Genomic DNA, 56537 nt, shown 5'->3' on the forward strand with positions numbered 1-56537 from the left:
CCGGTACTCCGGCACCTCGCTCGTCACATCCACACCAGACCGCAACACTCCCCAGTACCCAACCGCATCCACAACACCACCAGGAACACGCACCGATAAACCAAGGATCACCAGCGGCACTCTGGCCTGCTCCACCATCGCCTCGGCGGCATCGAGCCGCGTGCGCAGCGCGCCGATCGTCTGCGCCGCGCGCTGGAGCGCACCGGCCGTCATGCCGCGCCATCCGGAATGCCGAGCCGCGCGGCCTCGCGATCGATCAGCGCCAGCGCTTCCTCCTCGGTCATCTCCTGCGTCGCGGTGTCGGGCGGCGCCGCCGCCTCGCCCAGCAGATGCGCCGACAGCGCCTCCACGTTCGGGTGGTCGAAGGTGATGGTCGCCGGCAGCGCGCGGCCCAGGCTGCGCTGCAGCCGATTGCGCAGCTCGACGCTGGTCAGGCTGTCGAGGCCCATCGCGAAGAAGCCCTGCCGGCGGTCCACGACGTCGTCCGGCGGGATCGCCAGCACCTCGCGCAGATGGCCCAGGATATGCGCGGCCAGCGCATCGCGCCGCAGCTCCGGCGAGCCGCCCTCCGCGCTGAACTGCGCCACCGCCGCGCCACCGCCGACCGCCCGCGCGCCGGCCAGCGCGCGCCAGTCCACATCCATCACGGCCGCCTGCGCCACCCCCGCGCCCATCAGCCGCCACAGCGCCTCGAAGCAGGCCTCCGGCGACATCGTCCGCAGCCCGCGGAACGGGTTGTGCCGCGCGACCGTGCCGATCTCGGCCCAGGCCCCCCAGTCGATGCACAGCCCTGGCTGCCCGCGCGCACGCCGCGCCGCCGCGACCGCCGCCAGCACCGCATTGCCCGCCGCATGCGCCGCCTGGCCCGGATTGCCGATCAACGCCGCCGCCGACCCGAACAACACCAGCGGCACCTCGCCCGGCAGCAGCCGGTCGAGCAGCAGCGCGGCATCCGCCTTCGGCGCCATGGCACGGCGCAGCGCCTCGGGCGCCAGGCGCAGCAGCGCCGCATCCTCCAGCACCCCGGCCAGGTGGAAGACCGCGGCCGGCGCCACGCGCGCGACCAGCGCCGGGAGCGCCGCCGCATCGCCGACATCGACCTGCGCCACATCGACCTCGGCGCCATGGCGGCGGATCGCCTCGATCGCTGCGCCATCGCGCGGCGCGCCCCGTGCCGCCAGCACCAGCCGCCGCGCGCCGCGCGCCGCCAGGCGTTCGGCCAGCCGCACCCCGATCCCGCCCAGCCCGCCGGTCAGCAGCAGCGTGCCGTCGGGCGGCGGCTGCCAGGCCGGCGCGGCCAGCGGCGCGGCATCCTGCACCACGCGCGCCACCAGGCGCTGCGAACCGCGTAGCGCGAATTCCCGCGCCGCCCCCGGATCGGCCAGCAGCGCATCGAGCTGCCCCGGCGCCTCGATATCCACCAGCCTCAGATCGAGCTCGGGATGCTCCAGCCGCATCACCCGGCCCAGGCCCCACAACGCCGCCTGCGCGGGTTCCGGCACGCGGTCCTGCGCGGCCGCCGCGACGGCTCCGCGCGTGACCAGCCACACCGGGCCCGGCGGATGCGGCCGCGCGGCGATCGCCTGCAGCGCGCCGATGGCGGCGCCGGCGGGATCCGCCGCATCGGCCACCACCAGCACGGCATCCGCCGGGGTCGCCCCGATCGGCGCCGCGCCCGGCCAGGATGCGCCCCCCGCCACCACCACGCGCGGCGGCGCCACGCGCCGCGCCAGGATCAGCGCCTGCGGAAAGGCGCCCGCATCCGGTGCCGCCAGCATCGCCGGTTCGAAGCCCTGCGCGCGCAGCAACGCATCCCAGCCGGCCGGCGCGATCAGGGTCGCGTCGCGCGGTGCCGGGCCCTCGCGATGGCGATGCCAGCCTTCCAACAGTCCGAACGTCAGGTCGACCCAGGCGCGCCGCGCCGTGCCCTCGACCAGCATCATCATCCCGCCCGGGCGCAGCCGCGCGGCGATGCGCCCCAGCGCGCCCGGCAGGTCGCGCAGCGCATGCAGCACATTGGCCGCCACCACCAGGTCGAAGCGGCGCGCATCCTCCGGCGGCGCCTCGGCATCGAGGTCGAGCGCCGCCGTCGCCAGGCCCGGGAAGCGTCGCGCGGCCGCGGCGGCGAAGCCGGCCGAGACATCGGTGAACAGGTAGTCGGCCTCGGCCAGCGCGGGCAGCAGGGCCGCCGTCGTCGCCCCCGTCCCGCCGCCCAGTTCCAGCACCGCGAGGCCCGGCCGCGCCACCGCGCGCGCGACATCGCCCGCCAGGGCGTTCATCGCCGCGAAGCACGGCGCCTCGGCATAGAGCCGCGCGACGGCGGCGGCATCGCCCTCAGGGAACAGCAAGGCCAGCGGGTCGGCGCGCCCCTGCGCCACGGCCAGCAGCTGCGCGCCCGTGCGGGCCAGCAGCGCCGCCGCCGGATCATCGCTTGCGGCCGGCGCGCCAGGCAGGCGCAGCACGCACCCCGCGCCATCCAGCACGCCGGCGCCGCGCAGTGCCGCGACCATGTCACCGACCATGCCGGCGCGCGCCGGGATGGCGCCCAGGCGCGTCGCCGCATCGGCAAGGACGGCGCCGATCGCCAGCGGTGCGCCGGCCTGCGCGAAGGCCTGCGCCACCCACTGCGCGGCGGCCTCCGCCAGGTCGTCGCCCGTTGCCGGGGGCACCGCCAGCGGCGCGAGGATCGCCGCCGGCGCGATCCGCGCACCGATCGGCTGCACACGCCAATCGAGGCGATGCAGCAGCCCCGGCGGCACCGCCGCGCGGTCCGGCAGCAGCGCCGCGCGCGCTACGCGGCGGAAGCGGAAGCCGCGCGCCTCCAGCGCCACGCGCCCATCGCCATCGACCAGCCAGAGATCGGCGATGCGCGTCGCGTCGTCGGGTTCGTCCCGCGGCCGGCGCCGCGCCACCACCCGGCAGTCGCCGCGCGGCGGCGCATGGAGGATGATCGACCCGACCCCCTGCGGCACGAACAGCGCGCCGTCGCGCGCCAGCGACGCGGTGTCGAACCACACGCCCTGCACCTGGAAGGCGGCGTCGAGCAGCGCGGGGTCGATCAGCAGGTCGGTCGCCATCGCCGGCGCAAGGGTGGCGGCGGCGATGGCGCCATCGGCCTGCACCGCGACCAGGCCGCGCATGGCGGGGCCGAAGGTGTAGCCGGCGGCGGCGAAGCCCTCGTAGAAGGCCGCGCCGGATTGCGCCGCGAGGCCGCCGGGCAGCGCGGGCGGCGGCGTTGCCGCGACGACCGCCGCGGCATGCGCTTCCATGTGCGTCGACCAGGGCGCATCGGCCGTGCCATCGGCCTCCGCCGTGACGTAGCGGATGGCCTGGGCGCCGATCACGCATTGCGCGTCGCGCGCCGCGTCATCCGCCAGCGCGAAAGGTTCGGAAAACACCAGGTCGGCCAGTGCCGCCGGCCGGCCGAGGCGCGCGAGCGCCGTCAGCGCCACGGCGATGTGGCTGGCGGCGGGCACCACCACGCGGCCATGCAGCCGGTGGTCCTGGAAGAACGGGGCCGAGCCGGCGGTCAGGCGTGCGGCGAATCGCGCCTCCTCCGCGCCGGGCAGGACCATGCGCTGGCCGAGCACGCCGGCGCGCGGGTCGCCGGCGCCGAGCCTTGCGTCCGGGTGCGACGTTGCGTCAGTCGTCGTCGCGCCACCCGGCGCGCCATTCACGACAAGCGCGCCACCCGGCGCGCCATTCACGACAAGCGCGCCGCCGGGCGCGCCATTGGCGACAAGCGCGCGGCCCGGCGCGACATCAGCGGCACGCGCGCCCAGGGGCGCGACATCAGCGGCACGCGCGCCCAGGGGCGCGACATCAGCGGCACGCGCGCCCAGGGGCGCGACATCCACACCCGGCGCGCCCGCCGGCAGGTCCACCCAGAAGCGGCGGCGCTCCAGCGGGCTCGCCGGCAGGTCCACGCCAGCATGCGCGCCACCATGGATGGCCCGCCAGTCGAGCGGCGCGCCCGCCCCATGCAGCGCGGCCAGCAGCGCCGCCAGCGCATCGCCATCCCCGGTCAGCGTCGGCTCGCAGGGCGGTGCGCCGACGCCGCGCGCCAGGCCGGTCAGCACCGGCAGCGGGCCGATCTCGACCAGCACATCCGCCGGCATCCCGGCCAGCGCCGCGGCGAAGCGCACCGGCGCGCGGATCTGCCGCACCCAGTAGTCCGGGTCGGTCAGGTCGGCGAAGCCGTCGCCGCTCAGCGTCGAGAGCACCGGCAGGCGCGGCGGGTGCAGCGCCACCGCGTCCATCGCCGCCGCGAAGGGCGCCAGCGCCGGGTCCATCAGCGGCGAATGGAAGGCGTGGCTGACACGCAGCGGCATCGCGAGGATTCCCGCCGCTTCGGCACGCGCACAGACCGCGTCCATCGCGGCGGCCGCGCCGGACACCACGCTGGCCTGCGGGCCATTCAGCGCGGCGACGCCGGCTTGCGCTTCCAGCCCGTCGAGCAGTCGCTGGGCCGCCGCCTCGTCACAACGCAAAGCGACCATCGCACCGCCCGCGGGCAAGGCCTGCATGATGCGCCCGCGGGTGGCGGCGAGGCGCAGCGCGTCCTCGAAGGACAGGATGCCGGCGGCATGGGCGGCGGCGATCTCGCCTACCGAATGGCCGAGCACCGCGACGGGCCGAATGCCCCACCCGGCCAGCAGGTCGACCAGGGCCACCTGCACCGCGCAGATCGCCGGCTGCGCCAGGCCGGTCAGGCCGAGATCCTCGGCCGCCAGCAGGTCGTCGATGCTGCGCCCCAGCAGCGGGCGCAGCACGGCATCGGCACGATCCAGCGCGGCGCGGAAGCGCGGCAGGCGCGCGGCCAGCGCCAGCCCCATCCCGCGATGCTGGCTGCCCTGGCCGGTGAACAGGAAGCCGATGCGCGGCGTGCGCGGCGGCGCCGCCGGCCGGTCCTGCGCCGCCAGCGAGGCCAGCGCCGCGCGCAGCGCCGCCGTGCTGTCGCCGGTAACCGCGGCGCGCGCGGGCAAGACCCGCCGCCTCGCCGCCGCCGCACACAGCGCGGCAGGATCGGCCGCGCCGTCCAGCCCCTCGGCCCAGGCGGCGGCCAGGCGGCGCAGCCCCGCGCCGTCGCGCGCCGAGAGCGGCATCACCAGCGGGCCGGCGGCGCGGGCCTCGTGCGCGGGCGCCTGCTCCAGCACCGCATGCGCGTTGGTGCCGCTGAAGCCGAAGGCGCTGACCGCCATGCGGCGTGGGCGCACCGCATCGCCCGGCCAGCCCTGCGTGCCGTCGGCCAGCCGCAGAGCCGCCTGAAGCGCCGGGCGCAGCGCCGGGTTGGGGGCGGCCAGATGCGCGATGCCCGGCACCCTGCCCGCGCGCAGCGCCATTACGCACTTGATCAGCCCGGCGATGCCCGCCGCCGCCTCGGCATGGCCGATATTGCCCTTGGCGGCGGTGACCAGCAGCGGCGCGGCGCGGGGGCCGCCATAGGCCTCGGCCAGCGCGCCGGCCTCGATCGGGTCGCCGAGCGGCGTGCCGGTGCCATGCGCCTCGACCGCGTCGACATCACCTGGCGCGAGGCCGGCATCGGCGAGCGCCGCGGCGATCACGGCGCGCTGGGCGGCGCCGCTGGGGGCGGTCAGGCCGTTGCTGGCGCCATCCTGGTTGACCGCGCTGCCGCGCAGCACGGCCAGGATGCGGTCGCCATCCGCCTGCGCATCCGCCAGCCGCTTCAGCGCGACCAGGCCGACGCCTTCCGCGCGCGCATAGCCGGCGGCGGCCGCATCGAAGGGGCGGCAACGGCCATCGGCCGCCAGCATGCCGGCATCGGCGAAGGCGCGCGACAGGTCCGGCATCAGCAGCAGGCTGGCACCGCCCGCGAAAGCGAGCCGGCATTCCCCCGCGCGCAGGCTCCGTGCCGCGAGATGCACCGCGACCAGCGACGACGAGCACGCGGTGTTCACCGCCAGCGCCGGCCCGGTCAGCCCGAAGGCATAGGCGAGCCGCCCGGCGGCAATGGCGTTGCTGGTGCCGGTCGCGAAATGCCCGTCCGGCACCTGCCCGGCGGCGAGCAGCCGCCGTTCCCAGTCCTGCGCGAACAACCCCAGGAACACCCCCGCCTGGCTGCCGCGCAGCGCATCGGGATCCAGCCCGGCATGCTCCAGGGTGGCGAGCAGGGTTTCGAGCAGCAGGCGCTGCTGCGGGTCCATGCTGCGCGCCTCGCGCGCCGAGATGGCGAAGGCGGCGGGGTCGAAGGCCGCGACATCGTCGAGGAAGCCGCCGCGTTCGCCGGGCGTGGCGGGCCAGCGGTCGGGCGGCACCGGGCCGGTGGCGTCGCGGCCTTCCTCCATCAGTCGCCAGAAGGCATCGGCATCCGGCGCGCCAGGCAGGCGGCAGGCGAGACCGATGATGGCGATGGCGCCGTCGCTGGGCGGCAGCGCGGTGGTCACGGCGCGCGGCGCGGCCGTGTCAGCGGCAGCACGCGGCACAGCCGCGTCACCGTTCGCGCGCGGCACAGCCGCGTCACCGTTCGCGCGCGGCACAGCCGCGTCACCGTTCGCGCGCGGCACAGCCGCGTCACCGTTCGCGCGCGGCACAGCCGCGTCACCGTTCGCGCGCGGCACAGCCGCGACGGCAGCCACCACGGGCGCGGCGGCCGGCGGCGCGGGCGCTTGCGTGCCAGTCGGCGCCAGCAGCGCCTGCGCGATCCGCGCCGGCGAAGGGTGGTCGAAGAAGAACGACGCCTCCAGCCGCAGCCCGAGCCGCCGGTTCAACAGCGTGCGCAGTTCCAGCAGGTCGGCGCTGTCGAGCCCGAGGTCGCGCAGCGCCCTGTCGGCATCGAAGCGATCGGCGCCGGCGCGCATCACGGCGCGCACGCATTCGGCCACCTGCGCCGGCAGGTCGGCCGGCGCGGCATCGGCGACGGTGGGCGCCGCGACCTCGCCGGGTTGCAGCGCGTAGGCGATCAGCACCGCATGGCCGGCATTGGCAGTGTCCTCGGGCCGGTAGCCGGGCACCAGCGCGACCAGCCGGGCGCCGCGCCCGATATGGAAGCGCAGCGTCGCGTCGCGCGGCAGGCCATCGGCGCCGCGCGCCATCGCCCAGGCCGCGTAGTCGCCGGTGCGATCCCAGTCGCGGCAGCGGGTCAGGCCCGCCACCGCCTCCACGCCAGGCGTCAATGCCGCCCATTGCAGCGCGAAATCGGCCAGCGCATCACCCAGGCCGCGATCCTGCGCCTGCGGCCGCACCATCAGCCCCAGCAGTTGCAGCACCGGGCCATCGTCGCGATACAGCGCATCCAGGCCGCCCCAGCGCGCACCGCGCAGCATATCCACGCTGGCGATGCGCTGGACATGCAGCGCGGCCAGGATGGCGCCGTCCTGCTCGGCCACCATGATGGCGCGCGGGCGGGCGAGGCGCGCGGCGAGCGTCGCGGCGTCATGGCGCAGCGCAGGCTCGGGCCAGCAGGCTTGCTCCAGCGCCAGCAGCGCCGGCAGGTCGGCGGCGCGCGCCGCGCGCACGCGCCAGGGCATCGGCCTGAAATGCTGCAGCTGGATGCGCGCGAAGGGGTGGATGCGCGGGTACTTGCGGAACGCGGCCGGGTCGCCGAACAGCCCGACCTCGGCGGCGGCCAGCACGAAGCTGTCCGCCGGGACCAGCTGCTGGCCCGAGAAGGCGTGGTAGGCGTCGAAATGCGGCGCCTCGGTGTCGTCGCGCCGCGACGCCACGATGGCGGGCGGCAGGCGGTGCACCTCCAGCATCATCAGGCCATGTGCGCCCAGCGCGGCGCGCCAGGCGCCGAGGTGCTCGACCAGCGACTGCATCACCGCCCCGGGCGGCACCAGCGTGCCATCGGGCGCGACGACGATGCAGCGGTCGCCATCGGCCGCGCGGGCAGACCAGTCTGCGCGCGGGGGCACCGCCGGGCGGTCGTGATCCAGGAAGGACCGCAGGTGCAGCACGCGCGCCGGATCGACGCCGCGCGCGGCGATGTCGCGCACCAGCCGCGCCGGGTCGGCGATGTCGCCCTGCAGCAGCAGGTGCGGCAGGCCGGCGAGCGTCCGCCCGGTCGCTTCCAGCGCCGCGGCGTTGAAGTCGGTGCCCACCAGCAGCAGCGGATGGGTGGCGAGGTGGCGGCCGCGCGCGCTGCGCAGCGCGGTTTCCCAGCAGCGCCGCAGCAGCGTGCCGTCGCCGCAGCCCATGTCGACCAGCGCGGCGGGCTGCGCGTCGAGGTCCGGCGCGTCGAACAGCGCCGCCAGCACCGCCTCGAGATCGGCGAAGTAGCGCCCGTGCTGGAAGCCGCTGGCGATCACGTTGGCGGTGCGGTCCAGATGCCGCTCGGCGCCGGAGGCGTCGCGGCGCATCACCTCCTGCGGGTCGCCGCCGAGCAGCATGGGCATGGCGTGCAGCAGCGGCGCGTAGGACCCCGCGGCGCCAGTGACCTGGCCGCGGTCGGCGACGAAGGCGCCGAGCGGCGTCGGCGCGCCGTCCGGCGTGGTCCAGCCGAGCGCCGCGAAGGCCGCGCGCAGCGGGCCCTGCGCGGTGCCGGCCGCGAGCGCGTGGCGCGCCGGCCCATTGGCCAAGGGCAGCGCCAGCGCGCCCGAGAGCTGGTCGGCCAGTTCGGCATCGCTGTCCCAGCGCCGGGCGATCCGCGGCGCGAAGCGGTCGAGCAGATCAAGCGCCGGCGCATCTAGGCGAGACCAGTCGCAGGCATAGGCATCGAGCAGGGCGTCCGGCACGGCATACGGGCGCGCCGCCGGCAGCAAGCGCAGCACGCCGCCGGCATCCGCCGCGACCCAGCCGAGCGACTGCAGCAGGTCGAACGCGGCGGCGGCGTGGCCGGGATTGAGCCCGGCCAGCGCGACGACGTCGGCCAGTCGCCGCGGCTGGGCGGCCAGCAGCCCGAACACGCCCCGGCGATCGAGCGCGCGCACCACCGGCACGGCGACGAAGCCGTGCGAATACCGGTTCAGCAGGTCAAGCACGTCGATGGTCCGCGATGGGTTGGGCAGGATGCCGCAAGGCGCTTCGCCGCGTTGCGCGTTCCGGGCCACCGAAACGCGAGGCGCATGGCCAGTTCACTTCAACCCTGACGATCACCAGCCATGGCGCGCCGCAGGCTCAGCGGCCGCATATCGGTCCAGACCGTGTTGATGAAGGCAAGGCATTCCGCTTTCGCGCCCGTTTTTCCAACGCGCGACCAGCCGGCGGGGGGCTCGCTTGCAGCGGGCCAGATCGAATACTGTTCCTCATGATTGATCACGACATCAAATATTGTCTTGTCTTCATCTTCATCCATTTGTCACCCCGGACGCTGGTGTACGTGATCCGGCGATAATGAGAGCAGAGGAGCCGCAAACGCGTCAAGGAAGGGGCGGCGCGCAACGCCCCGCTGAGCGGCAGCGCGGCAACAAGTTATTCGGATGTCGGCGTTACATACTGGGCGCCCATTCGCGGGCATCGGAATCGGTTCGATGATTGACCGGGACGCATGCCGGAGACTAGGCTTTCGTCGTCAGATCATTGGGCATAACGACCATGGATCGGAAACGGCCGCAACGCAGGCCCAGGGACCGGAGAGCGGACATGAGCGACAGCGACGCAACCATGGTTTCGTCAAGCAGCGAACGTGCCGCCGATGCCACGATGCTGAACGGCGCGGAACGCTTCGCCGAGGGCGAGGCGCTGGTGCGGCGCATGTCCTGGTGGTCGGCCGGCGCGGGCGTGATCCCGGTGCCGCTGCTCGACCTCGCCGCGATCAGCGGCGTCCAGTTCAAGATGGTGCGCGACCTGGCGCAGCTCTATGGCGTGCCGTTCGAGAGCGTCCGCACCAAGGCGATCATCACCTCGCTGGTCGGCGGGCTGTTCCCCTTCAATGCCGCGATGGGCGTCGGCGGCCTGGCCGGCGTCTGGTACAAGGCCATCCCCGGTGTCGGCCCGTTCCTCGGCCTGGTGACCATGCCGATCGCGGCCAGCGCGGCGAACTACGCCATGGGGCGCCTGTTCCTCGAGCACTTCGAAGGCGGCGGCACGCTGCTCGACATCGACATCGACCGTATGCGCGCGCGCTACGCGGCGACGGCCAAGGCCTCCGTGCCGGCCAGCTCCGCCGCCTGACGCCGCGGCGGGGAGCCTCCCGATGGCGTTCGCCCAGGCCATCTTCATCGGTGGCTACATCATCGTCTCCATGATGGTGGGCATGTGCGGGCGGCATACACGGCTGGGCGGCGTCCTGTCGGCCTTCTTCGCGCTGCTGCTGACACCCCTGGTCATGCTGTTCCTGATCTACGTGTTCGGCCCGCGCCGCGACGCGCCGCCGGCAACCTGACGGCGTGGCGCTCGCGGCCCTGCTGCGCCAGCACTCGGCGCAGCGCCTGGCTCGGCTGGGCGTGCTGGCCGGATTCGCCGGGCTGGGCAATGCCCTGGTCATGGCGGTCGCGAGCGACGCCGTGCAGACCGGCCGCACCGATGCCCTGCGCCTCGCGCTGTTCCTCGTCGCGATCCTGATCTACTGCGTCGCCGAGTGGGGCTCGGTCCGCGGCCTCGCGCGGGAGGTCGAGGGCGTCGTCCACGCGCTGCGGATGCAGGTGTTCGACGCCATCCGCCGCGCCGGCTTCGCCTCGCTCATGCGCCTCAAGCCGGCCGAGGCCTATGGCGCCATCACCCGCGACAGCCAGTCGATCAGCCAGGCGGCCACCGCGCTGTCGCTGGGCGCGCGGGCGGCGCTGCTGATCGTCTTCACGCTGCTCTACCTGCTGTGGCTGTCGCCGGTCGAATTCGCCGCGCTGCTGGCGATGGCGGCGCTGATCGCCAGCCTCGTCACCTGGCGCGCGCGGCGCGACCGCCAGGCGCTGGACGATGCGGTGGCGCGCGAAAGGGCCGTGCTGCAGGACGTCACCGGGTTGCTGGATGGCTTCAAGGAGGCAAAGACATCGGCGCGCCGCGGTGCCGCGCAATTCGCCGCCATCGCGCAGGGAAGCCGCGCGGCGGCGGCGGCGCGCGGCGCCGTTGACGGCCGTGCCGCGGCCGGCGCGGTGGCGGTGCAGACCGGCGTCTACCTGTCTCTCGCGCTGCTGGTGTTCGGGCTGCCGCTGGTGGTGCAGACCGATGCCGGCAGCCGCCAGCAGACCATCACCGCGCTGCTGTTCGCCGCCGGCAGCGTGGCGCTGCTGGTGCAATCCATCCCGGTGCTGGCGGTGGCCGACGAGGCCGCGCGCAACCTTGCCGCGCTGTCGGCGCGGCTGCCGGCGGAGGATGCCGGCCAGGGCCCGCTGCCCGATGGCCCGCCGGCGATCAGCCTGCGCGACATCGGCTTCACCTGGCGCGACGAGGCCGGCGCCGCGCTGTTCCGCGTCGGGCCCGTCAACCTCGAAGTCGCGGCCGGGCAGATCGTGTTCATTGCCGGCGGCAATGGCAGCGGCAAGACCACGCTGCTGCGCATCGCCGCGGGCCTGCTGCCCCCGGATAGCGGCACGCTGTTCTATCGCGGCACGGCCATAGCGCCGGACAACCGGCAGACCTATCGCGACCGGGTCGGCAGCGTATTCTCCGACATGCACCTGTTCCGCCGGCCCTACGGGATCGACCCCGACCCCGCGGTGCTCGCCGCGCTGCTGCGCGACTACGGGCTGGAGGGCAAGGTCTCGTTGCGCGCGGACGGCGCGTGGGAGGGGCTGGCGCTGTCGGGTGGGCAGCGCAAGCGGCTGGGCATCGTGTCGCTGCTGCTGGAGGCGCCGCGCATCGTCATCCTCGACGAATGGGCGGCGGACCAGGATCCCTCCTTCCGCCGGCACTTCTATGAGGAAGTGCTGCCCGCCTTGCGCCGGCGCGGCTGTGCGGTGCTCTGCGCCACCCATGACGATCGCTATTTCGCCACGGCGGATTGCTGCTACATCCTGCGCGACGGGAGGCTCGACGTGCTGGCGCCCAGCCCCCCGCCGACCAGTGAGGAGCCGACGGAGTGAAGCGTTTCGGAGGCTTCGGCGCGTTCCTGGACCGCAACGCCATGCGCATCACGGTCGCGATGGCGGGCGTGTTCCTGCTGCTGGTCGCGGTGGTGCCGAACGCCGTCTTCGCGGTGGGGTCGGGCGAGGTCGGGGTGATCTGGAGCCGCTTCGGCGGCGGCACGCGCATCGACCGCGTGTTCCGCGAAGGCACCCACGTCAAATGGCCCTGGGACATCATCACGATCTACAACGTGCGCACCCAGACCGACACGCACACCTACCAGGCGCTGTCGTCGGAAGGCGTGCAGGTCACCGCCGAGGTCACCTACCGCTACCAGGTGCAGGCACCCGATGCCGGGCTGCTGCACAAGGAGGTCGGGCCGGACTACCTGAACGTGGTCGTGCGCCCCGAGGTCGGCGCGGCGCTGCGCAGCGCGATCGGCAGCTTCACCGCCGAGATTCTCTACAGCAATCGCCGCGACGAGGTGCAGGACCGCATCGAGACCATCATCGAGACCTGGTCGACGCAGGGAAGGATCGGCGGCGTGCCGGTGGTGCGCGTGATCTCCCTGCAGGATGTGCTGATCCGCGGCGTGATCCTGCCGACGGCGCTGCAGGCGGCGATCGAACGCAAGATGATCGAGAACGAGCTGTCGCAGGAATTCGTCTTCCGCCTGCAGCGGGAGCGGCTGGAGGCCGAGCGCAAGCGCATCGAGGCCGCCGGCATCCGCGACTTCCAGCAGATCGTCGGCGGCAACCTGACCGAGCAATACCTGCGCTGGCGCGGCATCGACGCGACACTGCACCTGGCGCAATCGCCCGGCAGCCGGCTGGTCATCATCGGCGGGCGCGACGGGCTGCCGGTCATCCTGAACCCGTCGGGCGGGCCGGAGCCTGCCGGCACCGACGCCCCGGCCGCGCCGCCCGGCGTACTGCCCGGCCTGGTCCCGGGCCCGCGCATCGGCAGCCCATCGAGCCTGCCGAGCCGACCGCTGCCGCCGATGGGCGAGCTTCCCCAGCCCATGATCGCGCCGCGCGATGACCAGTCTCGCCCTTGATCCGCGCGCCGCGGCGTCGCGCTGGGCCGTGCCGGACCCCCGGCCCGGGCCCTTCGGCGCGCGGCTGTTCCTGCTGCCGCATGCCGGCGGCGGCGCCAACACCTATCGCGCCTGGCCCGCGCTGCTGCCGGCCGGGATCGAGGCGCTGGCCATCCAGCTCCCGGGCCGCGAGCGCCGCTTCGGCGAGGCGCCGCTGACGCAGATGGACGCGCTGATCGATGCGCTGGTGCCCGCCATGGCGCCGCTGCTCGACCGTCCCTTCGCCTTGTTCGGGCACAGCATGGGGGCCTGCATCGGCCATGCACTGGTGCATCGGCTGCGCGCCGAGGGCCTGCCGGCGCCGCGCCTGCTGATTGCCGCGGGCCACGACGCGCCAACCCATCCGCGCCCGCGCCAGGCGCTGCACACCCTGCCCGAGGCGGAGTTCCTCGATGCGCTGCGCGCGCTGGGCGGCACGCCGCCCGAGGTGCTGGCCCATCGCGAATTGCTCGACCTGCTGCTGCCGATGCTGCGCGCGGATTTCTCGGTGATCGCCAGCTATCGCCCCGGCCCGGCGCGCTTCGACTGCCCGGTGCTGGTGCTGGATGGCAGCGCGGATGCCGAGACGACGCAAGCGGGCCTGGCCGCATGGGCCGGCTGCACCACGGCGGGCGTCGAGGCCACGACCCTGCCGGGCGGGCATTTCTTCCCCGACGAACAGCGCCAGCGTGTGCTCGACCTGGTCGTCGCGGCACTTCGGCGCCACGGCATCGAGGCCTGAGGCGATGGGCCGCGCCCTGCCTGCGCGCTGCGGGGACCGGCGATGAAGCGCGCGCTGATCGCGGTGCTGGTCGTCGTGCTGCTCGGCGCCGGGTACTACTATTACCGCACCACCACGACCGCTGCGCCGGCGGCCGGTGCGGCCGCGCCCGCCGCCGCGCCGATCCCAGTGCAGACCGCGCCCGCCGGCACCGCGACCGTGGTGGACCTGCTGCCGGCCTATGGTTCGCTGCGGCCGCGCCTGCTGGTCACCATCACCGCGCCGCAGGCCGCGCCGCTGCGCCGTATCCTGTTCACCGACGGCGCGAGCGTGGAGGCCGGCACGCCGCTCGCGATGCTCGACGACAGCGTGGCGCAGGCGCAACTGACCGCGGCCCGCGCCAAGCTGCTGACCGACCAGCAGAACCTGCGCCGCGTGACCGACCTGGCGCGCCGCGGCCTCGACAGCACGCAGTCGGTCGAGCAGGCGCAGAGCACCGTGGCGTCGTCGCAGGCGACGGTGCTGGTCAATGAACGGCAACTCGAACTGACGACGCTGCGCGCGCCCTTCGCCGGCGCGCTGGGCACGCGCTACGTCGACGAAGGCGCAATGCTGAACGCCGGCGACCGCATCGTGATGATCGAGGACCGCTCGCGGCTGTTCGTCGAGATCCGCGTCGCCGGGCGCTACCTGCCGCGCCTGCGCCAGGGCATGCCGGTGCGCCTCGACATCCCCGACATCCAGGAGGAGCTGGGGCCGGGCGTGCTGACCTTCGTCGATACCTCGGTGTCGGTGGATACGCGGTCGGTGCTGCTGCGCGCCGAGATCGAGAATCCCGGCGACCGCCTGACGCCAGGGCTGTTCGTGCGGGTGGTGCTGCAGCTCGCGACCCGCGCGGATGCGGTGGTGGTGCCGGCCGATGCGCTGGTGCGGGAGCTGGTGGGCAGCTTCGTCTATGTCATCGACAATGGCGTGGCGGTGCGCCGGGCGGTGACGCTCGGCACCCACCAGGACAACATGGTCGAGATCCGCGACGGTCTGAAGGCGGGCGATCGCATCGTCACGGTCGGCGCCTTCCGGCTGCGCGACGGCGACCGTGTGCAGGAGACCGCCGCGCCGCCGGCGAGCGCACCGGCCGCGGCGGCCGCGCCCGCTGGCGGTGGCTGATGGATCTCTCGAACTTCTGCATACGCCGGCCGGTCTTCACCATCGTCATCAACGCGATCGTGGTGCTGCTCGGGCTGTGGGCGCTGACCACGCTGCAGGTGCGCCAGCTGCCCGACTTCGTGATGGCGAATGTCTCGGTCGACACGGTGTTTCCCGGCGCGGCGCCGGCACTGGTGGAATCGCAGGTGACATCGCCGCTGGAACAGGCGCTGGCCGCGGTGCCGGGCGTCGCGACCATGACCAGCACCAGCCGCCAGGGGCTCAGCTCCATCCAGCTGACCTTCGCGGTCGGCGTCGCGCCGCAGGATGCGGTCAGCGACGTGCGCGCGGCGATGGGCCAGGTGGTCGGGCTGCTGCCGGCCGGTGCGCTGGCGCCGAGCGTGTCGCAGGCGGCCAGCAACGCGCAGCCGGTGCTGTACGTGTCGTTCTCGGACCAGCGGCGCGACGCGATGGAGGTGACCGACACCGTCCGGCGCACCATGCTGCCGATGCTGTCCAATATTCCCGGCGTGGCGCAGAACCAGCTGATCGGCGACCGCAAATACGCCATCCGCATCCGGCTCAACACGCTCAGCATGGCGGCGCACGGCGTCACGGTGGACGACGTGACGAATGCACTGGCGACGCAGAACGTGGACGTGCCGGGCGGGCAGTTCCGCAGCCGCGACCAGATCATCTCGGTGCTGGTCAGCACGGCGCTGAACCGGCCCGACCAGTTCGAACAGCTGGTGCTGCGCCGCGGCGAGGACGGCTTCCAGATCCGCATCGGCGATGTCGGCACCGCCATGGTCGGGCCGGATACGGCGGCGAATGCCATCCGCTATGCCGGGCAGACCGCCGTCGCTGTGGGCGTGGTGCCGCAATCCACCGCCAATCCGCTCGATATCGGCAAGGCGGTGCGCGCCATGCTGCCCGCACTCCAGGCTGCGGCGCCGCCGGGGATGCAGGTGGCGATCGCCTTCGACACCTCGATTTTCGTGCAGGCCAGCGTCGATGAGGTGTTCAAGGCGGTGATCGTCGCCGTGCTGCTGGTGCTGGCGGTGGTGGTGGTGTTCCTGGGGTCGCTGCGCACCAGCGTGATCGCGCTGCTGACCATCCCGGTCTCGCTGGTCGGTGCCTTCCTGGTGATGAAGATGTTCGGCTTCAGCATCAACATTTTCAGCCTGCTGGCGATGATCCTGGCCGTCGGGCTGGTGGTGGACGACGCGATCGTCGAGGTCGAGAACGTCCAGCGCCTGGTCGATGGCGGCATGGACCCGATGGCCGCCACCTTCCGCGGCAGCGAGGAAGTGGGCTTCGCGGTCATCGCCACCACCATCACCCTGGCATCGGTCTTCGCGCCGGTCGGGCTGGTGAGCGGCATGGTCGGCCAGTTGTTCCGCGAATTCGCCTTCACCCTGGCGGCGACCATCCTGATCAGCGGCTTCGTGGCGCGCACCCTCTCGCCCATGCTGTGCGGGCGGCTGGTGCGGCCCAAGAAGCCAGGCGGCTGGGCGCAGCGCATGGACCGCGCGCTGGAATGGCTGGCCGGCCATTACGCACGGCTGCTGCGCTGGCTGCTGCGCCGGCGCTGGCTGGTGGGCGTGCTGTGCGTGCTGTGCATCATCGGCACCGCGCAGGTGGCCGGCAGCATCCCCGCCGAGGAAGCACCGGTCGAGGACGACGCCTATGCGCTGATCCAGTTGCAGGGGCCCACCACCGCCTCGCTCGACTACCTGTCGCGCTGGGCGGCGGAAGCCGAGGCCGCCTTCCACGCGCAGCCCGAGGTGGTGGACGCGTTGGTGCTGGTCGGCACGCCGTTGCCCAACCAGGTGCTGTCCTTCGTGGTGTTCCGCGACTGGACGCAGCGCACCCGCAACAGCACCCAGATCACCGCCAGCATCATGGAGCGGCTGTCGAAGCTGCCGGGCGTCTCGGCCAGCGTGTTTGCCGCCGGGGGCCTGGGCGGCGGCGCGGCGGGCCAGGCGGTGCAGGTCGTGCTGCGCACCAATTCGGACTACGAGACGCTCGCGCAGGCGGTCGATACGCTGCGCACCGCGGCCGCCACCCAGGCGACCCAGGCCACCAACATCACCAGCGACCTGGTGATGAACACCCCGCAGGTGGTGGTCGAGGTGGACCGCCTGCTGGCCGCCGACCTGGGCGTGCCGGTGGCGTCGGTGGGCACCACCATCCAGGCGCTGCTGGGCGGCAACCGTGCATCGACCTTCAACTACGGCGGCGCGGTCTACAACGTGATCGTGGACCTGCCGCAGGACCTCCAGGGCGACCCCAGCGCGCTGGATCGCGTGTACCTGCGCGGGCGCGCCGATTCGCCGGTCTCGCTGGGCTCGCTGGTGACGGCGAGCGAGGTGCCCGGGCCGGCGGTGCTGTCGCATACCGGCGGGCAGCGCAGCGCCACCATCGGCGCCGACCTGCGCCCCGGCGCCACTGCCGGCGAGGCGACCGACGAGCTCATCCGCATCGCCTCCAGCGTGCTGCCCGCCACCATCCGGGTCGAGGCCGCCGGCGGCGCGGCCGCGACAGCACAGGGCACCAGCGACCTTGGCACGGTCTTCCTGCTGTCGATCGTGTTCATCTACCTGGTGCTGAGCGCCCAGTTCGAGAGCTTCCGCGATCCCGCGATCGTGCTGCTGGCGGTGCCGCTCGCGATCTGCGGCGCGCTGGTCGGGCTGCTGTGGATGGGTGGGTCGCTGAACCTTTACAGCGGCATCGGCATCATCACGCTGATCGGGCTGATCGCGAAGCACGGGATCCTGATCACGGAATTCGCCAACCAGCTGCGCGACGAAGGCCGCAGCTTCGAGGACGCGCTGGTCGAGGCCGCGGCGATGCGCCTGCGCCCGATCATCATGACCACCGTCGCGACCGTGCTCGGCGCGCTGCCGCTGGTGCTGGCCACCGGCGCGGGCGCCGCCAGCCGGGCGCAGATCGGCATGGTGATCGTGGCCGGGCTGACCTTCGGCACGCTGGTCTCGCTGTTCGTGATCCCGACCGTCTATTCCCTGCTGTCGCGGCGCCGGCGCATGCCGCTGCCCGCGCTACCCGCACATCCGGCAACCGGAGGGCATTGATGCGCGCGCGCATGCTGCTTCTGCTGCTGACCCTGCTGCCCGGGGGCGCCGCGGCACAGACCTTCCGCGATGCGCTGGTCGCAGCCTATCGCGGCAACTCCGATCTCCAGGGCGCGCGCGCGGGGCTGCGCGCCACCGACGAACAGGTGGGCCAGGCGCGCGCCGGCTGGCTGCCGACGATCCAGCTCTACGGATCGGGCGGGCAGACCGGGCAGACCGTCAGCCGGCCGATCTTCGATTCACGCACCAATTCGGTGTCTGGCGGCATCCAGATGCAGCAGCCGATCTACAGCGGCGGGCGGACGCCCGCCCAGGTGGCACAGGCCGAGGCCACCGTGCTGGCCGGGCGCGCCGACCTGCTGGGCACCGAGCAATCCGTGCTGCTGCGCGCCGCCACCGCCTACCAGGACGTGCTGCGCGACCGCGCCCTTCTGCAGGTGGCGCGCGACAAGGAGAACGTGACCCGCCAGCAATACGAGCAGATCGGCATCCGCATGCGGGCCGGCCAGCTCACCCAGCCCGATGTCGACCAGGCGAACAGCCGCTACCTGGCGGCGCGCGCGGAGACGCAGACGCAGGAGGGCCAGCTCGAAGCCTCGATCGCCAGCTTCCTCGCCGCGGTGGGCATGACGCCGGGCGAACTGGCGCCGGCGCCGCGCCCGCCCGGCCTGCCCGACACCATCGCCACCGTGCAGCAGCTGGCCGACACCAACAGCCCCGTGGTGATCGCCAGCGCCTTCCGCGAGCGCGCCGCGCGCGCGCAGATCGGCGTCGCGCGCGCCGACATGCTGCCCAGCCTGTCGCTGTCGCTGAATGGCGGGCGCGACTACGGCCTCACGATTCCCGACCAGCGGTCCAATACCTGGGGCGTCACGCTGAACCTGACGGTGCCGCTGTACCAGGGCGGCCTGGCGATCGGGCGGGTCCGCCAGGCGCAGGAACAGGCGCAGCAGAGCCGCTGGGACACCGTCAGCTCGCGGCGCGACGCCATCGAGAATGCCAGCCGCGCCTTCGCCACCTGGAACGGCACCAGCGCCGCGGCGCGCATCAGCGTGTTGCAGGTGCGGATCGCGCAGGCGGCCTATGATGGCGTGCAGGCACAGGCCGCGCTGGGTGCGCGCAGCACCTTCGAATTGCTGGGCCAGCTCGAATCCCTGTACGAGGCGCGGCGCGCGCAGATCGGGCTGGAGCACGACGCCGCGGTGGCGTCCTACCAGCTGCTGGTGGCGATCGGCCGCTTCACGGCGGAGGCGCTCGGCCTGCCGGTCGACCTGTACGACCCGACGGTGCATGCCCGCACCGCGCGCCGTCGCGGCGGCCTGCCATGACCGAGCCCGCCCAAGCGCGGCCAGGCCTGCGGCTGTGGGCGCTGATCGGGCCGGAACTGCGCGTCCCGGTGTGGCCGCTGCTGGCGCTCTCGGCGGTGGCGGGCCTCGCGAACACCGCGATCCTGGCGGTGCTGGGCACGGTCGGCCAGTCGGGCAGCGAGCCTGCGCTGCGCAACCTGGTCATCCTGCTGGCCGCGATCGCGGTCTATGCGGGCTGCCAGATCCATGTCGCACGCGTCACCGCGATGGAGGTCGAGGGCGTGCTGTCGCGCCTGCGCCTGGGGCTGCTGGAGAAGCTGTCGCGGACCGATCTCGCGACCTTCGAACGGCTGGGCCGGGCGCGTCTGGTGGCGAGCCTGTCGGGGGACGTGCAGTCCATCTCGGCCTCGGCCGTGCCGATCGTCAGCGCGGCGCAGGCGGCGCTGCAACTGCTGTTCGCGGTGATCTACCTGTTCATGCTCTCGAAGCTGGCCTTCGTGCTGGGCACCATCGGCGTGACGCTGGCGGCGGTGGCGTATATCCGCCGGCTGAAGGTGATGGGCGCGAAGCTTGCGCTGTCCGCCGGCAAAGACCAGGAGGCGCTGGAGGGAATCGAGGACGCGCTGCGCGGCGCCGGCCAGGTGAAGCAGAATTCGGCGCGCAGCGCGGCGCTGCGCGACCATGTCGCCGCGCTCAGCACGCGCGCCGCCACCGCGCGGCGCGAGGCGCAGGAAGGCATCGGCAGCATGACGCTGTTCGGGCAGATGATGTTCTTCCTGCTGCTGGGCATGATGGTGTGGGTGCTGCCGGCCTGGGGCCTGGCCGGGCCTACGGTCGCGAAGGCGGCGATGGTGCTGCTGTTCGTGCTGGGGGCGATCGGCAGCCTGCTGCAGGGCGTCACCACGGTCGCCATCGCCGAGACGGCGGCGGCGCGGCTGCTCGACCTGCGGGCCGAGCTGGCGCGGCTGCCGCCGGAACCGCCGCCGCGCGATGCCCCGCCGCCGCCCTTCGAGAGCCTGCAACTGCGCCACGTGGTGTACCGCCACGCCGGCGAGGGCGACGCGCCGGGCTTCGGCATCGGGCCGATCGACCTCGACCTGCGGCGCGGCGAGATCGTGTTCCTGTCGGGTGGCAATGGCGCGGGCAAGAGCACCCTGATCAAGGTGCTGGCCGGGCTGTATCCGGCGCAGGGCGGCGTGGTCGCGTTGAACGGCACCGACCTGCCGCCGGGCGATGTCTCGCTGCGAAGGGTCATGGCGGTAGTGCATTCCGACTTCCACCTCGCGGCCCGGCTGTGGGGCGTGCCGCCCAGCGAGGCACCGCGGGTGCGCCTGCTGCTGCGCGAACTCGGCCTGGATGCGAAGGTCACGCTGCGCGACGGGGCGTTCTCGACCGTCGACCTGTCGGTGGGGCAGCGCAAGCGCCTGGCGTTGATCGTGGCGCTGCTCGAACGCCGGCCTGTGCTGGTGCTGGACGAATTCGCCGCCGACCAGGACCCCGATTTCCGCCGCCGCTTCTACCGCGAGATCCTGCCCGCCATGAAGGCCGATGGGCTGACCGTGCTGGCGGTCACGCATGACGACGACCATTTCGACGCCTGCGACCGCCGCCTGGTGATGGAGGATGGGGTGCTGCGCCCGGCATGATCGCGGTGCTGACCTGCCCGGTGGGCGAGCAGCACGACGCGCTGGCCGAGGCGCTGCTGCCGCGCCTCGATGAGGCCGAGCGTGCGCGGGCGGGGCGCTTCGTCTTCGCGCGTGATCGCCGCGCCTATGTGCTGGCGCATGCGCTGTTGCGCTTCGCGCTGGCGTCGCATGGCATGCGCTGGGATGCGCGGATCGCCGCGGATGCGCAGGGCAAGCCGCGGGTCGATCCGCGCGACGGGCTGCTGCATGTCAGCCTGACGCACACCGATGGGCTGGTCGCGGTGGCTGTCGCGCAGGATCACGAAGTGGGCGTGGATGCGGAAGCCGCGGCGCGCGACCCGGACGAGGCCGCGCTGCGTGCGCTGGCGCTGGCGCCGCCGGAGATCGCGGAACTGGATGGCGCGGCGGATCGCCGGCAGAGGCTGCTGCGGCTGTGGGTGGCGAAGGAAGCGGTGGCGAAGGCCGTGGGGCTCGGGCTGGCGCTGCAGATCCGGCAGGTGGTGCTGGCGGACGAACCACCGCGGATCATGGCACTGCCGCCGGCCTGCGGGCCGGTCGCGGCCTGGTCGCTGCACACGGCGCGCCAGGGCGGGCATTGGATCGGGCTTGCCGCGCCGGTTCCCGGCATGCGGTTCGTGGTGCGCGATGTCGATCCGATGAGGCTGCGGAGCGCGGCGGCGGCGGCGTAGATCGGGTCGGCTGGCCGACGACGGCGTGGCGCCAGTGGCAGCCGGTTCAGGCGCCGGTCTGGCGGACCCGGCGCGTCATCCTGGCGCCGCCATGCGGAAACGGCGAAGCGGCGCGTGCGGCTGCTACCGGCATGTCATGGCGGACCCGAAAGGATTCGAACCTTCGACCTCTGCCTTCGGAGGGCAGCGCTCTATCCAGCTGAGCTACGGGTCCGTCGCGCCAAGCCATACCTCAGCCACCCCGCCGAAGGAAGCCCCGTGGCGGCCACCAGTCGCCCGGTCATCCATCTTCCCGCCCCTATCCCTCCGGCCCATGCAACCGCCGCTGATCCGCCCCGGCCGGGATGCCAATAGTGACGCCATCGCCGCGATCTGCGGCCATGGCGTCACCCATGGCCTCGCGAGCTTCGAACTCCACCCGCCCGACACCGCCGAAATCACCCGCCGACGCGCCGCCATCCTCGCCGCCGGCCCATCCTGCCTGGTCGGCGAACGCAATGGGCGCGTCGCCGGCCATGCCCATGCCTTGGCCAATCGCTTCGCGGTCGGGAACTGGGTCTACGTGGCGCCTGATGTGGCGCGCGGCGGCACCGGCGCGGCACGGCTCGATGCGCTGGCCGCGTACTGCACCGCGCAGGGCTTCCGCGTGCTGGTCGCGGTCATCGGCGATGCAACGAATACGCTGTCGACCGGGCTGCATGCGCGCGCTCGCCTCGGCGTGGAGGCCGCCGCGGCGCTGCGCACGGTCGAGGAGCTGCGCGCCGGCCAATGACCCGCGCCGGCTTCCGCGCGGCGGCGCACCTGCATAGTGTCGTCGCCGGTCGATGAAGGAACGCCGCGATGCGGATGCTGGTCTTGGGCGCGGGTGCGCTTGGCGGCTACTACGGCGGCCGGTTGGTCGAGGCCGGCACGGCCGAGGTCGCCTTCCTGCTGCGCCCCGAGCGGCGCGCCGCGATCGGCCGCGCGGGCCTGCGCATCGACAGCCCCTTCGGCGCCTGGCAGGGGCCCGTCGCCACGCTGGCGGCGGACCAGGCAGGGCCGGGCTGGGATGTCGTGCTGCTGTCCTGCAAGGCCTACGACCTCGATGACGCGATCGCCGCGATCCGCCCCGCGGTCGATGCGCGCACCGCCATCCTGCCGGTGCTGAACGGGCTGGCGCATGTCGATCGCCTGGTCGCGGAATTCGGCGCCGACCGCGTGCTGGGCGGGCTGGCGAAGATCCAGGCGACGCTCGGCGCCGACGGCACGGTGCGGCAACTCAACGACTGGCGCTGGATCACCTTCGGCGAAATCGGCGGCGCCATGACCGACCGCGTGCGCGCGATCGAGGCCGCCTTCGCGCCGGCGAAGGGGGTGGTGGCGCAGGCCGTGCCCGACATCATGGCGCGCATGTGGGAGAAGCTGGTGCACCTCGGCACCAGCGCGGTCGGCACGGTGCTGCTGCGCGCCAATGTCGGCGAGATCGCGCGCAGTCCCGGCGGCGTCGACTTCCTGCACAGGCTGCTCGACCGCAACGCCGCGATCGCCGCGGCGCGCGGCTTCCCGATGCGCGAGGCCTTCATCGCCGAGTTCCGCGCCGTCTTCGCCGACACCAAGGCGGCCTACGCGACCTCGATGCTGCGCGACCTCGAGGCCGGCGGGCGGATCGAGGCGGACCACATCCTCGGCTTCCTGCTGGAGGCCGCGCGCGCCGCCGGCGTGCCGCACGAGGCGCACGAGGCCGCCTTCCTGCACGCCAAGGCCTATGAGCAGCGTCGCGCCGCGGGGCGCCTGCCCGGGGGCTGAATCGTGCTGCGGCGCAGCATGACGCAATGCAAGACTCCGGGGCCCTCGCGCGGCTAGGCTGGTCCGACATCGCCGGGTGGCTCCCATGGACACACAGCACGCCGCACCGCGCTTCGTGGATGACTACCTGCTCTCCCTGCTGGCGCGGGCATCCTTCGTCGTATCCTCCGAATTCCATGACCGGCTGCGCGCGCGCGGCGTCTCGGTGCCAGTGTGGCGCGTGCTGGCGATGCTCTCGGGCGGCCCCGAGACCGTCACCGCCCTGGCCGAGGCCTGCCTGCTGCAACAGCCCACCATGACCAAGGTGCTCGACCGGATGGAGCGCGACGGGCTGGTCAGGCGCCAGCAGGACGGGCGCGACCGCCGCCTGGTCCGTGTCAGCATGGCGCCGAAGGGCGAGGCGATGGTCGGCGACCTGCTCGCCGCCGCCCGCGCGCACGAGGCCGAGGTGGTGGCCCGCCACCCCGATGCCGCCGCCATCAAGGACCTGCTGCGCGCGCTGATCGCCCGGCAGGGGCTCAAGCGGCGCCTGCGCGGGAGCTGACCATGCCGCCGATTCATGTGCTCCAGCGGATCGTGCTGGTGCTGCTGGTGGTCGCCGCCGTGGTGCAGGTGACGGTGGCCGTGCTGCGTTGACGCGCCGCGCCGGCACGCCCAGCCTGCCGCGACCTACGCGGGGGGATCGGGATGAAGGTCGGCGTCATCGGCTTGGGCAGCATGGGCATGGGCGCGGCGCTGAGCCTGCTGCGCGCCGGCCATGAGGTCACGGGCTGCGACATGCGCGAGACGGCGCGCGCGGAATTCGCCGCCGCTGGCGGCGCGGTGGCGGCCAGCGCCGACGCGCTGCCCCAGGGGATCGAGGCCCTGCTGCTGCTGGTGGTGAACGCCGCGCAGACCGAGGCGGCGCTGTTCGGTGCCGGCGGCGCGGTCGAACGCCTGGCGCCGGGCGCCGTCATCGTCAGCTCCGCCACCATGGGGCCGGATGCCGCGCGCGCGCTGGCGGACCGTGCGCGGGAGCGCCAGCTGCTGTTCCTCGATGCGCCGGTCTCGGGCGGCGCGGTGAAGGCGCGCGCCGGCGAGATGACGGTGATGGCTTCCGGCAGCGCGGCGGCCTTCGGCGCGGCGGCACCGGTGCTGGACGCGGTGGCGGCGAAGGTCTGGAACCTCGGCGAGGAACCGGGCATCGGCGCGACGGTGAAGGTGGTGCACCAGCTGCTGGCCGGCGTGCATATCGCGGTGGCGGCGGAGGCGATGGCGCTGGGCATCCGCGCGGGCGCCGACCCGCGGCAATTGTACGACGTGGTGACCAGCGCCGCCGGCAATTCCTGGATGTTCGAGAACCGCATGGCGCGCGTGCTGGAGGGCGACGATGCGCCACGGTCCGCGGTGGACATCTTCGTCAAGGATCTCGGCCTGGTCGCGGAGATGGCGCGCGGGCTGGACTTCCCGGTGCCCCTGGCCTCGCAGGCGCAGCAGCTGTTCACCGCGGCGCGGGCGATGGGCCAGGGCGGCAAGGATGATGGCTTCGTCATCCGCGTCTGGCAGGCGATGACGGGCATCAAGCTGCCGGGGGAATGACGGCGTCCGGCGCGCCGCCCGCGATGCGATGCGGCAGAGGCCCGCTGGTCTGCCGCGCCACATCCGCGTTGCGGCGGCGCCCGCGCGGGTCTGCCGCGTCCCGTCCGGGTGGCCGGGCGATGCCGCGCAGCGCTATGCCGCCAGCGCCGCCTCCAGCGCCGCCGCCACCTGGAACAGGCGCGCATCGCCCATGTGCTCGCCGGTCAGCATCAACCCGACCGGCGCTTCGCCTTCGGCCTGGCAGGGAATGCTGATCGAGCAGCGGTCGAGGAAATTCCCCACGCTGGTATTGCGCAGCAGGGACATGTTGATGCGGTTGTAGTCGGCCTCGGCCTCGACCTCCGCGAGGCGCGGCGGCACCACCGGGCAGGTCGGGCCGATCACCGCATCGAAGGGCGCGGTGCGCGGCGCGATGGCGGCGATGATGCGCGCGCGGGCCTGCACCAGTTCCACGTAGTCCGCGGCCGACATGCGTTCGCCGCGCTGGATGCGCTTGAGGATGCGCGGATCGTAGCGGTCGGCATGGTCGGCGACCAGCACGTGGTGCCAGGCCCAGGCCTCGCTGGCCGCGAAGCCGCCGGCGGCATTGGCGGCAGCGATCTGGTCCAGCTCCGGCAGGTCGAATTCGATGATCTGCGCGCCGGCGGCGGACAGCCGCGTCAGCGTGCGCCCGAATACCGCGGCGACCGTGCCGTCCATACCATCGGTCAGGAAGGTGCCGCGCGGCAGGCCGAGGCGCAGGCCCTTGATCGGCAGCGGCTTCGGCGCCGCCGGGTTTTCCTCGCCCGCCATGAAGCCATCGACGATCGCGCAATCCGCGACGGACCGCGCCAGCGGCCCGGCGGAATCGAGCGAGGGCGCCAACGGCAATATGCCCGCGATGGTCACGCGCTTCGCCGTCGGCTTCCACCCCACCACGCCACACAGCGCGGCCGGGATGCGGCAGGACCCGCCGGTGTCGGTGCCCAGCGCAGCGAAGCCCATGCCATCCGCCACCGCCACGCCGGCGCCCGAGGACGACCCGCCCGGCAACCGCCCAGTCGCACGATCCCAGGGGCTGAGCGGCGTGCCGTGATGCGGGTTCACGCCGAGGCCGGAGAAGGCGAATTCCACCTGGTTGGTGCGCCCCAGCACCACGAAGCCGGCACGGATCAATCGCTGAACCGAGGGCGCCGTGGCCGTCGCCGCCGGCGCGCCATTGAGCACGACCGAGCCCGAGCGCGTGGTCACGCCGGCCTCGTCATACAGGTCCTTGATGCTGATCGGGATGCCGGCGAAGCGCGACGGCGCACGCCCGGCCGCACGCAGCGCGTCCATGGCGGCCGCCGATTCGCGCGCGGTGGCCGCGTGCACCGTGACGAAGGCGCGCGTCCCCTCCCCGGCCGGGTCGGCGATGCGCGCCAGCGCCGCCTCGGTCAGCGCCGCCGCGGTCGTGTGGCCGGCCGCGAGTGCTGCGGCCGCTTCGACGATGGTCCTCATGCTGGCGCGGATCCCTGTTGAGCGCCGCATTCTTCCGCTGCGCCGGTGGCTCGGCAAGGGTGAGGGGCAGCACAAAATCCTGTCGTGCGATGCCGATTTCGGAGCTACAAATTCTCGCCTGTGAGTCCTGCGGGGATTTTGATGCCCGCCAGACGGGGAAGCCTCCGATGTTCGATCTCGACCGCTTCATCGCCGATTGCCGCGATGCGATCGCTGAGGACAGCAGCCACAAGACGGTGCGCGAGATCGTCGCGCGCGCGGTGTCCGACCATGCCGGCGTGACGCGCGCGCTGGGCGAGCCGACGCGCGCCGGGCTGACGCCGATCTACAAGTCGCCGAACCTGACCATCCTGAACCTGGTCTGGGGTCCGATGATGACGCTGCAGCCGCACGACCATCACATGTGGGCCTGCATCGGCATCTATGGCGGGCGCGAGGACAACATCTTCTGGCGCCGCATCACGGAAGGCGGCGGCCACCGCATCGAGGCGGCCGGTGCGAAGGCGATCGGCACCGGCGACTGCACGGTGCTCGGCCGCGACATCATCCATTCGGTGACCAACCCGATCCCGCGCCTGACCGGCGCGCTGCATGTCTATGGCGGCGATTTCTTCGCCGCCCATCGCAGCGAATGGGACCCGGAGACGCTGGAGGAAGGGCCGTATGATTCGGCCAAGGTGATCCAGCGCTTCGAGGCGGCGAACGACATGCTGGCGCGGCGCTGACGCCAGGGGCGGGCTGGCGCCATCGCGTCGGGCCTGCCAGCCGCCCCATTCGGCGCAAGCGTCAGTAGATGTCGGGCTCCGGCGTTGGCAGCGTGCCTTCCAGGAAGCGCAGGTCGCAGCCCTCGTCGGCCTGGGTTACGTTGTCGAGATACAGCGACGTCCAGCCGCGCCCGTACCGGCGTACCGGCGGGGTCCAGGCGGCGCGGCGGCGCGCCATCTCGGCATCGTCGACCAGCAGGTCGAGCCGCCGGCCCGCGACATCCAGCCGGATCAGGTCGCCGTCGCGCACGAAGGCGAGCGGCCCGCCAACATGCGATTCCGGCGCCACATGCAGCACGCAGGTGCCATAGGAGGTGCCGGACATGCGCGCATCCGACAGCCGCACCATGTCGCGCACGCCCTGCTTCAACAGCTTCTGCGGCAGCGGCAGCATGCCCCATTCCGGCATGCCCGGCCCGCCCTGCGGCCCGGCCTGCTTCAGCACCAGGACGGAATCCGCCGTCACATCGAGGTCGGGATCGTCGAGCCGCTTCTTAAGATCCGCATAGTTCTCGAACACCACGGCGGGGCCGGTGTGCTGCAACAGCCGCTGTTCCGCCGCGCTGGTCTTGATGACCGCGCCCTGCGGCGCGAGCGACCCCTTCAGCACCGCCAGCCCGCCCTCTACCTGCAAGGGCTTGTCGAGCGGCAGGATGATGCTGTCGTCAAACACCTCGGCGCCGGCGATGTTCTCGCCCATCGTGTGGCCGGTGACGGTGCGCGCCGACAGGTCCAGATAGTCGCGGATGCGGTTGAGGAAGGCCCGCGCGCCGCCGGCGTAGAAGAAGTCCTCCATCAGGTATTCGCCGGCGTTCGGGCGCAGGTTCGCCACCAGCGGCACGCGGCGCGACAGCGCGTCGAAGCGTTCCAGGTCCAGCATCACGCCCGCACGACGCGCCATCGCGATCAGATGCGGGATGGCGTTGGTGGAGCCGCCGAAGGCCATGGTCGCGGTGACGGCATTGTCCACGCTGCCCTGGGTGATCAGCGACTGCGGCGTGGCGTCCTCCCACACCATCTCGACGATGCGCTTGCCGGTTTCCGTCGCCATGCGGGGATGCGCGGAATCGGCCGCGGGGATCGACGACGCGCCGGGCAGCGTGAAGCCCAGCGCCTCGACCGCGAGCATCATCGTCGCCGCCGTGCCGGCGGTCATGCAGGTGCCGAAGGACCGCGCGATGCCGCCCTCCATGTCCTTCCACTGCGCCTGGGTGATGTTCCCAGCGCGCAATTCCGCATGGTACTTCCACACATCGGAACCCGAGCCCAGCGTCTTGCCGCGCCAATTGCCGCGCAGCATCGGCCCCGCCGGCACCATGATGGACGGCAGGCCGGAGCTGATCGCGCCCATCATCAGCCCAGGCGGCGTCTTGTCGCACCCACCCAGCAGCACCAGGCCGTCGCAGGGGTGGCTGCGTGCGAGTTCCTCCGTCTCCATCGCCAGCAGGTTGCGATAGAGCATGCTGGTGGGCTTCTGGTACTGCTCGGTCACCGGATGCGCGGGCAGTTCCACGGGGAAGCCACCCGCCTGCCAGACACCGCGCTTCACTTCCTCCGCCCGCGTGCGGAAATGAAAGTGGCAGGGCGACAATTCCGACCAGGTGTTGATGATGCCGATCACCGGCTTGCCGCGGAAATCGCTTTCGGAATACCCCGCCTGCAGCATGCGCGAGCGGTGGCCGAAGGCGCGGATGTCGTCCACGCCGAACCAGCGGTGGCTGCGCAGGTCTTCCGGGCGCTTGCGGGTCATGGGCGGTTCCTCCGTGCTTCACGCCAAGGCTGCCAACTGCTATGGCAGTTGTCCATGGCCGCTGCGAAGACAGCCCTCGGGAGGATCACGCCACTGGCCGAGGAGGACACGCTCTCCCTCGGCGAGCGTGCCTATCGCCGCCTGCGCGAAGGCATCGTGCAGGGGCTGATCCCGGCCGGACGCAAGGTGTCCGAACGCAGCCTGGCGGTCCAGCTCGGCATTTCCGCGCAGCCGGTGCGCGAGGCGCTGCGCCGCCTCGAACAGGATGGCATGGTGGTGACGCATCCGCGCCGCGGCACCGTGGTGGCCGAGATGGGGCCAGCGCAGCTCGGTGAGCTCGGGCGTATCCGCGCGGCGCTGGAAGGTGTCGCGGCCGCGCTGGCGGCGGAGCGCATGGGGGCGGGCGAGATCGCCGCGCTGGGTGCGATTCTCGCGCGCATGAAGGACGGCACCGCGGCCGCCGACCACGACGCTCTCGATGAGGCGAACGAGGAACTCCACGCGCTGATCCATCGCGCGACGGGCAACCTGTTCCTGATCCGCTCGCTGGGGTCGCTGCGCGCCTATGACAATCTCGGCCGGCACCGCGCCGTCGGCAGCCAGCCGCGCGACCTGCCCAAGGCGCTGGCCGAGCACCGCGGCATCGTCACCGCGCTGCGCCGGCGCGACCCCGCACTGGCCGAGGCGCGGATGCGCGGGCACATCATCCGCTCGCTGATCACGAATGGCGTGCTGCCGCCGCCGCCGAAAGGAAAGCCCCGTCCATGACGCTCGCAGACGCATTGTCTGGCATCTCCGGCATCCTGGTCACGCCCTTCGACAGCGACGACGCCATCCAGCCCGCGCGACTCGCCCCCATCGTCGCGCGCTGCGCGGCGGCCGGCGTCGATGCGCTGACGGTCAACGGCAACACATCCGAATTCTACGGCCTGACCTTCGCCGAGGCCGAGCGCATGCAGGCCGAGGTGCCGGCCATCGTCGCCGGCCGCGCGCGCGTGGTCGCCGGCATCGGGCGCAGCGTGATCGAGGCGGTGCGCCTCGCTGTCCGCGCCAAGGCCGACGGTGCTGACGCCGTCATGGTCCACCAGCCGCCCGACCCCTTCGCCAGCCCGCGCGGCATCGCCGACTACGTCCGCCGCGTGGGCGAGGCGGCCGGGCTGCCGGTGGTGCTGTACCTGCGCAACAGCGGCATCGGCGATGCCGCCGTCGCGGCACTGGCGGCACTGCCCGGCGTGGTCGCGGTGAAATGGGCCAGCACCGACCTGATGGCCCTGGCCCGCGCGATGCGCGCCGCGCCTGGCATCCGCTTCGTCTGCGGCCTGGCGGAACCTTGGGCGCCGCCGATGACCGCCCTGGGCGCGCAGGGCTTCACCTCGGGCCTGATCAATGTCGCGCCGGCGCGCTCGGTCGCCATCCTGCGCGCGCTGCGCGCCGGCGACATGCCACGCGCCACTGCGCTGATCGCCGGGATCGAGGCCTTCGAAAAGCTGCGCGCCGAGGAGCAGAACGGCGCCAATGTGTCGATCGTCAAGGCGGCGCTGGCGCTGATGGGCGACGATGTCGGCCCGGCCCGCCCGCCCGCCGCCTGGCCGGTCGCGCCCGAATCGCTGGCGAAGCTGAAGGACCTGGTGGCCGGCTGGCAGACGGCCCGGGCGGCGGCCTGAACCGATCGGTTACCGAAGTTGACGGCACGGCGCCTGCCGCGCCAGACTGCTATCTGCTATTGCAGTTCAACGAATCCGAGGGGCGGCCCGACCGCCCCCGCGTCCCGAGGAGACCTCCATGACCCCGACCCCCCGGCGGCCTCGCCGCGCCCTGTTCGCCGCTGTCGCTGCCGCCGCCCTCGGCGTGCTCGGCCTCGGCGCCACACCCGCCGCCGCGCAGGAATGGCGCGGCTGGAACATCCATGCCGCCGACTATCCGAACGGCATCGGCATGGATGCCTTCACGCGCCTGGTCGCGGAACGCACCAACAACCGCATCCGCATGCGGACCTTCCATTCGGCGCAGCTCGGCCAGCAGGACGAGGCGATCCAGCAGATGCGCCTGGGCACCATCGACTTCGCCAATTTCAACTTGTCGCCCTTCAACAACCTGGCGCCGTCGACCAATGTGGTCACGCTGCCCTTCCTGTTCCGCAACGTGGCGCACATGCAGGCCGCGATCGACGGCCCGGCGGGCGAGGCGATCGCGCGCGACCTGGAAGGCATCGGCATCATCGCGCTGTCCTGGTACGACGCCGGCGCGCGCAGCATCTACACCACGCGCCCGGTCCGCACGCCGGCCGACCTGCGCGGCATGAAGATCCGCGTGCAGACCTCCGACCTGTGGATCGACCTGATGCGCGCGCTGGGCGCCAACCCGACGCCGCTGCCCTTCGGCGAGGTCTTCACCTCGCTGCAGTCCGGCGTGATCGACGGGGCGGAGAACAACTGGCCGTCCTATGAATCGACCCGCCACTTCGAAGTGGCGCGCTTCTACAGCACGACGGAACATTCCAACGTGCCGGAGGTGCTCGCCGTCTCCCGCCAGCGCTGGCAGCGGCTGAACGAGGCCGATCGCGCCATCCTGCGCGACGCCGCCCGCGAATCCGCCGCCATCCAGCGCCGGTCCTGGGCCGAGCGCGAGACGGTCAGCCGCCAGCGCGTGGTGGCCGCCGGCGTGACGGTCATCGAGATCGCCGACCGCACGCCGTGGTCGGCGCTCATGGAACCGGTCTATGCCAAGTATGCGGCGGATGCGCGGCTGGCGGCGCTGGTCCGCCAGATCCGGGCGATGCCGTGAAGGCCTTCTCCCGCGCGCTCGATGCGCTGTCGGCGGTGACGGTGGGGTTGGCGGGCATCGCGCTCGTCGGCCTCATTGCCATGATGGGGTGGCTGGTCTTCGGCCGCTATGTGCTGAACGACACGCCGACCTGGATCGAACGGGCGGCGACGCTCGCGATCCTGGCCATCGCCATGCCGGTCGCCGCCGTCGGCGTGCGGGAACGCTTCCACCTGTCTGTGCTCGGCATCCGGGAGATGCTTCCGCCTGGTCCGCAGCGCTGGATCGCGGTGGGCTGCGATGCGCTGATGGGGCTGTTCGGCGCGGGCATGGCCTGGTGGTCGTGGGAGCTGGTGGGCACGGTTGCCAATTTCCGCATCCCCCTGCTGGGCATCAGCCAGGGCTGGACCTATGCCCCGATGGTGCTGGGCGGCGCGCTGATGGTGCTGTTCGCCATCGAGCAGGTGCTCAAGGACGCGCTCTCGGCCGACGCGCCCGAGAAGCGCGGCGTCGCAGCGGCTTTCCTGGACTGACACGACATGGAATTCGGATTGCTGCTGATCTTCGTGGTCTTCGGCACGCTGGTCGTGGCCGGCGTCCCGGTGGCCTTCTGCCTGGGAATCGCCGCCGCGACCGGCTTCATCTACGAGGGGCTGAACCCCGCCGTGGTGTTCCAGCAGATGGCGTCGGGCATGAGCATCTTCGCCCTGCTGGCGATCCCGTTCTTCATCTTCGCCGGCGAGATCATGCTGCATGGCGGCATCGCGCGGCGGCTGGTCGCGCTGGCCAGTGCGGCTGTGGGCTGGATGCGCGGCGGGCTCGGCATGGTGGATGTCTCCACCTCGATGCTGTTCGGCGGCATCTCGGGCAGTGCGGTGGCGGATACCTCGGCGACCGGCACCATCCTGATCCCGGCCATGAAGGCCAAGGGCTACGGGGTGGACTATGCGGTGTCGCTGACCGTCACGTCGTCGATCGCCGGCATCCTGATCCCGCCCAGCCACAACATGATCCTGTATTCCCTGGCGGCGGGCGGCGGCATTTCCGTCAGCGCGCTGTTCATCGCCGGCATCGTGCCGGGCATCGTGATGTGCCTCAGCCTCGCGCTCGCGGCCTATGTCATGGCGGTGCGGCGGGGCTATCCGGCGGATGGCTGGAAGGGGTTCGGCCACCTGCTGTGGGCCTTCATCGATGCGCTGCCGGGGCTACTGACGGCGGTGATCATCCTGGGTGGCGTGCTGTCGGGCATCTTCACCGTGACCGAGAGCGCGGCCTTCGGCGCCATCTGGGCGCTGGCGGTGACGCTGCTGGTCTATCGCGCGCTGTCCTGGAAGGACTTCGTCATCGCGGTGCGGGCGAGCGTGCGCACGACCTCGGTGGTCTTCCTGCTGGTCGGCACCGCGACCGCCTTCGCCTGGCTGCTGGCGATGTACCGCCTGCCCGACATCCTGACGGAAGGCATGCTGTCCATCAGCAGCAATCCCATCGTCATCATGCTGATGATCAATGTCTGCCTGCTGTTGCTGGGCTGCGTGATGGACATGGCGGCGCTGATCCTGATCACCACGCCGATCTTCCTGCCGGTGGTGGTCGCCATCGGCGTCGACCCGGTGCAGTTCGGCATGGTGATGATGATGAACCTGGGCCTGGGGCTGACCACGCCACCGGTCGGCGCGGTGCTGTTCGTCGGCTGCGCCATCGGGCAGATCCGCATCGAGGACGTGCTGCGCACCATCTGGCCCTTCTGGGGCGCGATCCTGCTCGCGCTGATGCTCACCACCTATTGGCCGGCGATGTCGCTGACGCTGCCGCGCCTGCTGCTCGGCTATGGAGCCTGACATGACCGCACCATCGAAGCCCGTCCTGCTGACCGGCGCCTCGGGCAATCTCGGCCGGCACCTGGCGGCGGCGCTCGGCGCGCAGGGCTGGACCCTGCGCCTGACCGACATCACGCCCTTTCCGGACCCGCTGCCGCCCGGCGCCTCCTTCGTGAAGGCGGATCTGAACGAGGGCCTGGCCCTGGTGCGCCAGGCGGAGGGCTGCGGCGCCATCCTGCATTTCGGCGGCGTGTCGGTGGAACGGCCCTTCGAGGAGGTCCTCGGCCCCAACCTGCGCGGCCTGTACCATGTGTACGAGGCGGCACGGCGCGAGGGCGCGCGCGTGGTCTTCGCCAGTTCCAACCATTCGATCGGCTTCCACGAACGCCCGGCCGGCAACAACGAACGCCTGGATGCGGATTGCGCCTTCCGCCCTGACGGCTACTACGGGCTGTCCAAGGCCTATGGCGAATTGATGGGCCGGATGTACTGGGACAAGCACGGGGTCGAGAACGTCAACCTGCGCATCGGCTCCTGCTTCCCGAAGCCGATCGACCGCCGGATGCTGTCCACCTGGCTGTCCTTCGGCGACCTGACGCGGCTGGTGGAACGCTGCGTCCTGGCCCCGCGCGCCGGGCACGTCGTGATCTGGGCCTGTTCCGACAACCCGGCTTCCTACTGGGGCCGCGACCATCGCGAGCGCATCGGGTGGGCGCCGCAGGATTCCGCCGAGCCCTGGCGCCCCGAGGTAGGCTCCATCACCGCCGACCCGGTGACCGAGCGCTACCAGGGCGGCGGCTATACCGCGATCGAATATTCGCGCGCGAAGCCCTCGCCGAAGGACGCCTTCTCACTCGACGACTGACACGCCGCAGGCGCGCAGCAGCACCCGCGCATCGTCCCAGGCGATGCGCCGGTAGCGGGTGGGCGCGCCGTGAAGCACGGCGTCATGCGGTTGCGCCGCGACACCACCCAGGCGCTCGTAGAAGCGCAGCGCGCCATCATTGCCGTCGATGATCGTCAAGGCGACGCGTGGCGCGCCGACCGCCGCGACGGCGCGGCCCAGCAGCGCGCGGCCCAGGCCACCGCCGCGCAGCCCGGGCCGCAGATGCAGGTTGTCGACATAGGCCTCGCTGCCATCCAGCCAGGTGGCGCAGAAGCCGCGCAGCCCGTCATCGTCCTCCGCCAGCAGCACGATGCCCGGGCGCGGTGCGGCGAAGTGTTCGCGCCAGAACGCACGATGCAGCGCCGGCAGGCGGTCGCGCAGCAAGTCCGCCGGCAGCAGCGCGGCATAGGATTGCCGCCAGGACTCCGTCAGCAGGTCGGCGACGGCATCGGCATCCGCCGCCGTCGCCGCCCGGAACATCAGGCCGCCGCCGGCACGACCGAGGTCCAATTGTGCGGATCATTGGTCCGCCCGTACTGGATGCCGACGATGGCGTCGTAGAGCTTCTGCGTCAGCTCGCCGGTCTGCCCGCCATTGATCAGGATGTCCTCCCCCTTGTAGCCGAGCGTGCCGACCGGCGAGACCACGGCGGCGGTGCCGGTGCCCCACATCTCGGCAAGCCGGCCATGGCGGCCCGCCTCCATCACTTCCTCGATGCTGATGGCGCGTTCCGTCACCTTCAGCCCCCAGTCGCGCATCAGCTGCAGCGTCGAGGCGCGGGTCACGCCATCGAGGATGGTGCCGGCCAGCGGCGGCGTGATCACCTCGTCGCCGATGCGCAGCATGATGTTCATGGTGCCGACCTCATCGAGGAAGCGGCGCTCGACGCCGTCCAGGTACAGCACCTGCGTGTAGCCCGCGGCCGCGGCATCGCGCTGGCCGGCCAGCGACTGCGCGTAGTTCGCCGCGGTCTTGGCCTCGCCCGTGCCGCCGCGCACGGCGCGCACATGCGTGTCGGAGGCGAGGATCTTCACCGGCTTCACGCCTTCCTTGTAGTAGGACCCGACGGGCGAGAGGATCAGGAAGTACAGCAGGCTGTGCGCCGGATGCACGCCCAGCATCACGTCGGTCGCGATGATGGTCGGGCGCAGGTACAGCGACGTGCCCGCCTTGCGCGGCACCCAGTCGGCATCGACCCCCACCAGCGCGTCAAAGGAAGCGCGGATGATGTCGACCGGCACCTCCGGCATGCACATGATCTGGGCGGAGCGATTGAAGCGTTCGGCATGGCGTTCGGCGCGGAACAGCCGGATCTGCCCGTCATCGCCGCGGAACGCCTTGAGCCCGTCGAAGATCGCCTGGCCGTAGTGCAGCACCGATGTCGCGGGATCGAGGCTGAGCGGCCCATAGGGCTCGATCCGGGGGTTGAACCAGCCGCGCCCTTCCTCGTAGTTCATCAGGAAGATGTGGTCGGTCAGGACCTTGCCGAAGGACAGCGTATCATCGGCCGGCTTCTGCTTCGGCGCGGTGGTGCGCGTGGTGGGAAAACGGTCCATGCTGCGTGTCCTTCCGGTTTTCTTCTGCGTGCGGTTGGCGTGTTGGACGAAAGAATGTTGCTTCAACTGGCGCTAAGTTAGAATGACACGTCGGATCGGTCAATGATACTGACCCAAACGGAGGCCCACGCCCGAACATGCCAGCCCCACGCCAGGCGCAGATCGCGGAATCCCCGGAGCGCAGCACGCCGCCGGCCGGGCGCAACCTGCTGTTCCTGCGGGAGGAGGAACTGCGCCTCGCCCAGGACCTGCTGTTCTTCGGCTATCGCGACTTCACCGCGGGGGCGGATGAGATCCTGGCCGGCATGGCCATGGGCCGCGCGCATCACCGCGTGCTGCATTTCGTCGGCCGCCGGCCGGGCATCACGGTGGGCGACCTGCTCGGGATCCTTGCCATCACGAAGCAGTCGCTCGGCCGCGTGCTGACGCCGCTGATGGAGGATGGCTACGTCCTCCAGACGCCAGGCCGCACCGACCGCCGCCAGCGCCTGCTGGCCCTCACCGACAAGGGCGCCGCGCTCGAACGCCGCCTGTTCGAACGCCAGCGCGAGACGGTGATGCAGGCCTATCGCGAGGCCGGCCCCGCCGCCGTGGAAGGCTTCCGCCGCGTCATGCGCGGCCTGATGGGCGACCAGGCCCGCACCGCCTTCGACATGCTGGAAGGCCCGCCGGCGCCATGAACACCACGGCCGACACCGCGCATCTCCTGGTGGTCGACGACGATGCGCGGCTGCGCGACCTGCTGCAACGCTTCCTGGCCGACCAGGGCTTCCGCGTGACCGCTGTGGCCGACGCCGCCGCGGCGCGGCGCGCCATCGGGTCCATGATGTTCGACCTGCTGGTGCTGGACGTGATGATGCCCGGCGAATCGGGGCTGTCGCTCACGGAGTCCCTGCGCCGCGAGGGCAACGAGGTGCCGATCCTGATGCTGACCGCGCGCGGCGCGCCGGAGGATCGCATCTCCGGCTTCGAGCACGGTGTCGACGACTACCTCGCCAAGCCCTTCGACCCGCGTGAACTGGCGCTGCGCATCCGCACCATCCTGCGCCGCGCCGCGCCGCCGCCCGCCCCCGCGCAGCATAGCGCGCCGGTGCAGCTCGGCCCCCGTTGGTTCGACGTCGATCGCGCCGAACTCCGCGGCCCGGAGGGCATCCAGCGGCTGACCGGCGGCGAGGCATCCTTGCTCCAGGCCCTCGCACGCCGCACCGGGGAAGTGCTGAGCCGCGAGGAGATCGCCGCCGCCCTCGGCACGCCCGAGGCCGGCGAGCGCGCCATCGACGTGCAGGTCACCCGCCTGCGCCGCAAGGTCGAGACCGACCCACGCGAACCGCGCTTCATCCAGACCGTGCGTCATCGCGGCTATGTGCTGAGGCCCGGCCCGTGACGCTGCCCGCGCTGCTGCGCTGGCTGGTGCCGCGCGGGCTGCTCGGCCGCGCGCTGCTGATCATCCTGGTGCCGCTGGTGATCGTGCAGATCGTTGCGCTGTACCTGTTCTACGGCAGCCACCTCGATGTCATCTCGCGCCGCCTGGCGGGTGCCGTGGCCGGCGACGTGTCGATGGTGGTGGAACTGCTGGCCCGCCATCCGCGCGACGAGGAACGCGGCTGGATCTTCCGCGAGGCGGCCTGGCGGCTCGACCTGTCGCTCGCCTTCGAGCACGGCGCGGTGCTTGGCCCCACCGCGAGCCGCCCGGCCTCCCTGCCGCTGCTGCCGCTCGAGGAGGATCTGGAGGATGCGATGCGCGAACGCGTCCGACTGCCCTTCGACACCGACTGGCAATCCGACCCGCGCAGCGTGATCATCCGCGTGCAGCTCCCTGACGGCGTGCTGCATGCGGAAGCCGCGCGCAAGCGGCTGTTCAGCGGCACGCTGTATCTGTTCGTGATCTGGGTCGTGGGGTCGTCGCTGCTGCTGTTCATCGTGGCGGCGCTGTTCATGAAGAATCAGGTGCGCGCCATCCGCCGCCTGGCGGAGGCCGCCGAGGCCTTCGGGCGCGGCCGCGACCTCGGTCCCATGAAGCCCGAGGGCGCGGCCGAGGCACGCCAGGCGGCGGTCGCCTTCAACTCCATGCAGGGGCGTATCCGCCGCTTCGTGGAAAGCCGTACCGAGATGCTGGCCGGCATCAGCCACGACCTGCGCACGCCCCTGACGCGGCTGCGCCTCGGCCTCGCGATGCTGCCGGCCGCCGCGCAGGACGATGCCGCGGCGATGACGCAGGATGTCGAGGAAATGGACCGGCTGATCGCCGCCTACCTCGCCTTCGCGCGCGGCGAGGGGATGGAGCAGGCGGCGCCGGCGGACCTTGGCGAATTGGTCGGCGAGGCCGCGGCCAAGGCACGGCGCGACGGCGCGCAGGTCGAGCTCGACGTGCCGGCCGATCCGCTGGTGCTCGCGGTGCGCGCGGATGCGCTGCGGCGCTGCCTGGGCAATCTGCTCGACAATGCGCGCAAGCATGCGCGCCGCATCGCGGTGGGCCTGACCCGCGTGCCGCGCGGCGATACCGGCGCCTGGGCGATGGTAACGGTGGACGACGACGGCCCCGGCATCCCGGAGGATGCGCGCGAGGAAGCCTTCAAGCCCTTCGCGACCTTCTCCTCCGGCGGCACCGGGCTGGGGCTGGCGATCGCGCGCGACATCGCGCGCGCGCATGGCGGCGATATCGTGCTGGAGGACAGCCCGCTGGGCGGGCTGCGCGCGCGGGTCAGGCTGCCGGCCTGACGACCGCATGCAAAAGGGCCGGCCGCGTTCCCCGGGGGGATCGCGGCCGGCCCGTTCGATGCAGCGCCGCGGCGTCAGCGCAGGACGATCTCCACGCGGCGGTTCTGCGGCTCGCGCGTGTTGTCCGGCGTGGCGACCAGCAGCTGGCTCTCGCCCACGCCCGTCGCGGTGATCTCGCTGCGCGGCACGCCCAGGCGCACCAGCTCAGCCGCCACCGCATTGGCGCGGCGCACCGACAGGCCCTGGTTGTACTGCGGCGAGCCGGAGGTGTCGGTATGGCCGGTCACCTCGATGCGCGTCACCGCCTGGCTGCTGCGCGCCTGCGCCGCGTCGGCGATGATCTGGCGCGCGCGCGTGCTGAGGTCGGCGCGGTTCCAGTCGAAGAACACCAGGAAGGTGCGCGCGGGCGCGGGGGCCGCCGCGGCCGGCACCGGCGCGGTGCGCGGTGCCTGGCCGAAATTGTAGCGGACGCCGACCAGGACGGAGTGATTGAAGTTGTCCACCTCGACCGTGCTGCGGCGCGTGACGCCATTGGCGTTGACCGCCGTGGCGTTGAATTCCGGCGAGAGCGTGCCGAAGAAGCGGTATTCGGCGGTGAGCGCGAGGCCCGGCACCGACTGGATCGGCAAGGCCGCGCCGACGATCGCCTGGTAGGCGAAGCGCCCATCCGTGTCGTCGATGCGGAACTGCGGCAGCGTGCTGCCGGCGCTGCTGCGCGCGCGCAGGTTCACGTTGTCGTATTCCTGCCAGGCATAGCCCGCGCCGATGCCGACATAGGGCAGCACCGGCCAGTTGGACTGCGTGCCGAAATCGTACAGCGCATTGACCATGACGCCATAGGTGCGCGCGATGCCGCCGGAATTGCCGCGGAAGCCGCGGGCGGTCACCTCGTTCACCTCGTTGTAGCGGAAATTGCCCTCGAGCTCGAGCCGCAGCCCGTTGCCGAAGCCGTAGCCGAGGGCGAGCACGCCGACGCCGCCCAGGTCGAAGGACGCATTGAAATTCCCCGACGGCGTCAGGCCGAGGTTGTTGGGATTGACGTCGGTGCTGTCGATGAAGCTCTGGAGGTTGCCGCCATCGGAATCCGTCAGCCAGTTCAGGCCGGCGCCGCCGCCGACATACAGCCCCGAAACCGCCTGCGCCTGCGCCAATGCCGGCACGGCGAGCATCGTCGCCGCCAGGAGAGCCTTACGCACCATCACCCACACCCCTATCCCCAGCGGCCGCGCGGGCCGCGATGTTGCAACACCGTCCCCGCAAGGCAGGACCATGGCGCGGCAACGCTCAGGGACAGGGCGGGTTGCGCCCCCGCGGATCAATCAATCGAGAGGCGCAGCCGCGCCACGGTGGCGCGCTCGTAGGCGGTGCGTTCCTGGGCGAAGGCCAGGTACTCTGCCGGGCCGAGGTATTCGTCCGGCATCTCCCAGCGCCGGATCACCGCCTGGCTGGCCTCGTCCTGCAGCGCCTTGCGGAGCGACCGGTGCAGCGTGTCGACCATCTCGGGCGGCAGGCCCTTGGGGCCGACGAAACCATAAGGCGACGTGACCGACATGCCGTAGCCGAGGTCGTTGAGCGTCGGCGCGTCCGGGAAGGAGGGCAGCCGCGCGCGCGTCCAGACACTGAGCAGGCGGAACTCCCCGGTCTCCACCTGCGGACGCCAGGACTGCGCATCCGCCACCATGTCGATCTGCCGGCCGAGCAGCGCCGTGACACCTTCCTGCGCGCCGCGGAACGGGACGTGCAGCATCTCGCAGCGTTCCCGCACGCACAGCTCCTCCATCGCCAGGTGGTTGGTGGTGGCGATGCCGGAGGTCGAGAAGGACACCCGCCCGGGCCGCGCCCGCGCCGCCGCGAACACATCCGCCAGGCTGCGGTAGCTGCTGTCGGCGCGCACCACCGTGCCGAACAGGAAGCCCGACAGCTGCATGATGTAGGTGAAGTCCGTGACGGGGTCCCAGGTCGGCTGCCGCGTCAGGAAAGGGTGGCGCAGGATCGACAGGTGGTGATGCGCCAGCGTGTAGCCATCCGGTTGCGCCTGCTGGGTCAGGTAGATCGCGGCGCGGGTGCCGCGCGCGCCGGGCATGTTCTCCGACAGCACCGCCACGCCGAGATCCCGCCCGACGATCTCGAACATCGTGCGCTGCAGCGCGTCGAGCGACCCGCCGGGCGGCCAGGGCGTGATGATGCGGATCGGCCGGTTCGGGTAGCGCGCCTGGCCGAAGGCCGGCCGCGCCAGCACGGCCGCTGCGCCGCCCGCGAGCAGCGCGCGGCGGCGCGCGATCACCTGGGTCATCTCCGTTCTCCCTGTGCTGCGTGCCGTGTCCCCGGCGCGTCAGTCGATGCTGAGGTTGAGCCGCGCCACCATCCGACGTTCATAGACCGCGCGTTCGCGCGCGAAGGCGGTGTAGGCCGCCGGGCCGAGGTATTCGTCCGGCATGTCGTTGGTCCGCATGTAGGCCTGCATCGCGTCGCTGAACTGCATCTTGCGGAAGGCCTGGTGCAGCCATTCCGTCACCTCCGGATCCATCCCCTTCGGCCCCGCGATGCCATAGGGCGAGGTGACCACCATGTCGTAGCCCAGTTCCTGCAGCGTCGGCGTGTTCGGGAAGGTGGGCAGGCGCTGGCGCGTCCAGACCGCCAGCAGCCGCAGTTGCCCCGCCAGCACGCCCGGCTGCCAGGCGTTGGAATTGGCGATGCAGTCGAGCTGCCGGGCCAGCAGCGCGGTGATGTTCTCGCTGGTGCCGCGATAGGGCACGTGGATCATCTCCACGCGTTCCTTCTCGCACAGCTCCTCCATCGCGATGTGGTTCGACGTGGCGATGCCCGAGGTGCCGTAGCTGAGCTGCCCCGGCCGCGCCCGTGCCGCCGCCCACAGGTCGGCCAGCGTGTTCCAGCCCGATGCCGGATGCACCACATGGCCGAAGACGAAGCCGGATTGCTGCATGACATAGGTGAAATCATTGACCGGGTCCCAGGTCGGGCGCGCGGTCAGGAAGGGGTGGCGGATCACCGAGAGGTGGTGATGCGCGATGGTGTAGCCGTCCGGGCGCGCCTGCGTGTTGAGCTGGATGGCGGCGCGCGTGCCGCGCGCGCCGGGCATGTTCTCGATGATCAGGCTCTGGCCGTATTCGCGCTGGAACATCTCGGCCTGCAGCCGCATGAAGCCGTCCAGCGTGCCGCCCGGCGCCCACGGGATCAGGAAGCGTACCGGGCGGTTGGGGAAGCGCCCCTGGCCGAGCGACGGACGCGCGAGGATCGGCAGCGCCGCCCCCGCCATCAGGATGCGACGTGCGATCATGGCGCGCCTCCTCAGCCGTCGAGGCTCAGGTTGAGCCGGCGCACCATCGCCTTCTCGTAGTCCACGCGCTCGGCGATGAAGGCGCGGTAGGTCTGGGTGTCCTGGTAGACCAGCGGCATGTCGAAGCGCGAGCGGACCTGCGCGTTCTCGGGCGTCATCAGCGCGTCGCGCATGACGTCGTGCAGCACCCGCACCACGCCCTCGTCCATGCCCTTCGGCCCGCTCACGCCATAGGGGGAGGTCACGACGATGTCGTAGCCGAGCTCCTTCAGCGTCGGCACCGTGGGGAAGCGCTGCACGCGATCCGCCGTCCAGACCGACAGCGCGCGCATCTGGTTGTTCTCCACGAAGGGCGCCCAGGTCGAGCTGTCGCAGACCATGTCCACCTGGCCGCCGAGCGCCGCTGTCACCGCCTCGTTCGACCCGCGGTAGGGCACATGCGTCAGCTGCACGCCGTCCTTCTCCTGGATGGATTCCATCGCCAGGTGGTTGGTCGTGCCGATGCCTGAGGTGGTGTAGGTCAGCCGCCCCGGATTGGCGCGGGCGAAGGCGATCATCTCCTGCCAGGTGGCGAAGCGGCTGTCGGCCCTCACGGCGCAGCCGAACAGCCAGCCGGTCAACCCGATGATGTGGGTGAAGTCGCCCACCGGGTCCCAGCCGGGTGTGCGCATCATCCAGGGCCGGCGCAGCACGGACAGGTGCATCTGCGTCAGGGTGTGGCCATCCGGGCGCGCCTGCTGCGCGACGCTCAGCGGCCCGAGCGTGCCGCCAGCGCCGGGGCGGTTCTGCACCACCACCGGCTGGCCCAGCGTGCGGGACGCGATGTCGCCCAGCGAGCGCAGCTGGACGTCGGCCGACCCGCCGGCCGGCCAGGGCACCACCAGCTGGATCGGCCGGTCGGGGAAGCGCGCCTGGGCACGCGCGATGCCCGGCAGGGCCAGCGCGGCGGCGCCGGCGCCCAGCACCAGGCGGCGGGTCGGATGGGGGGCGGTGGTGTCCCGGACAGTCATGCGGCGTTCCTCCTGCGGGCGGCGCGTCTGCCGGCGCCTGCCCGTGCCGCGGAAGGATAGCGGCGGAACCCCGCCGACCCCAAGTGCTTCCCTGCGCTTGATCCCGGCTGGCGACGGGGGCAGTTTCCGCCCGCCTTCCCAGCCTTCCAGCCCCAGGACCACCGATCCATGCCCGAAACTTTCGATGTCATCGTGATCGGCGCCGGCCCCGGCGGCTATGTCTGCGCCATCCGCGCGGCGCAGCTCGGCATGAAGGTGGCCTGCGTCGAGAAGCGCGAGACGCTGGGCGGCACCTGCCTGAACATCGGCTGCATCCCGTCCAAGGCGCTGCTGCATTCGTCGGAGGTCTTCGAGGAGACCGCGCATCACCTGGCCGAGCACGGCATCGGCGTGGGTCAGGTGACGCTGGATCTCGCGAAGATGCAGGCGCGCAAGGACGATGTCGTCTCGGCCAACGTCAAGGGCGTGGAATTCCTGTTCAAGAAGAACAAGGTGACCTGGCTCAAGGGCGAGGGCTCGATTCCCGCGCCGGGCGTGGTGCGCGTGGCCGGCACCGACTACGCCGCGAAGCACATCGTCATCGCCACCGGATCGGAATCCACGCCGGTGCGCGGGGTCGAGGTCGATGAGAAGCGCATCGTCACCTCGACCGGGGCGCTGGAGCTGGAGGCCGTGCCGAAGCACCTGGTGGTGATCGGCGGCGGCGTGATCGGGCTCGAGATGGGCAGCGTGTGGCGGCGGCTCGGCGCGCAGGTGACGGTCATCGAATTCCTCGATGGCATCCTGCCGGGCATGGATGGCGAGATCCGCAAGCAGTTCGAGCGCATCCTGGCCAAGCAGGGCATGACCTTCCGCCTGTCGTCGAAGGTGACCGGCGCGGCGGTGGACGACACCGGCGTGACGCTGCAGGTGGAACCCGCCGCCGGCGGCGCGGCCGAGGCGATCCGCGCCGATGTGGTGCTGCTCGCGATCGGCCGCCGGCCGCACCTGGCGGGGCTGGGGCTGGACACGGTTGGCGTGGCGCTGGACGAACGGGGCCGCGTGAAGACCGACGCGCATTTCGCGACCAACGTGCCCGGCGTCTACGCGATCGGCGACGCCATCGCGGGCGCGATGCTCGCCCACAAGGCCGAGGACGAGGGCTATGCGCTGGCGGAGATGCTCGCCGGCCAGAAGCCGCACATCAACTACGATGCCATTCCGGGCGTGGTCTACACCTGGCCGGAGGTCGCCAATGTCGGCGCCACCGAGGAATCGCTGAAGGCCGCCGGGGTCGCCTACAAGGTCGGCAAGTTCCCCTTCATGGCGAATGGCCGCGCCCGCGCGATGGGCGCGACCGACGGCTTCGTGAAGGTGCTCGCCGACCGCGCGACCGACAAGGTGCTCGGCGCGCACATCATCGGCCCCGATGCCGGGACCCTCATCGCCGAGATCGCCATGGCGATCGAATTCGGCGCGAGCGCCGAGGACATCGCGCGCATCAGCCACGCGCATCCCTCGTTGAACGAGGCGGTGAAGGAAGCGGCGATGGCGGCCTGGAGCAAGCCACTGCATCTGTGATGGCGCGGTCGCTTGCACCGGCGCCGCGCGGCGCCCATCTGCGGCGGCATGGTGATCCTGCGCCCCTCCCTCTCCCGCAAGGCCGCGGGCTGGTCGCTGCTGGTGCTCGGCGTGCTCGGCTTGGTCCTGCCCTTCCTGCAAGGGTTCCTCTTCCTCGCCCTTGGCGTGTTCGTCCTGCGTGACCAGCACATCTGGGCCGCGCAGCGCTGGGGCTGGGTGGCCGGCCGCTGGCCGCACCATGTCGGCCGGGTCGAGGCGATGGAAGCCTCGCTCGGCCGGCGCGTCGGCGGCGCGGCGGAGCGCATCCGGCGGCTGTTCACCCGCGCATGACGATTGCGCCGGATGCAGGTGACGGCTGCGCCGGACCGGCGTAAGCCACCGGCCATGCATCGCATCTGGCTTGTCCTTGGCGCCCTGACGGGGCTGGTCGCCGTCGGCCTCGCCGCCTGGGCCGCGCATGGCACGCCGGCGGGATTCGAGGGCGCGCAGCGCCGCGCGGTGGACAACGCGCTGATGATCCAGGGCTGGCACGCCGCCGCGCTGCTGGTGGCGGGGCTGATGGCCGAGCGCGGGCGTGGCCTCGCGAGCCTGGCGGGCGCGGCCTTCGCGCTCGGCACGGCCGGCTTCTGCGGCGGGGTGTGGTGGGGGGCGATGGGCGGCGCGTCGCTCGGCCCGGTCGCGCCGGCCGGGGGCATGCTGCTGATGGCGGGCTGGGCGCTGCTGGCGCTGGCCGCGCTGAAGCGGTGATCCGCAGCGCCTACCTGGCGGCCGAGGGCTTCGAGGCAGACCTCGCCGAGGATCTGCGTCGCGCCGGCGCCGGCATCGCCGCCTGGCATGGCCGCCTGGCGCTGAGCCCGGACCCGCCGGTCGCCGCCGCCTGGTCGCTCGACACCTGGACCGATCCGCGCGAGATCCCTGTCCCGTCGGTCAAGGCCGGCGCCGATGCGCTGCGCGCCATCCAGCGCAACTGGTCGCACCTGCCGCTGCTGCACCACCGCCGCTCCGCCCTGCTGGCCGAGCGCCTGCCGCCGGTGAAGGCGCGCGCCCTCGCCTTCCCCGAGCCCGCGCCCACGGCGCATCTGGGCGCCTGGACGCTGCTCTCGCCGGACCGGATGCTGGCCAGCCCGACCAAGACCAGCCCCTTCGTGAACGGCGACGTCGCCTTCGTCGAGGACCGCGAGGGCCCGCCGTCGCGCGCCTACCTGAAACTGTGGGAGGCGCTGACGCGGATCGGCCGCCACCCGGTGCCGGGCGAGACCTGCCTCGACCTCGGCGCGGCACCCGGCGGCTGGAGCTGGGCGATCGCGCGGCTCGGCGCGCAGGTGACCGCGGTGGACAAGGCGCCGCTCGACCCCGCGATCGCTGGCTTGCCCGGCGTTTCCTGCCGGCAGGAGAGCGCCTTCGGCCTGGACCCCCGGCAGGAAGTGCCGGTCGACTGGCTGTTCTCGGACATCATCTGCTACCCGTCCCGGCTGCTCGGCCTGGTGCGGCGGTGGATGGAGGCCGGCGCGGCGCGCAACATCGTCTGCACGCTGAAGTTCCAGGGCGAGACGGACCACGACACCGCGGCCGAATTCGCGGCGATCCCGGGCGCGCGGCTGTTCCACGGCGTCCACAACAAGCACGAATTGACCTTCGCGCGGCTCGACGCGGGCTGACCTGGCACGGTCCCTGCAATGCCCGGTCTGCGCCAGCACGGCGCCGCCCGGAAACCCCGGGTGCCACCACGACGGAGTACGCGGCCATGCAGACTGCCCCCACCGCCCCGCAGGCGATCCGGGCCTTCCGCATGCAGAGCCAGCAGGATGCGGCTCGGCTTCAGGCTGCCGGCGGCGGACAGGATTTCGCCGCGACGCTGCAAGGATTGCGGCCAGGCCCCACGAGGATCGCGGGGCCGGGAACACCCACGGGCAATACGCTCGCCGCACTGCTCCAGCGGCTGGACACCGACCAGGATGGACGGATCACGCCGCTGGAACTGCGCGCCTCGACCGACCGGCAGGCCCCGCCGCAGGGGGCCAGGACCATCAACACCGGTTGAAGCGACACGCCGGCGTTTCCGCCGCGGCGGTTTCGCCCTACCTGTTGCGGCATGGATGTCATGCCGCCTGTCCGCAACCCGCCCCGGAAGCGCGACAGCGCCTTCGCGGTCGTCCGGCGCATGTGGCGGGAAGCCGCGTCCGACCGCATCTCCCTGACCGCCGCCGGCTGCGCCTTCTACGCCATGGTCGCGCTGTTCCCCGCGCTGTTCCTGCTGGTGCTGGTCTATGGCCTGGCCTTCGATCGCGAGACGGTGGAACCGCAGCTCGAAGTGCTGCGCGAACTGGTGCCGGAGGAGACCTTCGACCTCATTGCCGGGCGGGTTCACGACCTGATCGAATCGCCGCGGCCGCGGCTGGAATGGGGCGCCATCGTCTCGGGCGGTGTCGCGATCTGGTCCGCCTCGGCCGGCACGCGGTCGATGATCGGCGCGCTGAACATGGCGCACAACGTGGTCGAGAGCCGCCGCTTCCTGCACTACCACCTGCTCGCCATCGGCATCACGCTGTCGATCACGCTGGCGGTGGCGCTGGCGATCGCGACCCTGGTGGCACTGCCCGGCGTGGCCGCGCTGTTCGGGCTGCCCGCCCCGCAGGCCTGGGCCTTGCGCGGCATGTCGCTCGGCACGCTGCTGCTGCTGGTCTTCATGGGGCTGATCGTGGTGTATCGGCTGGGTCCATCGGGACGGCATCCGGGGATTGCCTGGACGATGCCCGGCGCGGTGGTGGCGACGCTGCTCTGGGCGGCGGCCTCGGCGGGGTTCACGCTCTATGTCTCGCATGTCGCGACCTATGACCTGATGTACGGGCCGCTCGGCGCCGCGATCGCGCTGATGATGTGGTTCTGGGTCAGCGTGTATGTCGTGCTGCTGGGGGCGGAGCTGAATGTCTCGCTGCTCGAGGCCCGTGCCTCGACGGCCGACTGACGCACGGGCAGGATCGTCGCCGGAGGACCGCCTGCCCATGACGATTCCGCTGATCGCCGAGGTGCGCGTGCGCGCGGTGGATGCACCGATCGACCCGCCGCTGCGCAACAGCCTGAACGTGATCCCGCGCGCGCCGCTGGTCATCGTGGATGTCCGCACCGACTGCGGCGCGGCCGGCACCGCCTATGTCTTCCCCTATGCGCCGGCGGCGCTGGCGCCGACCGCGGCGCTGGCGCGCAGCCTGGGCGCGGGGCTGGTCGGGCGGCCCCTGGCGCCGGCGACGCTGTGGCGGGAACTGCACGATGCCGGGCGCATCCTGGGCACCGAGGGGCTGGTGCAGATCGCGCTCTCGGCGCTCGACATGGCGTTGTGGGATGCGCTGGCGGTGCGCGCGGGGCTGCCGCTGTGCGCGCTGCTGGGCGGTGAACCACGCCCGGTGCCGATCTATGCCTCGCTGCGCGGCTGGGGTGCCGCGATGCTCGCGGAGGAGGCCGGCCAGGCCGTGGCTGCGCTCGGCGCGCGGGCGGTCAAGTTCAAGCTGGGCCAGGCGCGGCTGGAGGACGACCTCGACACGGTGCGCGCGGTGCGCGGCGTGGTGGGCGAGGCCGTGCAGATCCTGGTCGACTACAATCAGGCACTCAGCCTGCCCGAGGCCGAACGCCGCGGCCGCGCGCTGGAGGCGCTGGACGTGCGCTGGCTCGAGGAACCGCTGCCGGTGCAGGATGATGCCGGGCTGGCGGAACTCGCGCGGCGCCTGGCGGTGCCCGTGCAGGGCGGCGAGAACTGGTGGGGCCCGGCCGGGATGCACCGCGCGCTGATGGCCGGCGCGGTGGACCTGTGCATGCCCGATGCGATGAAGATCGGCGGCGTGACCGGCTGGATGCGCGCGGCGGCGATGGCGGCGGCGCATCGCGTGCCGATGTCGTCCCACATCTTCGTCGAGGCCAGCGTGCACCTGCTGAACGCGACGCCGAGCGCGCATCTGCTGGAACACCTGGATATCGCGGCGCCGCTGCTGGCGGAACCGCTGGTGGTGCGCGACGGCATGGCGCTGGTGCCGGAGCGGCCCGGCATGGGCATGGTGTGGGATGAGGCGGCGCTCACCGCGCACGCCGCGGATGTCTGAAGGGGAAACCGGAATGCGCGCAGCCTTCGTCGATGCCAATGCCTCCCTCGCCGACGTGATGCGCCGGCTGCACCAGCCGGACGACCTGCCGGTCGCGATCCACCAGGACCCCGACATCACGCCGGACGCCCTGCCCGCCTTGCTCGCCGGCGTACAGGTCGCGATCGACGACCACACGCATTTCCCGGTCGATGTCGTGAAGCGTTGCCCGGACCTCAGGCACATCGTGTTCCTGGGCACCGGCGCGCGGTCCTACATGGATCCCGAGGCGCTGGAGGCCGAATGCGGCGTCCAGGTCCACATCATCAAGGGCTATGGCGACACCGCGGTGGCCGAGATGGCCTTCGCGCTGATGTGGGCCGCCGCGCGCGGCATCGGCCCGACGCACCACGCGATGGTCGGCGGCGGCTGGCCGCGCGACGAGGGGATGCAGCTGACCGGCAAGACCGTCGGCATCATCGGCTTCGGCGGCATCGGCGCCGAGATGGCGCGGCTGTGCAGCGGCGCCGGCATGAAGGTGCTGGCCTGGAACCGCTCGCCGAAATCGCATCCCGGCGTGACCTTCACCGACATCGACACGCTGCTGGCGGGCAGCGACGTGGTGTCCCTGCACCTGCTGCTGAACGACGAGACGCGCGGCTTCCTCGATGCCGCGCGGCTGGCGCGGATGAAGCCGGGCGCGCTGTTCGTGAACACCGCGCGCGGCGCGATCGTCGACGAGCCCGCGCTGGTCGCCGCGCTGCGCGAAGGGCGCATCCGCGCCGCCGGTCTCGATGTGTTCGTCGAGGAACCGCTGCCGGCCGGCCACGCCCTGGCCGCCCTGCCGAATGTGACGATGACCTCCCATTCGGCCTTCCGCACGCCGGAGGCGACGGACAACCTGATCGAGGCCGCGCTGGCGCATTGCCGGCGGATCGTGGCGCAGGGGCGCTGACCCCCGCGCCGCCGGTTCAGGCCGGCCGCACGCCCCAGGGGTAGGGCATGCTGCCCTTGGCCAGGCCGGTGATGCTGCGCCGATGCGCCGTGCGGATGAAGAACTGGCCGAGCGGGATGGTCGCGACATCATCCTGCGCGAGCTTGTTGATCTCGTTCGCCAGGTTGCGCTGACGCTCCGGCTCCGCCGCATCGAGCCAGGCCTGCACCAGCTCCTCCGCGCGCGGGCTGGTGTACCAGCCGAACCAGCCGCTCGCCCCCGGCCCCTTCACCAGGGAGGACACGCCCGGGTTCAGGTACGCGAGCGATGAGCCGTAGGTGTGGAAGATGCTCCAGCCGCCCTGGTCGACCGGTTCGCGGCGCACGCGGCGCTGCACCACCGTGCCCCAGTCGGTATCGGCCAGTTCGACATTCATGCCGATGCGCTTCAGCCGGTCGGCGGTGATCTGCCCATGCGGGCCGATCAGCGGGAAGTCGGTGGGGTTAATGATGACCACCTTCTCGCCGCGATAGCCCGAGGCCTGCAGCGCGGCCCGCGCACGATCGAGGCTGCGCGGCGCGGCGTTGAATTCCGACAGGTCCTCGATCCCCAGCGGCGTGCCGCAGGGGAACAGGCTGCGGCATTCGCGCCAGACCGCGCGATCCGACCCGAGCGTCGCCTGCATGTATTCCGGCTGGTCGACCGACAGCGCCACCGCCTGGCGCGTCTTCACATTGTCGAACGGCGCCTGCAGGTGGTTGAGCCGCATGATCGACAGCAGGCCCGCGGGATTGAGGATGTCGATCGCGATGTTGCGGTTGCGCTGCAGGGTCGGGATCAGGTCCGACAGCGGCTGTTCGAGCCAGTCGATCTCGCCGCTCTGCAGGGCCGCCGCGGCGGTCGCGGGGTCGGGCAGGATGTGCCATTCGATGCGCGGGAAATGCCCGACCTTGCCGCCCGAGGCCCAGTCCGACGCCTCCTGCCGCGGCACATAGGCGTCGTTCTTCGCGTAGACCACGCGGCTGCCCGAGACGAATTCGTCGCGCAGGAAGCGATAGGGGCCGGAGCCGATCACCTCGCTCACCTGCGCATTCGCATCGGTCCGCGCGAGGCGTTCGGGCATGATGAACGGCACATTCGCATCCGGCTTCGCAAGCGCATCAAGCAGCAGCGGGAAAGGCCGCTTCAGCCGGATCTCGAGCGTGCGGTCGTCGGTCGCGACCCAGCCATCGACCACCTGCGCCAGGATCTGCCCGAAGGGATCGCGCTTCGACCAGCGTTCCAGGCTTGCCGCGCAGTCGCGCGCACGGACGGGTTCATTGTCGTGGAAGCGCAGGCCGTCGCGCAGGCGGATGGTCCAGGTGCGGCCATCGGCGCTGACCGTGTGGCCCTCGGCCATCTGCGGGCGCGGCTGCTGCTGCCCGTTCACCGCATAGAGCGTGTCGTACACGTGGTAGCCGTGCATCTGCGTGACGATCGCGCTGGTCCAGATGGGATCGAGCGCGGTGAGGTTCGCCTGCGGCACGAAGCGCAGCGTGGCCGTGCGCGCCGGCTGCGCGACGGCGGGCGCCGCGGCGCCGAAGGCACCGGCAGCGGTGCCCTGCAGGAGGGTGCGACGTTTCATGGCGTTTCCTGTTCTTTGTTCACGCGACCAGGCGCAGCCTATGGGCCCCGCGAAGCCGGGGTCAAATGGCTGCGCGCGGCGTCAGGGCAGGTCGAAGCGCACCGCGATCGCCGCTGAGGCGATCACCGCGAGGTCGTGGCCGCCCTCGGCCGGCACGTCCAGCCCGCCCTTGACCGCCCGCGCGGTCACCACGCCATAGGGCAGCGACTTGCGCACCGCCTCGATATCCACCGCGTCGGGCTGCTGGACGCCGATCGTGACCTCGACCTGCATGGCATGGATGTCGAGCCCGAGGGTGCGGATGAAGGCCAGCGAGGAATGATGCAGCGCGTCCTGCACCGCGCGCAGCGCCGCCTTGGTGTAGTCGCCGCCATGCAGGTCGTTGCCGGTGCCCATCTCCAGGATGATGCGCTTCAAGGCCATGGTGCGGGTGTCCTACAGGTCGAGCCGCACGATGGCGCAGCAATTGGCGATCAGCGTGGTGGTGGTGCCGTCGTCGCTCGGGATCTCGAGCCCGCCTTCGACGACCGTCACGGTGCCGGTGCCATGCGGCAGGATGGCCAGGACCTGGTCCTTGTCGACCTGGTCGGGCCTCGGCACGCCGATCAGCACCTCGACCCGCATGGCGTCGACCGGCTGGTCGACCGCCACGCCGATCGTCAGCGCGTTGTGCCACAGCGCGTCGCGCAGCGCGCGCACGGCGGCCTTGGTGGAATCCGCACCGCGGATATCGGTGCCCATCCCGATTTCGAGCGCCATGCGCTGCAACGCCATGCCGGTGCTTCCCCCCGCGCGCCGGACCGGCCGGCACGATTGTCCGACCGCGAGACTAGCGGGAGGGCGCGGGTTCGACCATGCGCCGCGGCCGTCGCGCCGGGCGGGCGCGGGCACGGGCGCGTATCGGTGCGCGGGGGTGCCGCGGCTCGCCACCGCCGCCATCGCGGGCGCGCGCCGGGCGCGAGTGGCAGCACGCGCCCCATCTCCCCTACACTCCGCGCATGGACCTCCGATCCCTTGGCGCGGGCGTGGCCGCCCTGCGCGAGCACAACTCAGCCCTGGTCATGCGCCAGATCCTGTCGTCGCAGGGTCTGTCGCGGTCGGAGATCGCGATCCGCGTCGGCCTCACGGAAGCGGCGGTGTCGCGGATCACCCGCGACCTGATCGACGCCGGCCTGGTGCGCGAGGGCGAGGAGGTCCGCGCCGAACCCGGCCAGCGCGGCCGCCGCCAGGTCCAGCTGGAGGCGAACGGCAACGGCGCGCTTTTCCTGGCAGTGAGCCTGACGATCTCCGACCGCCGCGTGTCGATCGTCGACCTCACCGGGCGCCGCCGTGCCGAGGCCGCGCTGCCGCCCGCATTGCCGGACCACTACGGCACCCTGGTCGACAAGGTGGTCGCCGGCGCCCGCCACCTGCTGGGCAAGTCGCGATTGCCGCGGCAGCGAATCCTGGGCCTGGCGGTCGCCACCGCGGGGGCGGTGGACCAGGCCTCGGGCCGCGTGACGGCCTCCTCGCTCGCGGTGCTGGAGGGCCAGGACGTGGCCGGGGAGCTGTCGGGGCGGCTGCGCCTGCCGGCCATCGTGGAGACGATCGGCAATACCTTCGGCCTCGCGGAGGCGCATCGCGCGATGCGGGAGGGCAGCGCGGCGATGGCGGGGCCGAGCCTGGTCGTGCACGTGGCCTTCGGCCTGGGCGTCAGTGTCATGCTGGACGGGCAGCTCATCCGCACGGGCGGCGACGAACGCGTCGCGGGGCATGTCCCGGTGCCGGGCGGGCGGGCGCGCTGCGTCTGTGGCGCGCAGGGCTGCCTGATGGCCGAGGCGGGCGGGTACGGCATCCTCCGCCGCCTCGACGCCATCGCCCCCGAGGCACCCCGCCAGGGCTGGGCGGAGATGCGCCCGGACGCCCTGCGCGACGCGGTGCATCGGTCCAACGCCGGCGGGAACGAGGCCGCCCGCGTCATGGCCGAGGCGGGCAGGCTGCTGGGGGAAAGGCTGCTCGACATCGGGGCATCGATCGCGCCGCGCCGTGTCCTGCTGGGCGGTCCGCTGGCCGCGGCCGAGCCCTTCGTCGCCGGGGTCGGCCGGGGGCTTGCCGCAGCCCATGCGCGCATCGGGTCGCTGCCGCCTGCGCTGCGCGTTTCCGCCATCGACTACCTGCGGGCGACCGAGCTGCTGGCGATCGAGGAATTCGCGCTGAACCGGCCCCTGCTGCCCAGCCTGGCGCCGGTGGCTTGATGCGGTGCCGGTAATTGCTTACCGTTTGCAACCATACCTGAGCCCGCCCGGAGGTTGCCTTGGAACTGATCGACCTGAGCCGCGAGATCCACCACAAGATGCAGCGGCTGGTGAACCACCCGACCATCGAGGTCTATCCCTTCAGCACGCATGACGAGAAGCGCGTGGCCGACGGCTACGAATTCTCCTCGGCGACCATGGTGCTGCACATGGGCGACCACGGCGGCACGCATGTCGATGCGCCGGTGCATTTCGACGACCGGCCCGGCGCGAAGACCATCGAGGAACTGCCGCTCGAGACCTTCTTCACCGAGGCGATGTGCCTCGACCTCACGCATGTGCCCGACCGCACCGACATCACCATCGCGCATCTCGAGGAAGCGGAGCGCAAGGCGGGCGTCGCGATCCAGCCGAAGGACACGGTGCTGCTCTACACCGGCTTCTACCAGCGCGCCGCCGGCACGGACGGCTACATCACCGACTTCCCGGGGCTGACCAAGGACAGCGCGACCTGGCTCGGCCGGAAGGGCATCACCGCCTTCACCGTGGAATCCGTCAGCCCCGGCCGGCCGGGGCGCAACAACTTCGAGGTCCATCACGTCTGCCGCGACCTCGGCTTCACGCATTACGAAGGCGTGGTGAACCTCGACAAGGTGGTGGGCCGCGGGCGCTTCCGCTTCATCGCCTTCCCGCTGCGCATCCGCGCCGGCACCGGCAGCCCGGTGCGCGCCGTGGCCTGGTTCCCGTGAGCACGCCACCCGCCTGGGCGCTGGATGCGACGGCCCTCGCCGCCGCCTTCCGCGGCCGCACGCTCGACCCCGTCGCGGCGCTGGACTCCTGCCTGGCGCGGGCGGAGGCGACGAACCCGGTGCTCAACGCGATCGTGACCTTCGACATCGCCGGCGCGCGCCAGGCGGCCGAGGCGAGCGCGGCGCGCCACCGCACCGGCGCGCCGCTCGGGCTCTTCGATGGCGTGCCGATCACCGTGAAGGACAACCTGTATGTCGGCGGCTTGCGCGCCACCTGGGGCAGCCGGCTGTTCGCCGACCATGTCGCGCCGCGTGACGACATTCCGGTGGCGCGGCTGCGCGCCTGTGGCGCCGTGATCATCGGCAAGACCAACACGCCCGAACTCGCGCTGTCCGGCTTCACCGACAATGCGGTCTTCGGATCGACGGGCAATCCCTGGGCGCCGAACCGCCAGCCTGGCGGATCGAGCGGCGGCGCCGTCGCGGCGGTGGCCGCCGGCATGGGTCCGGTGGCGATCGCGACGGATGCCGGCGGGTCGCTGCGCCGCCCGGCCGGGCATGCCGGCGTCGCGACGCTGAAGGCGACGCCGGGGCGTGTGCCGCGGCGCTGGGGCTTCCCGGCACTGGCCACCGACTTCCAGGTCATCGGGCCGATCGCGCGCAGCGTGCGGGACCTTCGCGCGGCATTCGACCTGATCGGGGAGGCGCACACGGCGCCCGCCACCCCCGCCCGCCTGACCATCCTTGCCGTGAGCCGCTGCGGCGATGCGCCGGTCGATCCCGGCGTGCGCGCCGCCTTCGAGGACGCGCTCGGCGTGCTGCGCGGCCTCGGCCACGCAGTGACGGAGGTCCCGGCGCCGTGGGATCCGGAGGAGGTCGGTGCGCTGTTCGCCACCATCGCCGCGGTCGGCGTGGCGCGCGTCGTCGCCGGCCAGGCGGGCTGGGAGGCACTGGTCACGCCCGCCATCCGGGCGCAGGCGGAAACCGGCCTGGCGATGACCGCGCCCGACTATCTGCGCGCGCTGGACCGCATCGGCGTGCTGCGCGCGGAGCTGCGCGACTGGATCGCCGGGGTGGATGTGCTGGCGACGCCCTCGGCCGCCGTGCTGCCGTGGCCGCGCGACCGACCGGGACCGGCGATGGTCGATGGTGTCGCCGTCGGGCCGCGGGCGGCCGCGCTGTATTCGACGGTGATCAATCTCGCGGCGCTGCCGGCGGCGGTGGTGCCCTCGGCGCCGGTCGGCGGGCTGCCGACCGGCCTGCAGCTGGTGGCCGGTCCGTTCCGGGAGGAGCTGCTGCTGGACCTGGCCGAAGCCTATGAAGGGGCGCGGCCCTGGCAGCCTCTCGCGCCGCTCTGACCGCGGGTCAGTTGCCGGTGCGGCGCACCGGCAGGGCGGCGGTGTCGATCGCGGCGAGCCAGGCCGGCCCGCCATGCGCGACGAACAGCGCGGACGCCAGGCCGGCGAAGGCCGTCTGCACGGCCAGGTCGCGCTCCCCGAAGGTCCCGCGCGCCGCATTCGCGCAGATGATCACGCCGAGGTAGTCGTCGCGCCACAGCATCGGCGTGAACATCGACGAACCGGCACGGAAGGCCTGCAGGATCTTCACGAAACTCGCATGCAGCGTGGTGTCGTGCAGCACCATCGCCCGGCGCGTCGCCGCGACATGGCCGGGATGGCCGAGCGCGATGTCCACCAGCTCATGGTGCTGCGCGGCGGGGAAATTGACCGGCGCGCCGATCAGATGGTGCCGTCCGTCCGGCATGCGCAGGAAGACGGCGCAGGCGCTGGTCACCGCCGGCGGCGGATCGTCGCGAAAGGCCCCCGGCGCCAGCGCCGCCGCGCGGTCGCCGAGCAAGGCGGGCAGCGTGCGGGTGACGCACCACAGCGCGTCCTCCGGTCCCGCGGCGGCGGCCGCCTCGGCCGCGACGCGGGTCAGTGCCAGCATCGCATCGTGGGAGAGTTCGAGCGTGTCGCGCATGCGGCGCCCTATTGCAGGAGGTTGAGCTGCCGGGCGACGGCGCCGAGCGCCTCGTACTCGGCACGGATGGAGCGCGCGAAGGCCTCGCCGGTCTCGATCTGCATGACCGCGGCCTGTTCGCGCATGAGTGTCGCGAAGGCAGGGTGCTGCGCCGCCTCGGTGAAGGCCGTCGTCAGGCGGTCGAGCCGATCGGCCGGCAGGCCACGCGGCGCGATCAGGCCCCACCAGATGGTGATCGCCATGTCGGCCAGGCCGATCGCGCCGAGGCCCTGGCTGCCGGGCGCCTCGGGGAACCCTCGGCCGTGGTGAGCATCAGGCACTTGGCGCGGTCGCCGCGCAGCGCCGGCACCGCGCCGGTCAGCGACCCGCCATAGAAGGTGATGTGGCCGCCGAGGAAGGCGG

The 56537-nt window shown here is 72.3% G+C and carries 50 protein-coding genes, 1 tRNA gene and 1 pseudogene (1 of these 52 running past the window's edge); 35 read left to right on the top strand and 17 right to left on the bottom strand.

From position 1 onward, the window contains the following. The 3 genes from LQ222_RS04605 to LQ222_RS04615 form a co-directional block, all read right to left on the bottom strand. Positions 1–213, bottom strand: a 213-nt coding sequence (locus LQ222_RS04605; RefSeq protein ID WP_230164802.1) for a hypothetical protein, incomplete at its 3' end; no start/stop codon positions are given. Then, a complete protein-coding gene (locus LQ222_RS04610; protein ID WP_230164804.1) occupies positions 210–8939 on the bottom strand; it encodes a type I polyketide synthase in 8730 nt (2909 codons plus the stop codon). The genes LQ222_RS04610 and LQ222_RS04605, both read right to left, overlap by 4 nt. A gap of 98 nt (positions 8940–9037) precedes the next feature. Next, positions 9038–9253, bottom strand: a complete 216-nt coding sequence (locus LQ222_RS04615; RefSeq protein ID WP_230164806.1) for an MbtH family NRPS accessory protein — start codon at positions 9251–9253, stop codon at positions 9038–9040. 287 nt (positions 9254–9540) lie between these two features. Here LQ222_RS04615 and LQ222_RS04620 point away from each other — a divergent pair, with 287 nt between their 5' ends. The 10 genes from LQ222_RS04620 to LQ222_RS04665 are packed head-to-tail and all read left to right on the top strand — an operon-like array spanning position 9541 to position 21580. Continuing rightward, positions 9541–10071 carry a YcjF family protein gene (locus LQ222_RS04620; RefSeq protein ID WP_230164808.1) on the top strand — a complete coding sequence of 177 codons (531 nt, stop codon included), beginning with the start codon at positions 9541–9543 and terminating at the stop codon, positions 10069–10071. 22 nt (positions 10072–10093) lie between these two features. Beyond that, the gene (locus LQ222_RS04625) at positions 10094–10282 is read left to right on the top strand and encodes a hypothetical protein (protein ID WP_230164809.1); all 189 of its coding nucleotides are present in this window, start codon (positions 10094–10096) and stop codon (positions 10280–10282) included. 4 nt (positions 10283–10286) lie between these two features. Continuing rightward, complete coding sequence (locus LQ222_RS04630; RefSeq protein WP_230164810.1) at positions 10287–11918, top strand: ATP-binding cassette domain-containing protein; 1632 nt, start codon at positions 10287–10289, stop codon at positions 11916–11918. Further along, positions 11915–12958, top strand: a complete 1044-nt coding sequence (locus LQ222_RS04635) for a prohibitin family protein (RefSeq protein WP_230164811.1) — start codon at positions 11915–11917, stop codon at positions 12956–12958. The genes LQ222_RS04630 and LQ222_RS04635 overlap by 4 nt, the downstream gene beginning before the upstream one ends. After that, on the top strand, positions 12939–13718 hold the full coding sequence (locus LQ222_RS04640; protein WP_230164812.1) for a thioesterase II family protein: 780 nt from the start codon (positions 12939–12941) through the stop codon (positions 13716–13718). The genes LQ222_RS04635 and LQ222_RS04640 overlap by 20 nt, the downstream gene beginning before the upstream one ends. Before the next feature lie 42 nt (positions 13719–13760). After that, positions 13761–14864, top strand: a complete 1104-nt coding sequence (locus LQ222_RS04645) for an efflux RND transporter periplasmic adaptor subunit (RefSeq protein ID WP_230164813.1) — start codon at positions 13761–13763, stop codon at positions 14862–14864. Further along, positions 14864–17938: an efflux RND transporter permease subunit gene (locus LQ222_RS04650; RefSeq protein WP_230164814.1), complete on the top strand. Its 3075-nt coding sequence runs from the start codon at positions 14864–14866 to the stop codon at positions 17936–17938. Before LQ222_RS04645 ends, LQ222_RS04650 begins: the two co-directional genes overlap by 1 nt. An 11-nt stretch (positions 17939–17949) precedes the next feature. Further along, positions 17950–19266, top strand: coding sequence for a TolC family outer membrane protein (locus tag LQ222_RS04655; RefSeq protein ID WP_230164816.1), 1317 nt, complete (start codon positions 17950–17952; stop codon positions 19264–19266). Beyond that, positions 19263–20891 (top strand): ATP-binding cassette domain-containing protein, encoded by a 1629-nt coding sequence (locus tag LQ222_RS04660; protein ID WP_230164818.1) that lies wholly within the window; start codon positions 19263–19265, stop codon positions 20889–20891. The genes LQ222_RS04655 and LQ222_RS04660 overlap by 4 nt, the downstream gene beginning before the upstream one ends. Beyond that, positions 20888–21580 carry a 4'-phosphopantetheinyl transferase superfamily protein gene (locus tag LQ222_RS04665; RefSeq protein WP_230164819.1) on the top strand — a complete coding sequence of 231 codons (693 nt, stop codon included), beginning with the start codon at positions 20888–20890 and terminating at the stop codon, positions 21578–21580. Before LQ222_RS04660 ends, LQ222_RS04665 begins: the two co-directional genes overlap by 4 nt. A 137-nt stretch (positions 21581–21717) precedes the next feature. Here the strand turns inward: LQ222_RS04665 and LQ222_RS04670 are convergent. Then, positions 21718–21794, bottom strand: a tRNA-Arg gene (locus tag LQ222_RS04670). A gap of 99 nt (positions 21795–21893) precedes the next feature. Here LQ222_RS04670 and LQ222_RS04675 point away from each other — a divergent pair. The 4 genes from LQ222_RS04675 (at position 21894) to ltnD (ending at position 24943) form a co-directional block, all read left to right on the top strand. Further along, positions 21894–22352 carry a GNAT family N-acetyltransferase gene (locus tag LQ222_RS04675; protein ID WP_230164821.1) on the top strand — a complete coding sequence of 153 codons (459 nt, stop codon included), beginning with the start codon at positions 21894–21896 and terminating at the stop codon, positions 22350–22352. A gap of 68 nt (positions 22353–22420) precedes the next feature. Continuing rightward, positions 22421–23365, top strand: coding sequence for a 2-dehydropantoate 2-reductase (locus LQ222_RS04680; protein WP_230164823.1), 945 nt, complete (start codon positions 22421–22423; stop codon positions 23363–23365). An 85-nt stretch (positions 23366–23450) separates the two neighbouring features. Then, positions 23451–23909 (top strand): MarR family winged helix-turn-helix transcriptional regulator, encoded by a 459-nt coding sequence (locus tag LQ222_RS04685; RefSeq protein WP_230164825.1) that lies wholly within the window; start codon positions 23451–23453, stop codon positions 23907–23909. A gap of 143 nt (positions 23910–24052) precedes the next feature. Next, positions 24053–24943, top strand: a complete 891-nt coding sequence (gene ltnD / locus LQ222_RS04690; RefSeq protein WP_230164826.1) for an L-threonate dehydrogenase — start codon at positions 24053–24055, stop codon at positions 24941–24943. A 132-nt stretch (positions 24944–25075) separates the two neighbouring features. Here ltnD and LQ222_RS04695 read toward each other — a convergent pair whose 3' ends face one another. Next, complete coding sequence (locus LQ222_RS04695; RefSeq protein WP_230164828.1) at positions 25076–26422, bottom strand: amidase; 1347 nt, start codon at positions 26420–26422, stop codon at positions 25076–25078. A gap of 167 nt (positions 26423–26589) precedes the next feature. On the opposite strand from LQ222_RS04695, the gene LQ222_RS04700 reads away from it, so the two are divergent. After that, complete coding sequence (locus LQ222_RS04700; protein WP_230164830.1) at positions 26590–27147, top strand: hypothetical protein; 558 nt, start codon at positions 26590–26592, stop codon at positions 27145–27147. Positions 27148–27208: 61 nt separating this feature from the next. Here the strand turns inward: LQ222_RS04700 and araD are convergent, their stop codons facing one another. Next, positions 27209–28936, bottom strand: coding sequence for an L-arabinonate dehydratase (gene araD, locus LQ222_RS04705; RefSeq protein ID WP_230164832.1), 1728 nt, complete (start codon positions 28934–28936; stop codon positions 27209–27211). A gap of 54 nt (positions 28937–28990) precedes the next feature. Between araD and LQ222_RS04710 the strand changes: the two genes are divergently transcribed. The 6 genes from LQ222_RS04710 to LQ222_RS04735 all read left to right on the top strand — a co-directional run bounded on the left by LQ222_RS04710 (position 28991) and on the right by LQ222_RS04735 (position 34381). Then, positions 28991–29704: a GntR family transcriptional regulator gene (locus LQ222_RS04710; RefSeq protein ID WP_230164834.1), complete on the top strand. Its 714-nt coding sequence runs from the start codon at positions 28991–28993 to the stop codon at positions 29702–29704. Beyond that, positions 29701–30600 carry a dihydrodipicolinate synthase family protein gene (locus tag LQ222_RS04715; protein ID WP_230164836.1) on the top strand — a complete coding sequence of 300 codons (900 nt, stop codon included), beginning with the start codon at positions 29701–29703 and terminating at the stop codon, positions 30598–30600. The genes LQ222_RS04710 and LQ222_RS04715 overlap by 4 nt, the downstream gene beginning before the upstream one ends. Before the next feature lie 118 nt (positions 30601–30718). Continuing rightward, the gene (locus LQ222_RS04720; RefSeq protein ID WP_230164837.1) at positions 30719–31720 is read left to right on the top strand and encodes a TRAP transporter substrate-binding protein; all 1002 of its coding nucleotides are present in this window, start codon (positions 30719–30721) and stop codon (positions 31718–31720) included. Then, positions 31717–32232, top strand: a complete 516-nt coding sequence (locus tag LQ222_RS04725) for a TRAP transporter small permease (protein ID WP_230164838.1) — start codon at positions 31717–31719, stop codon at positions 32230–32232. Before LQ222_RS04720 ends, LQ222_RS04725 begins: the two co-directional genes overlap by 4 nt. A 6-nt stretch (positions 32233–32238) precedes the next feature. Beyond that, a complete protein-coding gene (locus LQ222_RS04730; protein WP_230164839.1) occupies positions 32239–33537 on the top strand; it encodes a TRAP transporter large permease in 1299 nt (432 codons plus the stop codon). 1 nt (position 33538) lies between these two features. Beyond that, positions 33539–34381, top strand: coding sequence for an NAD(P)-dependent oxidoreductase (locus tag LQ222_RS04735; RefSeq protein ID WP_230164840.1), 843 nt, complete (start codon positions 33539–33541; stop codon positions 34379–34381). On the opposite strand, the gene LQ222_RS04740 is transcribed toward LQ222_RS04735, so the two are convergent. Together LQ222_RS04740 and LQ222_RS04745 are read right to left on the bottom strand one after the other, a co-directional pair. Then, positions 34367–34912, bottom strand: a complete 546-nt coding sequence (locus tag LQ222_RS04740) for a GNAT family N-acetyltransferase (RefSeq protein WP_230164841.1) — start codon at positions 34910–34912, stop codon at positions 34367–34369. The two genes, LQ222_RS04735 and LQ222_RS04740, sit on opposite strands and share 15 nt — an antisense overlap. Then, positions 34882–35958 carry a branched-chain amino acid aminotransferase gene (locus LQ222_RS04745; RefSeq protein WP_230164842.1) on the bottom strand — a complete coding sequence of 359 codons (1077 nt, stop codon included), beginning with the start codon at positions 35956–35958 and terminating at the stop codon, positions 34882–34884. Before LQ222_RS04745 ends, LQ222_RS04740 begins: the two co-directional genes overlap by 31 nt. 137 nt (positions 35959–36095) lie before the next feature. Between LQ222_RS04745 and LQ222_RS04750 the strand changes: the two genes are divergently transcribed. From LQ222_RS04750 to LQ222_RS04760, 3 genes are read left to right on the top strand one after another with little or no spacing between them, the layout of a single operon-like run. Beyond that, entirely contained in the window at positions 36096–36638 is a 543-nt protein-coding gene (locus LQ222_RS04750; protein ID WP_230164844.1) for a MarR family winged helix-turn-helix transcriptional regulator, read from the top strand. Beyond that, positions 36635–37342 carry a response regulator gene (locus LQ222_RS04755; protein WP_230164845.1) on the top strand — a complete coding sequence of 236 codons (708 nt, stop codon included), beginning with the start codon at positions 36635–36637 and terminating at the stop codon, positions 37340–37342. The genes LQ222_RS04750 and LQ222_RS04755 overlap by 4 nt, the downstream gene beginning before the upstream one ends. Further along, positions 37339–38676: an ATP-binding protein gene (locus tag LQ222_RS04760; protein ID WP_230164846.1), complete on the top strand. Its 1338-nt coding sequence runs from the start codon at positions 37339–37341 to the stop codon at positions 38674–38676. Before LQ222_RS04755 ends, LQ222_RS04760 begins: the two co-directional genes overlap by 4 nt. 74 nt (positions 38677–38750) lie before the next feature. On the opposite strand, the gene LQ222_RS04770 is transcribed toward LQ222_RS04760, so the two are convergent. From LQ222_RS04770 to LQ222_RS04785, 4 genes are all read right to left on the bottom strand, one after another. Continuing rightward, a complete protein-coding gene (locus LQ222_RS04770; protein WP_305800004.1) occupies positions 38751–39875 on the bottom strand; it encodes an OmpA family protein in 1125 nt (374 codons plus the stop codon). A 116-nt stretch (positions 39876–39991) separates the two neighbouring features. After that, positions 39992–40969 (bottom strand): tripartite tricarboxylate transporter substrate binding protein, encoded by a 978-nt coding sequence (locus tag LQ222_RS04775; protein ID WP_230164847.1) that lies wholly within the window; start codon positions 40967–40969, stop codon positions 39992–39994. Positions 40970–41008: 39 nt separating this feature from the next. After that, complete coding sequence (locus LQ222_RS04780; protein WP_230164848.1) at positions 41009–41974, bottom strand: tripartite tricarboxylate transporter substrate binding protein; 966 nt, start codon at positions 41972–41974, stop codon at positions 41009–41011. Positions 41975–41985: 11 nt separating this feature from the next. Next, on the bottom strand, positions 41986–42984 hold the full coding sequence (locus LQ222_RS04785) for a tripartite tricarboxylate transporter substrate binding protein (RefSeq protein WP_230164849.1): 999 nt from the start codon (positions 42982–42984) through the stop codon (positions 41986–41988). Positions 42985–43152: 168 nt separating this feature from the next. On the opposite strand from LQ222_RS04785, the gene lpdA reads away from it, so the two are divergent. From lpdA to LQ222_RS04825, 8 genes are all read left to right on the top strand, one after another. Then, positions 43153–44544: a dihydrolipoyl dehydrogenase gene (lpdA, locus tag LQ222_RS04790; protein ID WP_230164850.1), complete on the top strand. Its 1392-nt coding sequence runs from the start codon at positions 43153–43155 to the stop codon at positions 44542–44544. A 48-nt stretch (positions 44545–44592) separates the two neighbouring features. Continuing rightward, entirely contained in the window at positions 44593–44874 is a 282-nt protein-coding gene (locus LQ222_RS04795; RefSeq protein WP_230164852.1) for a PGPGW domain-containing protein, read from the top strand. Between the two features lie 54 nt (positions 44875–44928). Next, the gene (locus LQ222_RS04800) at positions 44929–45291 is read left to right on the top strand and encodes a DUF423 domain-containing protein (protein WP_230164854.1); all 363 of its coding nucleotides are present in this window, start codon (positions 44929–44931) and stop codon (positions 45289–45291) included. Then, positions 45288–46202: an SAM-dependent methyltransferase gene (locus tag LQ222_RS04805; protein ID WP_230164855.1), complete on the top strand. Its 915-nt coding sequence runs from the start codon at positions 45288–45290 to the stop codon at positions 46200–46202. The genes LQ222_RS04800 and LQ222_RS04805 overlap by 4 nt, the downstream gene beginning before the upstream one ends. An 86-nt stretch (positions 46203–46288) precedes the next feature. Further along, complete coding sequence (locus tag LQ222_RS04810; RefSeq protein ID WP_230164856.1) at positions 46289–46585, top strand: EF-hand domain-containing protein; 297 nt, start codon at positions 46289–46291, stop codon at positions 46583–46585. 60 nt (positions 46586–46645) lie between these two features. Further along, positions 46646–47509 carry a YihY/virulence factor BrkB family protein gene (locus LQ222_RS04815; protein ID WP_230164857.1) on the top strand — a complete coding sequence of 288 codons (864 nt, stop codon included), beginning with the start codon at positions 46646–46648 and terminating at the stop codon, positions 47507–47509. Positions 47510–47546: 37 nt separating this feature from the next. Next, positions 47547–48635: an enolase C-terminal domain-like protein gene (locus tag LQ222_RS04820; protein WP_230164858.1), complete on the top strand. Its 1089-nt coding sequence runs from the start codon at positions 47547–47549 to the stop codon at positions 48633–48635. Positions 48636–48648: 13 nt separating this feature from the next. Continuing rightward, positions 48649–49569, top strand: coding sequence for an NAD(P)-dependent oxidoreductase (locus LQ222_RS04825; RefSeq protein ID WP_230164859.1), 921 nt, complete (start codon positions 48649–48651; stop codon positions 49567–49569). A gap of 16 nt (positions 49570–49585) precedes the next feature. On the opposite strand, the gene LQ222_RS04830 is transcribed toward LQ222_RS04825, so the two are convergent. From LQ222_RS04830 to LQ222_RS04840, 3 genes are all read right to left on the bottom strand, one after another. Continuing rightward, complete coding sequence (locus LQ222_RS04830; RefSeq protein ID WP_230164861.1) at positions 49586–51172, bottom strand: ABC transporter substrate-binding protein; 1587 nt, start codon at positions 51170–51172, stop codon at positions 49586–49588. Positions 51173–51253: 81 nt separating this feature from the next. Continuing rightward, the gene (locus LQ222_RS04835) at positions 51254–51595 is read right to left on the bottom strand and encodes a Lin0512 family protein (RefSeq protein ID WP_230164862.1); all 342 of its coding nucleotides are present in this window, start codon (positions 51593–51595) and stop codon (positions 51254–51256) included. A 12-nt stretch (positions 51596–51607) separates the two neighbouring features. Then, complete coding sequence (locus tag LQ222_RS04840) at positions 51608–51946, bottom strand: Lin0512 family protein (RefSeq protein ID WP_230164863.1); 339 nt, start codon at positions 51944–51946, stop codon at positions 51608–51610. A gap of 224 nt (positions 51947–52170) precedes the next feature. On the opposite strand from LQ222_RS04840, the gene LQ222_RS04845 reads away from it, so the two are divergent. Genes LQ222_RS04845 through LQ222_RS04855 form a run of 3 tightly spaced genes read left to right on the top strand, consistent with a single transcriptional unit; the run spans position 52171 to position 55513 of the window. Further along, positions 52171–53406, top strand: coding sequence for an ROK family transcriptional regulator (locus LQ222_RS04845; RefSeq protein ID WP_230164864.1), 1236 nt, complete (start codon positions 52171–52173; stop codon positions 53404–53406). Between the two features lie 59 nt (positions 53407–53465). Then, positions 53466–54155, top strand: coding sequence for a cyclase family protein (locus LQ222_RS04850; protein WP_230164865.1), 690 nt, complete (start codon positions 53466–53468; stop codon positions 54153–54155). Next, positions 54152–55513 (top strand): amidase, encoded by a 1362-nt coding sequence (locus LQ222_RS04855; protein WP_230164866.1) that lies wholly within the window; start codon positions 54152–54154, stop codon positions 55511–55513. The genes LQ222_RS04850 and LQ222_RS04855 overlap by 4 nt, the downstream gene beginning before the upstream one ends. Before the next feature lie 7 nt (positions 55514–55520). Here the strand turns inward: LQ222_RS04855 and LQ222_RS04860 are convergent, their stop codons facing one another. Together LQ222_RS04860 and LQ222_RS04870 are read right to left on the bottom strand one after the other, a co-directional pair. Beyond that, positions 55521–56135 (bottom strand): GAF domain-containing protein, encoded by a 615-nt coding sequence (locus LQ222_RS04860; RefSeq protein ID WP_230164867.1) that lies wholly within the window; start codon positions 56133–56135, stop codon positions 55521–55523. A gap of 8 nt (positions 56136–56143) precedes the next feature. Then, positions 56144–56537 (bottom strand): annotated as a pseudogene (locus tag LQ222_RS04870) (tripartite tricarboxylate transporter substrate binding protein); it runs 559 nt beyond the window's last position.

The sequence above is a fragment of the Roseomonas sp. CECT 9278 genome, assembly GCF_918698155.1.
Lineage (GTDB): Bacteria > Pseudomonadota > Alphaproteobacteria > Acetobacterales > Acetobacteraceae > Neoroseomonas.

Bases quoted from the DNA above. Each gene is read 5' to 3' on its own strand.
- LQ222_RS04860 (WP_230164867.1), bottom strand. From the start codon at position 56,135: ATGCGCGACACGCTCGAACTCTCCCACGATGCGATGCTGGCACTGACC.
- LQ222_RS04665 (WP_230164819.1), top strand. From the start codon at position 20,888: ATGATCGCGGTGCTGACCTGCCCGGTGGGCGAGCAGCACGACGCGCTG.
- LQ222_RS04755 (WP_230164845.1), top strand. From the start codon at position 36,635: ATGAACACCACGGCCGACACCGCGCATCTCCTGGTGGTCGACGACGAT.
- LQ222_RS04735 (WP_230164840.1), top strand. From the start codon at position 33,539: ATGACCGCACCATCGAAGCCCGTCCTGCTGACCGGCGCCTCGGGCAAT.
- LQ222_RS04650 (WP_230164814.1), top strand. From the start codon at position 14,864: ATGGATCTCTCGAACTTCTGCATACGCCGGCCGGTCTTCACCATCGTC.
- LQ222_RS04685 (WP_230164825.1), top strand. From the start codon at position 23,451: ATGGACACACAGCACGCCGCACCGCGCTTCGTGGATGACTACCTGCTC.
- LQ222_RS04795 (WP_230164852.1), top strand. From the start codon at position 44,593: ATGGTGATCCTGCGCCCCTCCCTCTCCCGCAAGGCCGCGGGCTGGTCG.
- LQ222_RS04840 (WP_230164863.1), bottom strand. From the start codon at position 51,946: ATGGCGTTGCAGCGCATGGCGCTCGAAATCGGGATGGGCACCGATATC.
- LQ222_RS04835 (WP_230164862.1), bottom strand. From the start codon at position 51,595: ATGGCCTTGAAGCGCATCATCCTGGAGATGGGCACCGGCAACGACCTG.
- LQ222_RS04750 (WP_230164844.1), top strand. From the start codon at position 36,096: ATGCCAGCCCCACGCCAGGCGCAGATCGCGGAATCCCCGGAGCGCAGC.
- LQ222_RS04845 (WP_230164864.1), top strand. From the start codon at position 52,171: ATGGACCTCCGATCCCTTGGCGCGGGCGTGGCCGCCCTGCGCGAGCAC.
- LQ222_RS04715 (WP_230164836.1), top strand. From the start codon at position 29,701: ATGACGCTCGCAGACGCATTGTCTGGCATCTCCGGCATCCTGGTCACG.
- LQ222_RS04660 (WP_230164818.1), top strand. From the start codon at position 19,263: ATGACCGAGCCCGCCCAAGCGCGGCCAGGCCTGCGGCTGTGGGCGCTG.
- LQ222_RS04720 (WP_230164837.1), top strand. From the start codon at position 30,719: ATGACCCCGACCCCCCGGCGGCCTCGCCGCGCCCTGTTCGCCGCTGTC.
- LQ222_RS04815 (WP_230164857.1), top strand. From the start codon at position 46,646: ATGCCGCCTGTCCGCAACCCGCCCCGGAAGCGCGACAGCGCCTTCGCG.
- LQ222_RS04625 (WP_230164809.1), top strand. From the start codon at position 10,094: ATGGCGTTCGCCCAGGCCATCTTCATCGGTGGCTACATCATCGTCTCC.
- LQ222_RS04780 (WP_230164848.1), bottom strand. From the start codon at position 41,974: ATGATCGCACGTCGCATCCTGATGGCGGGGGCGGCGCTGCCGATCCTC.
- LQ222_RS04830 (WP_230164861.1), bottom strand. From the start codon at position 51,172: ATGAAACGTCGCACCCTCCTGCAGGGCACCGCTGCCGGTGCCTTCGGC.
- LQ222_RS04710 (WP_230164834.1), top strand. From the start codon at position 28,991: ATGGCCGCTGCGAAGACAGCCCTCGGGAGGATCACGCCACTGGCCGAG.
- LQ222_RS04655 (WP_230164816.1), top strand. From the start codon at position 17,950: ATGCTGCTTCTGCTGCTGACCCTGCTGCCCGGGGGCGCCGCGGCACAG.
- LQ222_RS04745 (WP_230164842.1), bottom strand. From the start codon at position 35,958: ATGGACCGTTTTCCCACCACGCGCACCACCGCGCCGAAGCAGAAGCCG.
- LQ222_RS04615 (WP_230164806.1), bottom strand. From the start codon at position 9,253: ATGGATGAAGATGAAGACAAGACAATATTTGATGTCGTGATCAATCAT.
- ltnD (WP_230164826.1), top strand. From the start codon at position 24,053: ATGAAGGTCGGCGTCATCGGCTTGGGCAGCATGGGCATGGGCGCGGCG.
- LQ222_RS04785 (WP_230164849.1), bottom strand. From the start codon at position 42,984: ATGACTGTCCGGGACACCACCGCCCCCCATCCGACCCGCCGCCTGGTG.
- LQ222_RS04620 (WP_230164808.1), top strand. From the start codon at position 9,541: ATGAGCGACAGCGACGCAACCATGGTTTCGTCAAGCAGCGAACGTGCC.
- lpdA (WP_230164850.1), top strand. From the start codon at position 43,153: ATGCCCGAAACTTTCGATGTCATCGTGATCGGCGCCGGCCCCGGCGGC.
- LQ222_RS04800 (WP_230164854.1), top strand. From the start codon at position 44,929: ATGCATCGCATCTGGCTTGTCCTTGGCGCCCTGACGGGGCTGGTCGCC.
- LQ222_RS04695 (WP_230164828.1), bottom strand. From the start codon at position 26,422: ATGAGGACCATCGTCGAAGCGGCCGCAGCACTCGCGGCCGGCCACACG.
- LQ222_RS04770 (WP_305800004.1), bottom strand. From the start codon at position 39,875: ATGGTGCGTAAGGCTCTCCTGGCGGCGACGATGCTCGCCGTGCCGGCA.
- LQ222_RS04680 (WP_230164823.1), top strand. From the start codon at position 22,421: ATGCGGATGCTGGTCTTGGGCGCGGGTGCGCTTGGCGGCTACTACGGC.
- LQ222_RS04675 (WP_230164821.1), top strand. From the start codon at position 21,894: ATGCAACCGCCGCTGATCCGCCCCGGCCGGGATGCCAATAGTGACGCC.
- LQ222_RS04700 (WP_230164830.1), top strand. From the start codon at position 26,590: ATGTTCGATCTCGACCGCTTCATCGCCGATTGCCGCGATGCGATCGCT.
- LQ222_RS04810 (WP_230164856.1), top strand. From the start codon at position 46,289: ATGCAGACTGCCCCCACCGCCCCGCAGGCGATCCGGGCCTTCCGCATG.
- LQ222_RS04640 (WP_230164812.1), top strand. From the start codon at position 12,939: ATGACCAGTCTCGCCCTTGATCCGCGCGCCGCGGCGTCGCGCTGGGCC.
- LQ222_RS04730 (WP_230164839.1), top strand. From the start codon at position 32,239: ATGGAATTCGGATTGCTGCTGATCTTCGTGGTCTTCGGCACGCTGGTC.
- LQ222_RS04820 (WP_230164858.1), top strand. From the start codon at position 47,547: ATGACGATTCCGCTGATCGCCGAGGTGCGCGTGCGCGCGGTGGATGCA.
- araD (WP_230164832.1), bottom strand. From the start codon at position 28,936: ATGACCCGCAAGCGCCCGGAAGACCTGCGCAGCCACCGCTGGTTCGGC.
- LQ222_RS04825 (WP_230164859.1), top strand. From the start codon at position 48,649: ATGCGCGCAGCCTTCGTCGATGCCAATGCCTCCCTCGCCGACGTGATG.
- LQ222_RS04775 (WP_230164847.1), bottom strand. From the start codon at position 40,969: ATGACCCAGGTGATCGCGCGCCGCCGCGCGCTGCTCGCGGGCGGCGCA.
- LQ222_RS04645 (WP_230164813.1), top strand. From the start codon at position 13,761: ATGAAGCGCGCGCTGATCGCGGTGCTGGTCGTCGTGCTGCTCGGCGCC.